47 protein-coding genes and 2 pseudogenes (1 of these 49 running past the window's edge) are annotated in these 57,671 nt (G+C 65.6%); 29 read left to right on the top strand and 20 right to left on the bottom strand.

The window, feature by feature from the left end; translation table 11 throughout:
• From N5D30_RS16660 to N5D30_RS16720, 13 genes and pseudogenes are all read left to right on the top strand, one after another.
• Positions 1–524, top strand: a pseudogene (locus N5D30_RS16660) (hypothetical protein); the annotation flags it as partial.
• A complete protein-coding gene (locus N5D30_RS16665; RefSeq protein ID WP_279909835.1) occupies positions 514–1,032 on the top strand; it encodes a DUF6484 domain-containing protein in 519 nt (172 codons plus the stop codon). The pseudogene N5D30_RS16660 and the gene N5D30_RS16665, both read left to right, overlap by 11 nt.
• 10 nt (positions 1,033–1,042) lie before the next feature.
• Positions 1,043–2,149 carry a DUF2169 domain-containing protein gene (locus N5D30_RS16670; RefSeq protein WP_279909836.1) on the top strand — a complete coding sequence of 369 codons (1,107 nt, stop codon included), beginning with the start codon at positions 1,043–1,045 and terminating at the stop codon, positions 2,147–2,149.
• Positions 2,146–3,177: a hypothetical protein gene (locus N5D30_RS16675; protein WP_279909837.1), complete on the top strand. Its 1,032-nt coding sequence runs from the start codon at positions 2,146–2,148 to the stop codon at positions 3,175–3,177. The genes N5D30_RS16670 and N5D30_RS16675 overlap by 4 nt, the downstream gene beginning before the upstream one ends.
• A 2-nt stretch (positions 3,178–3,179) precedes the next feature.
• Positions 3,180–3,569 carry a DUF4150 domain-containing protein gene (locus tag N5D30_RS16680; protein WP_279909838.1) on the top strand — a complete coding sequence of 130 codons (390 nt, stop codon included), beginning with the start codon at positions 3,180–3,182 and terminating at the stop codon, positions 3,567–3,569.
• A 3-nt stretch (positions 3,570–3,572) separates the two neighbouring features.
• Positions 3,573–4,877 carry an HNH/endonuclease VII fold toxin-2 domain-containing protein gene (locus N5D30_RS16685; protein WP_279909839.1) on the top strand — a complete coding sequence of 435 codons (1,305 nt, stop codon included), beginning with the start codon at positions 3,573–3,575 and terminating at the stop codon, positions 4,875–4,877.
• Positions 4,878–4,885: 8 nt separating this feature from the next.
• Positions 4,886–5,944, top strand: a complete 1,059-nt coding sequence (locus N5D30_RS16690; RefSeq protein WP_279909840.1) for a hypothetical protein — start codon at positions 4,886–4,888, stop codon at positions 5,942–5,944.
• Between the two features lie 16 nt (positions 5,945–5,960).
• A complete protein-coding gene (locus N5D30_RS16695; protein ID WP_279909841.1) occupies positions 5,961–6,980 on the top strand; it encodes a hypothetical protein in 1,020 nt (339 codons plus the stop codon).
• A gap of 201 nt (positions 6,981–7,181) precedes the next feature.
• Complete coding sequence (locus tag N5D30_RS16700) at positions 7,182–8,240, top strand: hypothetical protein (protein WP_279909842.1); 1,059 nt, start codon at positions 7,182–7,184, stop codon at positions 8,238–8,240.
• Positions 8,241–8,274: 34 nt separating this feature from the next.
• Positions 8,275–9,606: a hypothetical protein gene (locus N5D30_RS16705; RefSeq protein WP_279909843.1), complete on the top strand. Its 1,332-nt coding sequence runs from the start codon at positions 8,275–8,277 to the stop codon at positions 9,604–9,606.
• A complete protein-coding gene (locus N5D30_RS16710) occupies positions 9,599–10,000 on the top strand; it encodes a hypothetical protein (RefSeq protein WP_279909844.1) in 402 nt (133 codons plus the stop codon). Before N5D30_RS16705 ends, N5D30_RS16710 begins: the two co-directional genes overlap by 8 nt.
• 113 nt (positions 10,001–10,113) lie before the next feature.
• The gene (locus N5D30_RS16715) at positions 10,114–10,551 is read left to right on the top strand and encodes a hypothetical protein (protein ID WP_279909845.1); all 438 of its coding nucleotides are present in this window, start codon (positions 10,114–10,116) and stop codon (positions 10,549–10,551) included.
• Between the two features lie 198 nt (positions 10,552–10,749).
• The gene (locus tag N5D30_RS16720; RefSeq protein WP_279909847.1) at positions 10,750–11,136 is read left to right on the top strand and encodes a hypothetical protein; all 387 of its coding nucleotides are present in this window, start codon (positions 10,750–10,752) and stop codon (positions 11,134–11,136) included.
• A 299-nt stretch (positions 11,137–11,435) separates the two neighbouring features.
• Here the strand turns inward: N5D30_RS16720 and N5D30_RS16725 are convergent, their stop codons facing one another.
• The 8 genes from N5D30_RS16725 to N5D30_RS16760 form a co-directional block, all read right to left on the bottom strand.
• Complete coding sequence (locus N5D30_RS16725; protein WP_279909848.1) at positions 11,436–12,656, bottom strand: O-antigen ligase family protein; 1,221 nt, start codon at positions 12,654–12,656, stop codon at positions 11,436–11,438.
• 81 nt (positions 12,657–12,737) lie between these two features.
• Positions 12,738–13,526, bottom strand: a complete 789-nt coding sequence (locus tag N5D30_RS16730) for a WecB/TagA/CpsF family glycosyltransferase (protein WP_279909849.1) — start codon at positions 13,524–13,526, stop codon at positions 12,738–12,740.
• A complete protein-coding gene (locus N5D30_RS16735) occupies positions 13,523–14,800 on the bottom strand; it encodes a hypothetical protein (RefSeq protein WP_279909850.1) in 1,278 nt (425 codons plus the stop codon). Before N5D30_RS16735 ends, N5D30_RS16730 begins: the two co-directional genes overlap by 4 nt.
• Positions 14,797–15,795, bottom strand: coding sequence for a class I SAM-dependent methyltransferase (locus N5D30_RS16740; RefSeq protein WP_279909852.1), 999 nt, complete (start codon positions 15,793–15,795; stop codon positions 14,797–14,799). The genes N5D30_RS16735 and N5D30_RS16740 overlap by 4 nt, the downstream gene beginning before the upstream one ends.
• Positions 15,788–17,629 (bottom strand): asparagine synthase (glutamine-hydrolyzing), encoded by a 1,842-nt coding sequence (gene asnB / locus N5D30_RS16745; RefSeq protein WP_279909853.1) that lies wholly within the window; start codon positions 17,627–17,629, stop codon positions 15,788–15,790. The genes N5D30_RS16740 and asnB overlap by 8 nt, the downstream gene beginning before the upstream one ends.
• 19 nt (positions 17,630–17,648) lie before the next feature.
• Positions 17,649–19,031, bottom strand: a complete 1,383-nt coding sequence (locus N5D30_RS16750; RefSeq protein WP_279909854.1) for a hypothetical protein — start codon at positions 19,029–19,031, stop codon at positions 17,649–17,651.
• Positions 19,028–19,954, bottom strand: a complete 927-nt coding sequence (locus N5D30_RS16755) for an NAD(P)-dependent oxidoreductase (RefSeq protein WP_279909855.1) — start codon at positions 19,952–19,954, stop codon at positions 19,028–19,030. The genes N5D30_RS16750 and N5D30_RS16755 overlap by 4 nt, the downstream gene beginning before the upstream one ends.
• Positions 19,954–21,180, bottom strand: coding sequence for a hypothetical protein (locus tag N5D30_RS16760; protein ID WP_279909856.1), 1,227 nt, complete (start codon positions 21,178–21,180; stop codon positions 19,954–19,956). The genes N5D30_RS16755 and N5D30_RS16760 overlap by 1 nt, the downstream gene beginning before the upstream one ends.
• Before the next feature lie 258 nt (positions 21,181–21,438).
• Between N5D30_RS16760 and N5D30_RS16765 the strand changes: the two genes are divergently transcribed.
• Positions 21,439–22,404, top strand: coding sequence for a class I SAM-dependent methyltransferase (locus N5D30_RS16765; RefSeq protein WP_279909857.1), 966 nt, complete (start codon positions 21,439–21,441; stop codon positions 22,402–22,404).
• A 9-nt stretch (positions 22,405–22,413) separates the two neighbouring features.
• Here the strand turns inward: N5D30_RS16765 and N5D30_RS16770 are convergent, their stop codons facing one another.
• Positions 22,414–23,463 carry a nucleotidyltransferase family protein gene (locus N5D30_RS16770; protein ID WP_279909858.1) on the bottom strand — a complete coding sequence of 350 codons (1,050 nt, stop codon included), beginning with the start codon at positions 23,461–23,463 and terminating at the stop codon, positions 22,414–22,416.
• A gap of 179 nt (positions 23,464–23,642) precedes the next feature.
• Between N5D30_RS16770 and N5D30_RS16775 the strand changes: the two genes are divergently transcribed.
• The 3 genes from N5D30_RS16775 to wecB are packed head-to-tail and all read left to right on the top strand — an operon-like array spanning position 23,643 to position 27,822.
• The gene (locus tag N5D30_RS16775; protein ID WP_279909859.1) at positions 23,643–24,926 is read left to right on the top strand and encodes a hypothetical protein; all 1,284 of its coding nucleotides are present in this window, start codon (positions 23,643–23,645) and stop codon (positions 24,924–24,926) included.
• The gene (locus N5D30_RS16780) at positions 24,923–26,677 is read left to right on the top strand and encodes a glycosyltransferase (RefSeq protein ID WP_279909860.1); all 1,755 of its coding nucleotides are present in this window, start codon (positions 24,923–24,925) and stop codon (positions 26,675–26,677) included. Before N5D30_RS16775 ends, N5D30_RS16780 begins: the two co-directional genes overlap by 4 nt.
• 35 nt (positions 26,678–26,712) lie before the next feature.
• Positions 26,713–27,822 (top strand): UDP-N-acetylglucosamine 2-epimerase (non-hydrolyzing), encoded by a 1,110-nt coding sequence (gene wecB / locus N5D30_RS16785; RefSeq protein WP_279909861.1) that lies wholly within the window; start codon positions 26,713–26,715, stop codon positions 27,820–27,822.
• A 3-nt stretch (positions 27,823–27,825) separates the two neighbouring features.
• On the opposite strand, the gene N5D30_RS16790 is transcribed toward wecB, so the two are convergent.
• The 3 genes from N5D30_RS16790 to N5D30_RS16800 are packed head-to-tail and all read right to left on the bottom strand — an operon-like array spanning position 27,826 to position 30,373.
• Positions 27,826–29,574, bottom strand: a complete 1,749-nt coding sequence (locus N5D30_RS16790; protein WP_279909863.1) for an ABC transporter ATP-binding protein — start codon at positions 29,572–29,574, stop codon at positions 27,826–27,828.
• Complete coding sequence (locus N5D30_RS16795; protein ID WP_279909864.1) at positions 29,571–30,053, bottom strand: lasso peptide biosynthesis B2 protein; 483 nt, start codon at positions 30,051–30,053, stop codon at positions 29,571–29,573. Before N5D30_RS16795 ends, N5D30_RS16790 begins: the two co-directional genes overlap by 4 nt.
• Positions 30,054–30,091: 38 nt before the next feature.
• Entirely contained in the window at positions 30,092–30,373 is a 282-nt protein-coding gene (locus N5D30_RS16800) for a lasso peptide biosynthesis PqqD family chaperone (RefSeq protein ID WP_220815154.1), read from the bottom strand.
• A 224-nt stretch (positions 30,374–30,597) separates the two neighbouring features.
• Between N5D30_RS16800 and N5D30_RS16805 the strand changes: the two genes are divergently transcribed.
• Both N5D30_RS16805 and N5D30_RS16810 read left to right on the top strand, forming a co-directional pair.
• Complete coding sequence (locus N5D30_RS16805) at positions 30,598–30,771, top strand: hypothetical protein (RefSeq protein ID WP_279909865.1); 174 nt, start codon at positions 30,598–30,600, stop codon at positions 30,769–30,771.
• Between the two features lie 151 nt (positions 30,772–30,922).
• A complete protein-coding gene (locus N5D30_RS16810) occupies positions 30,923–31,096 on the top strand; it encodes a hypothetical protein (protein WP_279909866.1) in 174 nt (57 codons plus the stop codon).
• Between the two features lie 6 nt (positions 31,097–31,102).
• On the opposite strand, the gene N5D30_RS16815 is transcribed toward N5D30_RS16810, so the two are convergent.
• From N5D30_RS16815 to xthA, 8 genes are all read right to left on the bottom strand, one after another.
• Positions 31,103–33,043, bottom strand: coding sequence for an asparagine synthase-related protein (locus N5D30_RS16815; protein WP_279909867.1), 1,941 nt, complete (start codon positions 33,041–33,043; stop codon positions 31,103–31,105).
• Positions 33,040–34,641 (bottom strand): hypothetical protein, encoded by a 1,602-nt coding sequence (locus tag N5D30_RS16820; RefSeq protein WP_279909868.1) that lies wholly within the window; start codon positions 34,639–34,641, stop codon positions 33,040–33,042. The genes N5D30_RS16815 and N5D30_RS16820 overlap by 4 nt, the downstream gene beginning before the upstream one ends.
• The gene (locus N5D30_RS16825; RefSeq protein ID WP_279909869.1) at positions 34,622–35,590 is read right to left on the bottom strand and encodes an AAA family ATPase; all 969 of its coding nucleotides are present in this window, start codon (positions 35,588–35,590) and stop codon (positions 34,622–34,624) included. The genes N5D30_RS16820 and N5D30_RS16825 overlap by 20 nt, the downstream gene beginning before the upstream one ends.
• On the bottom strand, positions 35,583–36,467 hold the full coding sequence (locus N5D30_RS16830) for a sulfotransferase domain-containing protein (protein ID WP_279909870.1): 885 nt from the start codon (positions 36,465–36,467) through the stop codon (positions 35,583–35,585). The genes N5D30_RS16825 and N5D30_RS16830 overlap by 8 nt, the downstream gene beginning before the upstream one ends.
• Before the next feature lie 3 nt (positions 36,468–36,470).
• Positions 36,471–37,379: a hypothetical protein gene (locus N5D30_RS16835; RefSeq protein WP_279909871.1), complete on the bottom strand. Its 909-nt coding sequence runs from the start codon at positions 37,377–37,379 to the stop codon at positions 36,471–36,473.
• A 102-nt stretch (positions 37,380–37,481) separates the two neighbouring features.
• Positions 37,482–38,465, bottom strand: coding sequence for a TerC family protein (locus N5D30_RS16840; RefSeq protein WP_279909872.1), 984 nt, complete (start codon positions 38,463–38,465; stop codon positions 37,482–37,484).
• 157 nt (positions 38,466–38,622) lie between these two features.
• Positions 38,623–39,990: a phosphate ABC transporter substrate-binding/OmpA family protein gene (locus tag N5D30_RS16845; protein WP_279909874.1), complete on the bottom strand. Its 1,368-nt coding sequence runs from the start codon at positions 39,988–39,990 to the stop codon at positions 38,623–38,625.
• A gap of 98 nt (positions 39,991–40,088) precedes the next feature.
• On the bottom strand, positions 40,089–40,901 hold the full coding sequence (gene xthA, locus N5D30_RS16850) for an exodeoxyribonuclease III (protein ID WP_279909875.1): 813 nt from the start codon (positions 40,899–40,901) through the stop codon (positions 40,089–40,091).
• A 136-nt stretch (positions 40,902–41,037) separates the two neighbouring features.
• Here xthA and N5D30_RS16855 point away from each other — a divergent pair, with 136 nt between their 5' ends.
• The 10 genes and pseudogenes from N5D30_RS16855 to N5D30_RS16900 all read left to right on the top strand — a co-directional run.
• Positions 41,038–41,679 carry a GNAT family N-acetyltransferase gene (locus N5D30_RS16855; RefSeq protein ID WP_220815144.1) on the top strand — a complete coding sequence of 214 codons (642 nt, stop codon included), beginning with the start codon at positions 41,038–41,040 and terminating at the stop codon, positions 41,677–41,679.
• Positions 41,680–41,726: 47 nt separating this feature from the next.
• Positions 41,727–43,457 (top strand): autotransporter assembly complex family protein, encoded by a 1,731-nt coding sequence (locus N5D30_RS16860; protein WP_220815143.1) that lies wholly within the window; start codon positions 41,727–41,729, stop codon positions 43,455–43,457.
• Entirely contained in the window at positions 43,454–44,245 is a 792-nt protein-coding gene (locus N5D30_RS16865) for a hypothetical protein (RefSeq protein WP_279909877.1), read from the top strand. The genes N5D30_RS16860 and N5D30_RS16865 overlap by 4 nt, the downstream gene beginning before the upstream one ends.
• Positions 44,185–47,313, top strand: a pseudogene (locus N5D30_RS16870) (translocation/assembly module TamB domain-containing protein); the annotation flags it as partial. The gene N5D30_RS16865 and the pseudogene N5D30_RS16870, both read left to right, overlap by 61 nt.
• Before the next feature lie 201 nt (positions 47,314–47,514).
• On the top strand, positions 47,515–48,675 hold the full coding sequence (locus tag N5D30_RS16875) for a prolyl oligopeptidase family serine peptidase (RefSeq protein WP_279909878.1): 1,161 nt from the start codon (positions 47,515–47,517) through the stop codon (positions 48,673–48,675).
• 91 nt (positions 48,676–48,766) lie between these two features.
• Entirely contained in the window at positions 48,767–49,267 is a 501-nt protein-coding gene (tpx, locus tag N5D30_RS16880) for a thiol peroxidase (protein ID WP_279909879.1), read from the top strand.
• A gap of 164 nt (positions 49,268–49,431) precedes the next feature.
• Positions 49,432–50,637, top strand: a complete 1,206-nt coding sequence (locus tag N5D30_RS16885; RefSeq protein ID WP_279909880.1) for an MdtA/MuxA family multidrug efflux RND transporter periplasmic adaptor subunit — start codon at positions 49,432–49,434, stop codon at positions 50,635–50,637.
• Positions 50,634–53,726 (top strand): MdtB/MuxB family multidrug efflux RND transporter permease subunit, encoded by a 3,093-nt coding sequence (locus N5D30_RS16890; RefSeq protein ID WP_279909881.1) that lies wholly within the window; start codon positions 50,634–50,636, stop codon positions 53,724–53,726. Before N5D30_RS16885 ends, N5D30_RS16890 begins: the two co-directional genes overlap by 4 nt.
• A gap of 100 nt (positions 53,727–53,826) precedes the next feature.
• Positions 53,827–56,934, top strand: a complete 3,108-nt coding sequence (locus N5D30_RS16895) for an efflux RND transporter permease subunit (protein ID WP_279909882.1) — start codon at positions 53,827–53,829, stop codon at positions 56,932–56,934.
• 152 nt (positions 56,935–57,086) lie between these two features.
• A protein-coding gene (locus N5D30_RS16900) for an efflux transporter outer membrane subunit (protein WP_279909883.1) crosses the window boundary here: on the top strand, positions 57,087–57,671 show its 5' end (the start). 915 nt of this gene lie beyond the right edge of the window; the window shows 585 of its 1,500 coding nt (coding positions 1–585); the start codon lies at positions 57,087–57,089; the stop codon falls past the right edge of the window.

Here is a 57,671-nt window from a genome sequence, read left to right on the forward strand (position 1 = left end):
CAGTGGACCTGAACGAGAGCGATCGTATCGGCAAGAACTGGTCGACGAGAGTCGGCAAGAACAAGACCGAGACCATCGGCATGGCCTATCTGCAGAACGTCGGGCTGGGGCGCATGGAGAACGTCGGGCTGGGGTACAGCCTGAACGTCGGCATGACGATGAACACCCTGGTTGGTGTGAACCAGAGCAGCCAGATCGGCAGGGACAAGATCACCACGGTGGGTAGCCAGTACACCCTCAACGTTGGGGGCGGCGGTAGCGGGCCTGCTGCAGGCGCGGGCCAACCCATGCACATCGTCGCGCCCAGTGAAGGGCAGGGTGGGGGATCTTCCGGTGGTGGCTCCAGCATCACCATGGACAAGGACACGATCACCCTGAACGTGGGCCAATCGACTCTGGTGATGAAAAGCGACGGCACCATCACGGTCAATGGCCATGACCTGATGGTCAATATGACTGGCGAACAGACGCTCAAGGCCGACGGCAATATCACCCTGAAAGGAGCCAAGATCCTTGAAAACTGAGGTCCGGGGCCCGTCTGAAACCGGTGCTGACAGTACCACTCCGCTCAACGACCTGCTGCAGCGCCCTGCTCAGAATCGCGCCCAGATACCGGAGCGTGCAGAGGGTATCGTCATTGGTCGATTATCGGCGATCGATGCCGATGGCAGGGTCCACATTGCCATTCCACAGTTCGGCCTCGACGATTTGATCGCCCCCAGCCTGGTGGCGCTCGGGGCCGAGCACGTCGGCCACCCCCTGGCCCTGGGTTTCGAGTCGGCCAACCCTCACAGACCTATCATCCTAGGACTGATGCTGGCGACTCCTGCCCCTGCCGCACCCAACGAACTGGAAATCCGCCGTGACGCGGAACGCATCGTCATCGAGGCCGAGAGTGAACTGGAACTGCGCTGCGGCGAGGCGGTGATCCTGCTCACGGCCGATGGTCATATCCAGCTACGCGGTGGTTACATCACCAGCCATGCCAGCGCCTCCCAGCGCATCCGTGGCGGTTCCGTACAAATCAACTGATTCCGAAAACATGGAAGTCTTCGTAGGCAGCAAACACCTGAATGTCTCGGTGTCCACGGCCCATGACGTTACCGGGCGGGAGCACTTGGTCGTGGTTGCCAAGGCCACCTGGAGCATCCCTTCACCCGGTCAGCGGCCGCGCCCCTTGCCCGCGCAACCCCTGAGCCATACCGATCACTTCACCGGCGCCCCCGGTATGTCCGCCCTGCGCTATGGCTGCGACATCTACCGGTTCAAACCGCGCTGCGACCTGCTCTTCGACGCCTGCGCCCAAGCCCCGGAAGGCAAGCCCGTGCGGCATCTGGGGGTGGGTTTCAGGGTCGGCCCCCTGACCAAGGCCCTGAATGTCTGTGGGCGCCGTTACTGGCGCAAGACGCTGGGCGGCTTCGTGCTCAGCACGCCTGAACCGTTTACCCGCATGCCGCTGCATTACGACCTGGCTTTTGGCGGCAGCCATGCCTATCGGTTGCGCAACGGCGAGGAACTGCACGAGACCTTTCTCGAAAACCCGGTCGGCATCGGCTGGGCCGGGCGCCACAGCCTCGATCAGTTGGCCAACGCCCCCGCACCGAGCCTGGAGGCCCTGGACGACCCGATCCGACGGCCGGATGCCACGCACCGGCCCATGGCACTCGGTGCCCTGGGCCGTCAGTGGCCGATGAGGTTGCGCTATGCCGGCACCTGCGATGAACACTGGCAGCAGAACGTCTTTCCCTTCATGCCCGATGACTTCGACGAGCGTTTTCACCAGGTCGCCCCCGAAGACCAGCAGATGGATTTCCCCCAGGGCGGCGAGGACGTGGTCCTTCTGAACCTGGTGCCCGGGCGACCCGATGTGCGCTTTCATCTTCCTGCACTCAAACACATGCCCGTGCGCATCCTGCGCAAGGACTACAGCACCCATACCGCCAATGCGGTGGTCGACACCTTGTTCTTCGAAACCGAGCAGCAGCGCTTCTCGGCGGTGTGGCGCACCAGTACCCCGATCCTCCGGCGCATCCAGGAATTCGGCAGCATCGCCATAGGGCCGGTCGACCCTCAATGGTGGCGCGGCAAGACCCTGGGCATCGAAGGTTGCAGCACCTGCGGTCAGTCGGCCGGGAGCACTGGAGCATGAGCCATGCACCGCTGTACATCACCTCGGCCGGCGCCTGCAGCGCGGTCGGCATGAGTCTGGACGCCACCGAGTGCGCGTTGCGCGCCGGCCTGGATCACTTCCAGGAGAGCCACTTCTATTGCTCGACCGGCGAGCCCATCCGCGTCGCCTGCCTGCACGACGTCGACATCTGGGGCAACTCGCGCCTGGCTCGTTGGGCCGCGCTGGCTATTCAGGAGTGCCTGGCCGGCGCTCCGGGCACCGATCTTGCCAGCACGCCATTGCTGCTGCTGGCCGCCGAGCGCGAGCGACCGCACAGCGACGACCAGCGATACCGCGACATCTACGAGCGGCTGCAACAAGCCATGGGCTGTCGGTTCGACAACCGCTCGCGCATCGTCGCCAACGGTCGTGCCGGCCTTGGGCCGGCGTTGCAGCTGGCTGCGCAGTGGCTGGCTGCGGGCGAGGCCAGGCAGGTGTTGCTGGTCGGTGCCGACAGCTACCTCGACGCAGCGACCATCGGCCATTACCTATCGGCGCAGCGCCTGCTGGTGCCGGGCAACTCCGATGGCTTCCTTCCCGGAGAAGCCGCAGCGGCCGTGTTGCTCAGTGCTCAGCCTGTGGCGAGTTGCGTGGCGATTCAGGGCCTGGGTGTGGCCCGGGAAGAGGGCCGCCCCGATGGCAGCGTGCCCAATCGCGCCATGGGCCTGACCCAGGCCCTGCGGCAGGCCCTGGAAAACGCTCCCGTGGCGCCCGGGACCTGGCAGTTGCGCTTCTCCGACCAGAACGGCGAGGGCTATTTCGCCCGCGAAGCGAGCAACGCCTTCACCCGGCTCGGCCGCCAGGGCCTGCGCTCGCTCAAGACCCTGACCCTGGCCGATTGCGTAGGCGAGGTCGGCGCGGCCACCGGCCCACTGATGCTGGCCTGGGCCAGCCGCCTGCTGCTGCAGGCCGACGCCCCCGGGCAATTCGCCCTCGCACACCTGGCCAACGACGAGGGCACCCGTACCGCCCTGGCCTTGGCTCCCCACCCATTGCCCGGAAGCTGAACATGGAAACCCACGTCTACGCCAACGACAACGAGTTCTGCTCCAAGGCTGCGGATGGTGTCAGCGCGGCCGCCTGGCCCGACCCCTGCTGGAGCCCACCGGAACCCAGCGCGGGTCCTGTCCTCATCCCGTACAGCAACACCGCCTATGCCCGGAACCTGGAAAACGGCTCGACCAGCGTGTTCGTCTGCGGCACTCCGGTGGCCCTCAAGGACGTCTCCTACCTGGCCAACAGCACTGGCAACGAAGCCGCCACCAACCACCTGGGCATGGGTCTCAACAGCGCGGTGATCACCGGCAAGGCCTACTTCACCGACTGGTCGCCGGACGTGAAGATCGAGGGCCTGAACGTATGCCGGCATACCGATCCCATGACGCATAACCACGGGTGACTCATGGCCAGTCCAGTTCCTAAGACGGCGGCCAACACGCCCGGCACGTACTACATCGATACCCCCAATGCCAAGGTGCCATGCAAAACCGAGCGGAGTCTGATCGAGAAAAAGTGCAAGCCCGAGCCCGCACAAAGTGAGGAAGACAAAAAGAACAACAAACCGCGTGCGAAAAGAAAAGGTTTGGGCGGAGCGATTGCAAAAGCAACAGAGAAGTTCGATGAGGCAAGCAAGGGTAGTGCGGGTTACAACCGTGACAATAGCACCAGTGCTACATCGGGTAATGCCTGGATGGACGATCACTGTTCAGGATTGTGGATAACTCCTAACCGCTCTCTCAAGAACTCTCCCGAAATCGAAGGTATAAAGAAGAAACTGGAAGAAGTTGCCGATAAACTCGATGGCGGCATTATGGCCTGGCTCGGCATGCTCAAGGATGCGGTTGGGGAGCTGGCCGATGTGGCGAGAGAGATGGTATCCCCCAAGATAGTCGATGACATCATGGAGGAAATGGCCCTGAAAATGGCCGCCAAGGGCGTTATCGGTGCTGTAGGCGGAGAAACGATTATAGTGCCGATACTGATGGCACTCTGGACGGCGTATGACTTATACAGCACGGCCAAACTGCTTGCCGACCTAGCGGGTGATAAAGGCAAGGCCGCTCTGCAGGCTTTCGAGTCCATTTGGGATATAGACGACAAGGTTGAAGAGATCCTGGCGGATATTAAAGACAACCCCGTCAAGGCAATGACCAATCTGATGACCTTGCTGGCCCAGATGGACCCTTGCATCCGGGCCCGCAAATGCATGCTGGTGCCATATAAGAATACCGATGGTAAACCCACCAAAGCTGTTGCACAGGCTCGACATGGTCAAGGTTGCTGCCCGGGGCAGACTGGTCACCATATCTTGCCCGACTCCATGACGGCTGGTCGCTGCCCGGGTTATGACCATGGTGATGCACCAGTAATTTGTCTTGAGGGTACGAGTAATAGCGCTGGTTGGGGAAGCCATGGGGCTGCGCATCAGAATTTAAAAGAGAAAATTCGCGTTTACAGAGAAACAAGAGAAAAGAATAAAGCATCACCAAATACCATTAGTTATAAAGACGCCAGCAGCCTTGGGATTGAGGCTGTGCGCGAAGCCGGCGCTCGTCAGTGTGACGCAGCCTGCCTGCAGGCACAACTCGATGCTCATTACAAGCATTGCAAGAATGCAAGTGGTGTGTCGCAAGAACTCATTCCGGCTGATGGCACTGGCGAATTTAGAAATTGGCCTGAATCAGGATCTAATGATCAAGAGCGTTAAGGGGGCTTATGTTGATTACTTTGGATGAATATAAGAAATTCTTGAAGAGTACGTTTTTTCGGGATTGTTCAGTGCGGGATAAGAACATCTTTGTTTTTATCACCGAACCCGACCTTACCGATGAGCAGATTGAGGAGGAAGAAGCGAATGGTTACGATCCTTCTCTTAGGCTTAAGCAGGTAGCGACTTTCTTCAAGGATCAGGCCGTAGGAACACAATGGGGTTGGAGTCCGCTTGTCGGTTGGGAGTCTACAATCACTGGGGCAGCCCAAAAACCGCTCAATCAATCGATCAATGGAGAGCAGTTTGCGGTTTTTCCATCAATGGAAAGCCGAGTATTTGTTACGGGTAGTGGTCCAGCGTATCAGGATAAGTCGCTTACAGCCTCGAAGGGCGATTTCCTAAGGGGCGCATTGCTCCGCTTGAAAACGATCAATGGATGGCTTTATGCCTGTGGCGGCGGACGTTCATTCGCAAAACGCCTGGATAAAGGTACGTGGCAGTCTTTCAGCGAAGCGATTCCCACCCTTGAAAATGAAGGCGAAAACGGCATCTATAGCGGTTTTAGGGACTTTGATGGATTTAACGAACAGGATATCTACGCCGCGGGCGGCAACGGCGATGTCTGGCATTTCGACGGCAATCGCTGGACGCCCATCGCCTTTCCCACCAACGAGCCCCTGCAGTCGGTCTGTTGTGGTGGAGACGGCAATGTCTATATCTCCGGTTATGAGGGACTGACCTTCATGGGCCGCGGCGAGCGCTGGAAGCAGATCCACCGCGGTGGTATCTCCCTGGGTTTCCGCGACATGGTCTGGTACGAGGACCGGGTCTGGTGCACCAGCGACTATGGCGTCTGGACCATTCACAACGGCAGGGTCGAGCGGGCCAAGTTGCCGGACGATATTGGCTCATGTGCCGGGCATCTTTATACCGGTGATGGCGTGCTGTTGTTGGCGGGTTTGGGGGGCGCGGCGTTCAAGGAGAACGGCCAGTGGCATTCGATTGTTTCCTTCCCGGTGATGGAACGTCTTCTGGAGCTGGATCAGGCGAGTTCCGCTCCCTGAGCATCGAGTATTTAGAGTGCTTATAGATAAGAAAACTTACGCCAGAAATTGGTATGGCTACAGGGTGACGGACTGTGTCGTCAGAAATAAAGATATTTTCTATTTTATTGCGCGAAATGAAGAGCAGGGCAGCCGTGCAGGTCCCACCCAGCAAGAGACCGTCCTCAAAAGAGTTATTTCATTTATTCTCTCCGAGCCAGAAGAGGGCCGTTGGGGGCGAAAAACCTTAAAGAATTACTCGCGTATTCACGCCGGAGTGACCTTGCTTCCAATGGAGCAATTCATAGGCGTAGATGCCTCTGGCCATGTCTATGCCATAGGCGGTGGCGTCGCTGAAATGCAAGACGATATACCTAAAAGTAAGGAAGGGCCGCTACGCGGTAGCGTACATCGTGTGAGAACCATCCAGAAATACTTGTATGCGGTTGGTGGCTTTCACACGGTTTGTCGCCGTACGGATCGTAATCAGTGGGAATCTCTTGGTTTCAATCTGCCGATCCCTATCAATCCGACTGACGACGAATATACGGATGCAGTGATAGAAATGGGGCTCGACGACATCGACGGCTTTGCCCATGACGATCTCTACACAATAGGCTGGAAGGGGCGTGTCTGGCATTGCGATGGGAAACAATGGCGCCCGATTGCCTTCCCTTCCAATATGTACCTGAAGTCTATCTGCTGCGCGGGTGATGGTTTCGTCTATATCGGTGCTCAGTCCGGAACCGTGTTCAAAGGTCGCGGTGATCAGTGGACCATGCTGGAGCGCGGATATATGTCGCTGCCGTTCAATGACATGGTGTCGCATGCCGGCAAGGTTTGGTGCACCAGTGACTATGGCTTGTGGTGCATCGAAGATGGGAAAGTCGTCAGACCGGAACTCCCCTCGGGAATAGCGGTATGCGCCGGCCATCTTTCCGTGGGGGACGGTGTGATGCTGATGGCAGGTGTCAATGGCGCCGCCTACCATGACGGGCAGAATTGGACGCTTATCTTAAATACCTACGAGATGGATACCTTGGTAGAGGCGGGATAACTCTGGATATAAATGCGCCAGCAGTTGGAGTGCGCTCAAAGTAGCTACGACTAGCTTCCGCAGGCACAGTGCAATGATCACTACAAGAATGCAACCGGTGTACCACAAGAGCCTATTCCGACTGACGGCCCTGGCAAGTTTAGGCTGTGGCGCTGAGCAAGTACTGACGATAAGAAATCACCAACGCCTAGGGTTGGTTAAATGCTGATCACATTGGATGAATATGGAAAAATACTGAAAAGTAGCTTCTTTAGAGATTGTTCAATAAGAAGCAAGGGTGTATTTATCTTTATATTGGAGCCAGTGCTGACGGATGAGCAGGTTGAGGAGGAGGCCGCTGAAGGTTACGATCCTTCGCTTCGGCCCAAGGCTGTAATCACTTATATTCGTAGCGAGCCTGCCGGTAAGCAATGGTTTCATACTAGACTTTATGGCTGGGAAAGTATTATCACTGGGGGCGCCCAAAAACCGCTTAATCAATCGATTAATGCGGAGCGCACGGCCGTTTTCCCCTCCATGGAAGAGCGCGTATTTGTTACCGGAAGTGGTCCGGCCTATCAGGACGAATCGTTGGGAGGGCCTTCGACGGATTTTCTGAGAGGCGGGCTACGCCGCTTGAAAACGCTTGAGGGGTGGCTTTATGCCTGTGGTGGGCGTCGCTCCTTTGGCAAGCGATTGGATAAAGGTACTTGGCAATCTTTTAATGCTGGGCTTCCCACTCTTGAAAATGAAGGAGAGAACGGCATTTTCAGTGGTTTCGATGACTTCGACGGCTTTAACGAACAGGATATCTATGCTGCGGGTGGTAGTGGCGATGTCTGGCATTTCGATGGCAATCGCTGGACGCCCATCGCCTTTCCCACCAACGAGCCCCTGCAGTCGGTCTGTTGCGGTGGAGACGGCAATGTCTATATCTCCGGCTACGAGGGCCTGACCTTCATGGGCCGCGGCGAGCGCTGGAAACAGATTCACCGCGGTGGCATCTCCCTGGGTTTCCGCGACATGGTCTGGTACGAGGATCGGGTCTGGTGCACCAGCGACTATGGCGTCTGGACCATCCACAACGGCAAGGTCGAGCGCGCCCGGTTGCCGGACGATATTGGCTCATGTGCCGGGCATCTTTATACCGGTGACGGCGTGCTGTTGTTGGCGGGTTTGGGTGGTGCGGCGTTCAAGGAGAATGGCCAGTGGCACTCGATCGTTTCCTTTCCGGTGATGGAACGTCTTCTGGAACTGGATCAGGCGAATCCTGCCCCCTGAGTGCCATCGGAACTGACCGGATGACCTATTTCTCATGATTCATGAACCTCTTGTCGCCAGCGCCATTGTGCCGCTGGTCCAGCGCCATGTCGGCGATGCGGCTTTTTATTGGGCTCAGCGTGACGGCTCTATCGAGTCGCCCCATCTGGATCTGGCTCGGTTGCGACATGTCGATCGCCTGCTGCAAGCGCATCTGGACGGTGTGGTGGTGGCTGGGGAGGAGGGCTGGCAACAGGCGTTGCAGGCCCTCAAGCGCTGGCAGGGGCCTGGCGAGGCGTTCGTTTGCGCAGTGCTGGGGTTGACCCATGGCGATGGCGAACGATTGCAGGTGTTGTGGCCGTTGATAGCGAAGCAGCCCGAGCGCCTGGCGCGTGGCCTGGTGTCGGCCTTGGCCTGGATGACTACATCCCTCGGTCAGGCCTACACACCCTGGATCGAGCATTGGCTGGCCCATGCCGAATCCCCGCTGCTCAAGGCCATTGCCCTGCGTGCCGCCACCAGTGTAGGCATGTTGCAGACTGAGGTGGCCCTCGCGGCCTGCACGGCTGTGGAGCTGGAGATGCGCGTTGCCGGCTGCAAGGCACTAACCCTGGCGGTGCAATCCCAGGTTTCTCTGGCGCGGCAGACCCTGCTGGCTGCGCTGCACGACCCGGCGCTGCGCGTACGAGGGGCCGCGGCCAGCAGTCTGTTGCTGGCCGCGGGTGAGTCAGACACCGCCTTGGACAGCCTTCGGATAACGGTCATCGAGTGTGCTCAGGCCTTGCACGAGGCCCACGGCCGGGAAAAGAGTGCCGTGGATCGACGCCTGCGGAATTGGCTGCGTACCCTGGCTGTGCATTTGCCCTTGGGGCACGGTGCCATCCCCGACCTGCTGGATCGGCTATCCGACCGCCATGCTTTGGAGTTCATCGTCTGGCATGGCGACTTCAGTCACGCCCACCTGTTGCTGGAGATGGCCAGCCAGGCGGATCTGGCCCAGGGAGCGCTTTGGGCCCTGCATACCCTGACCGGTCAAGGCAAGCTCCTTGAGCAGTCTCATGCCCATGGCATGGACGAGGCTGCAGCGTCGGCAAAGCCTGGCCACTTCGCCGGCATGCCGTATCCAGACCTTGTTCTGTGGCGGCGCTGGTGGAGCGAACAAGGCCCGCAACTTCCCAGAGGCAAGCGCCTGCTATACGGAAAAGCCTTGGGAGACGATGCGGTACTCGATCATCAACACTGCCTGAATCTGCTGCTTGAGGGTGATCAACGCACCCGCCATCTGGCCGCGGTGCTGAGCGCTCGATATGGTCGAGCGCAGCCCATCAATATTCGTGAACGTGCCCATCGGCAGATCACCTGCCTCGGAGTCGCGCTGTATGACTGAGCCCTTGCTTGATCCCTGGAACGATGCAGCGAGGATCGCCGCCTATCTAGAAGACACCAGCACACGCCTGGTGATAGGCCTGGGTGCCGAGTGGTGCAGCCGCTGCGAGTCGGTTCAGCCCCAGTTTGCGACCTTGGCTCGCGCCCCGGCTCGCGCGGAGCACTGGTTGTGGCTGAATCTGGAGGAGCATGGAGAGCTGTTGGGCGACTTCATGCCGCAGACTCTGCCGTTGCTCTGGGTCTATGAGGGACCACAATTGATCCACTACGGTAGCCCCGAAGCACTGACAGGCAGCCTGGACAGTACCGCGTTCCTGAACGCCATGGCACCGTTGACCCCGACTCCTGAAGCGAACATCAGGGATTGTCTGGTCAAGCCTGTCTGGGCGATATGAAACAGCAGGGCGAGTGGCTGTAGATGTGCTTGTCGCAGTGGCATGTGCTACAGGCGCTGCCAGGGCCACCATTTGCGGCATCCCTATACCTCATCTGACAAAACGATAAAGACATGCCCAAACAAGCTGATACCCATTTGCGCAACCGGATCATGGGTCTTCTCGGTTTGGCAGGACACGAGATCAACGATGGGAATGACTCCGCCGCCGAGCAAGCATTGCTTCAAGCCTGGGGGGCACTGCCTGTGCCGCAGCACGAGAGGGATTTCGGGCAATTGGTTATTCAGCAGATCATCGGTTTCTATTTGAAGACTGAGAGACCGCATGATGCTCAGCCATGGCTGGAGCCTCTGGCACTTTCATTCGGCTCGGCAAACGATGGCACAGTTGCCATGATCGCAGGTGTAGTGCAATACGAGGCGGGAAATCTTGATGTGGCTTATGAGCGCTTTGGGTTTCTGTTTGAGAATTTTGGCAAGCGTCCATTTCAAGGCAGAGACAGGAAATACATGGATTTCTATCTGGCTGAAAGCAAGTCCCGATTGGCATGAAACACATAGCGGATCATGTAAGAAGGGTTTTTTCTATTTATTTTAATGGTGGAGTTGCAAGGGGCTGGGGAATGAAGCCTTTCTTGAGAGTCAAGATGAGCTGTTGCTGCTAGGGTACGATAGAGTTGGCTCCACAGGCGAGCACTCACTTCTTGAGAAATACCATCCTGTGAGTTTGGAAAGGGTGTTAATTTTAAGTTGTATTTCCATAAGGGTGATTTATGGAGCAGCGGTGTTGATTTTTTTGGATTTAGGCTGGGGCCTGTTCTGAAACTGGTTAAGGAGCATATTAATAAAGTAGACGTCTTTTTTGATGTCGACGATTTTGATAATGGTGCTCTTGTGGTGAATGATTTTTGTGTGTGTCGCTTTTCTTTTATGAATGAAAGATCTCCGAGAATTCTGACGCTTGAGACAGACATGGGTGTGTGCGCCAGCATGCAGGGCTCAAGAGTGGCAACTGATTTTGCTTGCAAGCAGTTTGCACATGTAAAAGATGTGCAAGTTTTTAAAAATAACAGAAATGTTAGAAGAATTTTTGAAATAGTGAGAAAGACTTGTCATAGACAGGTGCAAGGTTGTTAGCTTGGCGCAAGTCTCGAATGCCTCATTTGGAAAATGTCGAGGAAGAGTTCCTGCACTATCCTCTATAGTTCGCTGTGCGATATTTTGTTGTTCAAATCAAAAGGAATGGGAAAAACCACACAGGTGATGAAGCGCCTCTTTTTTTATGATTTATGCGATAGAAAACGTTGGCCGTGAGTATGTTGATAAGCTTGTGAGCAACTTCAAGGCCTTGGTTCATCCTTGACACAAGTGCTATGACCTCCCGAAGCCCAGGGCGGCTCTAGCCAGGCTGCCACGCAATATCTGCCCTCGGTTCCTCAGCCAGAGCGATTGCCAGTCTCACCCTCCGATCGCTTCAACCCCATGATCAAGCCGACCGGCAACCACAGGATGACCCAGTAGGGACTGGGGCGATGGAACACGGCGTAGACATCCGAGATCATGGCCACCATTGCGAAAGCCAGCAGGGATAGTGCAATTCTTGCACTCGCGTCCTGGCGCATTCGCCAGGCTTTCATCAGCAAGGTGGCGAGCAACAGCAGAAACAAGGCGATGCCAGCGATGCCGTATTCGTACCAGAGCTGGAGATAGAGGCTATGCGCGTGCAGCACCTTGTCTCCCCAGGGGTAGCGATAGACCAGGTCTTGCCCGGGGCCTTCGCCGAGCAGCCAGAACTCGGGTAGCCGCTCCAGCCAGTTGAGCCAGATCAGGTCGCGGCGGCTGGTGCCGATGCGCCATTCGTTCTGTATCTGCGGCCAGAAATAGATGGCCATGACCACCAGGGCAAGTGCGCCGATGAACAGCAACTGCCGGGCGCGAGCCTTTGGCGACAGCAGGAGCAGCGTCAGGCCACCTGCCGCGAGCGAGAACCAGGCGCCACGGGAGAAGGTCAGCAGCAGGTACATCAGCAGGCCGGCAAGGCCTGCCAGGGCGAGCGTCAGGGGGATCCCCCGAAGTTCTTTTTCCACCACCAGGTGCAGCAGGAAGAGCGAAAAGAAACCGTAGTAGAGGCCCGCGATGATCGGGTGGTCCAGGTCGGCGAGGCCATTCCAGCCCAGTTCGAACAGGCGCCCGCCGCTCCTGATGGCGTCATAGCTCAAGGGCTTGTCGAGGATGACGAACTGGTGGATGAGCGTAAGCCAGGCGAAGCCGGCGGCTACCGTCGCCGTGATCAGCAGTACCTTGTCGATTCGTTTGAGTTGGGTAAGGCGCGCTACGGCGAAGGTATAGAGCAGGAGGAACAGTGCGATCTTCAGCCAGTAGCCGGGCGAGTGTGCGGCATCCGTGCGCAGGACTCCGCTGACAGCTACGAAACCGAGCAGCGCCAGTAGCGCGAGCGAGCAAGGTTGACGCCACAAGGGCAGGGCCAACCGCTCGGCGAGCAGCACGAGCAGGGCTGGCGCGAAGAGCAGCCAATGCGTCTGCGTGGCATAGCGGCTGCCATCGTTGTTCAGGAGCAGGCCGCTGATCTGCGCGACCAGTCCCACCATGAGCAGCACGAAACCTGCCTGGGAGAGTCTTGGATGATCGAGTGTCATGGGCAGACCGTGGTCAGATTCGGATGACGAATGGGGATCGTCGCACCATGCGACTGGTGGGGCCGAGCCCCGCGCTGTTCGCTACGCACCGCCGCGTGATCCGGCCAAGCGGGTGAGGGAGAGCTTGAGCTTTTCGCGCACCAGCAGGAACAGATAGGTACCGTTGGTTCTCACGTAGCGCCACAGCAGGCGGCGCGGCTCAAGAAGCAGCCTGAACAGCCATTCCATCCCTATCACTTGAACCCACCGTGGTGCGCGCGGCAGCTTGCCGGAGAGCACATCGAAGGAGCCGCCGACGCCCATGCCGATCTTCACGCCTAGGGTCGGCCAGTGCTTCTGCAGCAGTACCTCCTTCTTGGGTGAGCTCATGCCGACGAACAGGATATCCGCGCTGCTGGCACGAATCGCTTCGGCCACGCCGGCCTCTTCCTCTGCCGTGAAATAGCCGTCGCGCGTGCCCACGATGCGCAGCGCCGGGTAGCTGTCGAGCAGGCGGCGTGCCGTCAGCTCCACCACGTCGTGGCGTGCACCGAGCAGGTAGACCGAGGCGCCTGTATCCGCCGCCAGGGCGCACAAGTCGCCCAGCAGGTCGATGCCCGCGCGGCGCGGCGGAGCTGGAATGTCCAGAAGCCGGAGCCCCAGCGAGATGCCGGCGCCATCGACATGGACCCGTTCCGCCTCTTCCAGCGCGGTCATCAGCAGGCTATCCCGGCGCGCATCGACCAGCTTGGCGACGTTCAGGCCTTCCAGTCGCAGCCGGTATTCGCCGGCCAGCGCGCGTTTCACGTCGTCGAGCAGGTCCTGCACGGGCATCAGGTCGAGGGGACATCCGAAAAAGGTGATACGGGTGTGGCCCGGCTCCGTATTCATAGTGGCTCCCTGGATGCTGGGTGAGGTGCTCTGGAAAGGCTGCGTAGCGCTCCGCCACATAGCAGCCAGAAGGCTCCGCTGCCGGAGACCGTCAATATGTGTTCGGAGCTGATGAAGGTAGTGGCCAGGCCGAACGAAAGCCAGAAAGCCGCCAGGGCGATGGGGTCGCCATGCATGCGGTAGCCGCGCCACAGCGCCAGGGCGAGGTTGGCGTAGAACCACAGGAACAGCAGGGCGGCCGGCAGGCCCAGCTGGAAGGTGATGCTGAAGATTGCCCCTTCGCCGCCGCCGATGGCGGGGCGGCTTTCCTGGGCGGCCACCGCGCCCTGTGCGCCCAGGCCGGCGCCTACGACCAGCACGTTCGATAGATCCGCAAGGTTTTTTTGCAGGGCTTCCCAGTGGCCGATCGTCGAACCATCGAGGAAGTTGACGCTGGTATGCACGATGCCGTACGACGCGACGCCTATCGCCACCAGGGCGGAGGCCGCCATGACCAGACGCGAGAGCCCGCTGCGGAACAGCGACGTGCCGGTGGCCAGGTAGCCGATCAGGGCCAGGCTCGCCGCCAGCATCGCGCCCCGGGTGCCCGACATCCAGATGCCCAGGAACATCAGCGCCGCCAGACCGAGACCAAGCCAGCGGGCGCGGCGATCCAGCCAGGCGAGGGTGGCAAGGGACGCCACGGCCAGGAACATGCCCTGTGCCAGCGGCGAGGCCAGAAGGCCCGCGGCGCGGCGCCCCAATTCCGTGCCGCCATAGAAGTTCCAGGGCAGTCCGTTCGCCGGATTGCCGCCCAGCAGCATGCCTTTGACGTTCAGCATGTAGCTCGGGTAGTCGATCGTCTCGATCCAGAAGGAGGTGTTTCTCTGCTCCCAGGCACCGAATGCGATGCTGGCGATGGCCAGGGTCGCCAGCAGCGCAGCGCATCCGCGTAGCTGGTCCGGTCGCCGGATGCAGTAGTAGCCCACCAGAAAGAGCAGCATCGGGATCAGCAACGTGCCAAGCGAGCCGATGCGAATGCCAAGAGAAGCGTCGCCGTGGCTGAACAGCAAGTAGAGCAGGGCGATGCCGCCATAGGCGACCATGGGCACGAGAAGCGTCTTCGGCAGGCGCACCGTGAGCAGGCAGAGCCCCGCGACAAGGATTACCAGCAGGTCGCGCACCGGGCGCAGCATGCCCGCCTCGGGCCAGTCGCCACCACCGTACAGCCAGGCGGCGACGAGATCGCCCAGGTGAATCCACAGCACGATGACCGCGAGCACCAGGAATCTCATCGAGACGATTCCCTGAGGCGGTCACGATGCTGTCGCCAGCGCTGCAGTTCGCCCACCAGGCCAGGGCCCAGCAACACAAGGGCCACGCGCTTGGCCTTGGTCTTGAGCCGGTCCTTCCAGCCCCATCCGACCCGTTCTATCCAGCGGTCGATGGCTCTCACGTCCTCGGTGGCGGCCGGCGCCACGGGTGAACGGGCCAGGTGCTCCGGGCGCCTCGCTTCGAGCCATAGCGTGCCCGCCAGGGAGGCCAGCGGATGCGAGCCGCAGTGGATCACCTCCAGGCCGGCCGCCTCGGCCAGGCGGCGCAGGTTGTCCGCCGAGAAGTAACTCAGGTGGGCCGGATGAACGAACAGGCGCGTCCGCCAGTCGTCCATGAGGTCAGGTACTTCGATCCACAGCTGGCCGCCCGCCCGCAAGGCGATGGCCGCCTGTTCCAGAAAGCCGAGTGGGTCTATCAGATGCTCCAGCACATGGAAGGCGACTATCGCGTCCTGGCTGCCGGGGGGCAGGTCCGGCAGGGCGTCGATGAAGGCCACGTCGGCCTGGTTCAGCAAGGCTTCCCGGTGGGACAGATCCGGCTCGCTAGCACTCAGGCGCAGGTCCTGGCGCAGCCTTGCGGCCTGGCCGAGAAACGCGCCGAAGCCCGACCCCATTTCGAACAGACGGCCGTCGCGGGGCAGCTTCGGTTCGATCAGGGACAGGCGCTGGCGTGCGACTTCGGCGTCGCCACGCCAGGCGAAGAAGCGGGGGACGCTGCGCCAGGGAACTTCGGCCGGGAACAGGCGACGATAGGGGCCGGCGTAGAACCTCGAAAGCCCGGCCTGGGTGAAACCGGGGGCCAGGTAGACCGCGGCGCAATATCCGCAGCGGCGCAGCTGCTGGCCCGACTCCGCGTAGACCTCCGGCCAGAAGTGTCGCTGTGCCTCGGTGGCGCCGCAGGGGCGGCACTGACCCAGATCGGGCGCCAGCCCCCAGTCGTCGATCCGCTCAGGCATAGATGCTCCGGTACCAGAGGGCCACCGACAACGCCAGCCACAGGGTGCTGTGCTGGTTGCCTGTTGCGAGGCCTGTCCGCAGCCCGTCCACGTCGATGTAGTCCGTCAGCCCGGACGGCAGATCGTCCAGGAGTTCGCGCCACGGCAAGCGCGCCACGAGGAACTGTTCCGCGTGGCCGAAGCCGGTGTTCTTGGGCGTCTCGATCAGGGATTGCGGCAATACGCCCGCGAACGCATCCCTGAGCAGCGCCTTGGAGCGTCCTTCTCCGACCCGCTTCAGGGCGGGCGTGGCGAAAGCACGTTCCACCAGCCGGTGGTCCATGAACGGGCTGCGCAGCTCGATGCCGGCGCTCATGCTGTTGCGGTCGGCCATGCGCAGGGCCATGGGCAGCAGGTTGTCCAGCTCATCCTGGCGCAACCGGTCTTCGAGGTTGCCCTGCATGCTGTCCTGCAGTGCTTCCAGCCGATGCCGTTGCGCCGCCCAGAGATCGTCGTTGATCAGTCCGACGCTGGGCCGGTGGCGCCGTAGCAAGGCCCCCACCAGTGGTAACGGCAGGTCCCAGACCAGGCGATTGAGCAGCAGGCCGGGCGAGAAGGTGCGGTATTTCAGCAAGCGCGCCACCTGCCGCCAGTCGCCGGCCATGAAGGCGTCCCGGGTGGCCAGGGTGTGATAGCGGGCGATGTATCCCCCGAAGAGCTCGTCCGCACCCTCGCCGGAAAGCACCACCTTGTAGCCCTGGCTGCTGATGGCGCGGTAGGTGCGGAAGCTGGCGAGCGCGGAGGGGGTGCTGAAGGGTTCGCCCTGGACGCTCACCAGGCTCATCAGCTCGTCGGCCGAAGGGATCGGGTGGAAGCGCAGGACGTGGTGCAGGTCGGCGTGACCGCCGCCGTGCATCAGCATGGTGGCGCGGGACGACTCGTCGAACTCGGCCTGTTCGCCGTCGCTGTAGCCATAGGTGAACGCCCCCGATAGCCGTTGCCGCGGGGCCTGCGAGGCATTCAGGGCGACGCGGGTGATGATGGAGCTGTCGAGGCCGCCCGAAAGCAGGCTGGCCACGGGCACATCCGCCTGCAGGCGCAGGCTCACGGCGCTCTCGACCAGGGCGCGGACCTCTTCCGGCGAGAGCGGCGGCGCACTGCCGGGTTCCGGCCAGTGATGGTAGGGCGCCGCGCTGAACCGTCCACTCCTGCTCATGCGGCAGACCTGGCCCGGGGGAACGGCCCGAACGCCTTCGAAGAAGGTGGCGGTGCCCTGTTCGGAGAAGCTGGTGATGAGGAAATCGAAGATCTTTTCCGCATTGGGCGCCGGATAGCCGCCGCGCATCAGGGCGATGGCGCCAATCTCGCTGGCCAGGGTGGCCTGCTTGCCGTCATGGTGCAGGTAGAGCGGCTTCACGCCGAGGCGGTCGCGGCAGTACACCAGGTCTCCGCTGGGGGCGTCCCACAGCACCACCGCCCACATGCCGTTGCAGCGCGAAAAGACGCCTTCACCCCAGATGCGCCAGCCCTGCAGCAGCACTTCCGTGTCGCCGTCGGTCACGAAGACGCAGCCGAGTGCGCGAAGCTCCTCGCGCAGCTCGACGAAGTTGTAGATCGCGCCGTTGAACACCAGGACGCTGCCGCTGACCGGGCAGCGCATCGGCTGTTCGGCCGCGCTGCTGGTGTCGAGAATGGCCAGCCGGCGATGGCCGAGCAGCGTCGCCGGCGCCTGGTCGACCATCAGCAGGCCTTCGGCGTCCGGACCGCGCCGGGCCAGGCTGGCCAGCGCCTGGCGGGTTCGTTGCTCGAGGCCGTCGCAGGCGCCGAGTGCGCGTACAGCGATCAGTCCGCACATGGCAGCAGCTCGAAGGTGTTCATCGAAGGGGGGCCTCAACATAACAGGAAGATCGCCGCCACAGGGCCGCGAGGGTCGGCAGCAACAGCACGAGCCCTATCACCATGCTCCAGTGCCATATGCCGAGGGCGCAGGCCAGCACGGACAGCGACAGTGCGGCCATGCCCCAGGGGCTCGGGCGCAGTTTCAGCAGCACGAGCAGGCCCGCCAGGACGGCCAGCAGGCCGAGCACACGGGCCCACAACAGGTAGTCCGCATCGCCGATCCAGGCCGCGCCTGCCTGCAGCAATGCACTGAGCGCCAACCCCACGCCCAGCAGCCTGGAGAGCGGCCGCTCCTGGCGGGCGCCGATGAGCAATATGCTGAGAAAACCGCTGGAGGCCGACACGCCCCAGGCAAGCAATACGATCGCGCTCAGCGCCAGCCACTGACGCTGATCGTTGGACAGCTCCAGACCGTGCAGCAGCAGGCCGCCCAGGATCACGGCGGTGCTGCCCCAGCACACCAGGGACGCGGCGGAGAGAATATGACGTCTGCCCTGACGTTCCTGCGCCTCGGGCAGCAGCAGCCGGGAAAATTGCGCGAGCACGCCGGAGAGACCGCTCAGCACATGGTTCAGGATCAGGAAGAAGGGCAGGAAGGTCGGTGCCAGCGGGGCGAGCAGAAAGGGTGTCAGCCGATCATGGAGCGTTCCCCATACGCTGAGCAGCGACAGGTGGAAGGCCGAGCCCAGTTGCCCCTTGCCGGCTAGCGGTAGCCAGAGCCGGAGCCGACGGCTGCAGATCACGCTTACCAGGGCCTGCACCAGATAGCCCAGGCTCACCGAGATGCCGGCCGCCGCCGAGGTGGACAAGGGCGGGGCGTATTGCAGCAGGCACCAGATGACGAGGGCGGAAGGCCACGCGATCTGCGCCACCAGCAATCCGCCCAGGCGTCTGCCTTCGACGATCATCGGCGAGGAGTAGTTGAACAGTGCGAACAGGCATGCCGCCGCGGCGCCTGCCAGGTATTGCCGGCTCGCCCCATCGTCGCTCCACTGCATCCAGCCGATCATCACCGCTGCCAGCAGGAGCAGGGTGGCGACCAGCCGGTGCCCGAGCGCGTATCGCCAGGTGCGCTCCCACTCCGAAGAGCCGCCGCGCTCGCGCAGGAACAGCGATGCATATCCCAGGTCCGCCAGGAAGATCGAGGTGATCAGCAGCAGATGGGCCAGGCCGACCGCTCCATAGGTCGACGGGCCCAACTGGTCTAGCAGCCGCAACTGGAAAAGGAAATTGGCGATCTGACCCAGGCCATAGGTCGAGGCGGCGAGCAGCAGTGAGTGCCTGATGGCGATTGGTCCGGAGCTCGGCTCCGGCTCGGGGCCGCGCTGGGGCGATGGTCCCGGTGGGCTCGGGTTCACTGGGTGCTGTCCGGGAACACCACCCGGCGCAGGGCCTCGTCGAATCGCAGCCGCGGCTGCCAGCCAAGCACTTCGAGGGTGCGTGCCGGATTGCCGAGCTGGCTGGGGCGATCGACCCGACGCTGGCGCGCCGGATCGACTTCCACTTCGACCCGCTGGCCGAGTATCCGGCCGAGCTGCAGGACCAGTTGCTCCACCGAATGCTCGACGCCGGAGCACAGGTTCAGCGTATCGAACGGTACGTCGTGCCTGGAGTCGTTGACCATGGCGATCAGGCCGCGGGCGATGTCGTCGGCGTGCAGGTAGTCGCGCCGTGGGGTCAGGTTGCCCAGCCGTACCCGGCCATCGGCCGAGCCGCGCAGCTGGGCCAGCACTTCCGGAATCAGGTGCCCGTTCGGATCGTCATGTCCGATGGCATTGAATATCCGCGCGACCCTGCCAATGCGTTCGCCACGGCCGCTCCAGAACTTCAGCTGTTGCTCGTTGCAGTACTTGGACAGCGCGTAGTTGTCGCAGGGCGCGACCGGGCTGTCGAGTTCCGAGAGTGGGCTGTCCTGCCAGGCGTAGACCGCGCCGCTGGAAGCGATCACCACGCGCCTTATGTCGGCCTGTTCCGCGGCCGCCAGCAGGCGTTCGGTGCCGACCACGTTCACGTCCAGGCAATCGGCGCGGCGGGTCTCGCAGGTGGGAATGTGGTGCACGGCGGCCAGGTGCAGGATCGCGGTCGGGCGGAAGTCGTTCAGCAGGGCGGCCAGGGTATCGTCGTCCCGCAGGTCACCACGCACCGCCAGCGTTGCTTCCTCGGGCATCGGCAGGCCGCTCGAGAGATCGTCGAGCACGGCGACTTCGCCTCCCGCGGCGCGCCATTGCCGGGTGGCTCTGCGCCCCAGCATCCCGGCGCCGCCGGTCACGAGAAGGCGCATCAGGTCGGCTCCTCCAGAATCAGCCGTCGACGCAACGGGGCCGGAAGCCAGCCCACGGGGCGGTATTCCGGCCGCAGGGCCAGGCGGGTGGCCAGGATCAGGGACAGGCCGGCGAAGGTCGCGCAGAACACGAACAGGCCGACCCAGAAGGGGCTGCGCACTTTTACCGGCGTGCTGGAAAGGGCCGAGCGGGTCTTGATGCCGATAGCCTGCTGCCGGGCTTCCGCCAGGGCCAGCTTGAGGTTCATGTCCTCGGTGGCTTCCTGCTCCATGGCGGAGGGTTGCGGGTGGGCTGCGAGGAGCTTGGCGCGGTTGTCCTGCAGCTTCCCGATGATGTCGTCGCCCGAGGCTGCGCCGCGGATCGTCTGGTCCAGGCCCGCCAGCAGCTGTGCCGTCCAGTTGAGTTTCTCCAACTCGCGCCGGGTCTTGCGCGACTTGGCCCGCAGCTCGGAGATGGTCGCTTCCAGGGCCACGATCTGGGGCAGCGGGGCGAGGTACTTGCCACCGCCGTCGCTGACCGAGACGACGGTGTTGTTCTCCATTCGGCGCAGCTCGGGATAGCGCTCCAGCAGGCGCTGCATGTCTTCTATGCGCTGCTGGGCCTGCTCTATCTCGAAGTCGGTCTGCAGCAGATCAAGACTGAGCTTGGGACGGTGGGCCAATGCCGCCTGACCATCGCGGACCAGGCTGATCAGGCTGTTGGCGAGCAGCGCTTCGCGGATGTGCTGGGCCAGCCTGTCGAGCGTCAGGTTCGACTGCTGCGCATCGCGTACTCTCAGGGTGAGTTCCAGGCCTATGCCGCGGGTGTTCTGGAATTCGGCGGGCGGTATCTCGCGAATGTCGTCCCGACTCAGGGCCGAGCGGTAGCGGACGGTACTGCTCCAGAAGGACGCGTTCAACGCGTTTTGCCGCAGGATTCTGGTATCGATGTCGACCGCATCGCCGCCATCCCCGAAGGATCGATCCACCCAGCGTTCGTCCCAGAGAAAGGACTGGGCCTGCCGCCACTCCTCGAGGGTGACTCCCGGTACTTCGACCAGGGCTGTGGCGGTATACAGGGGGCGTCCGGCGATCCAGACCGCGGCAGCCAGGGCGGCCAGCAGGGCTGGCAGGAGCAGCAGCCTGCCGAAGCGTCGATAGAAGCGCAGTACACGAAGGGCAAGCTCGCCCAGTGAGAGTTCGTCTTCCTGAGGTGCGTGGGGGGCTCGTACTGCCGTGGTGTGCATGGGGTCAACCTGAAGGAAGTGCTGAGGCCTCCTGCCGGCCGTCCGCGATCCGGTCGTACATTCATGCCCTGAGGTGCCGGGAATTTGCCATAGGCGCAAGGGCGTTGCAATTGGCCGACAGGCCGCTCCGGTGCGCCGGGGCCTGTTCTTTCCGTTGCCCGGGCCATCCTGCGGGCGCGGCGCTGGCCGCGAAGATAATGCTTGCGCGGGAGGTCGACGTACCGGCAGATTTCGATTCTTTACGCGCGAGCCATCGTGATGCCTGCGACCCTACCTTTTTCCCTGATCGCCGACTTGCAGACGCTCGACCGGCGCATGACGGAGCTTCCCTGCCCGGGCTGCGGCGGGCGGGAGCCTCATCTGATCTGGCGGCGCGATCGCTATTTCCTGGCGGTGGACCTGTCGGCGTGCCGGAAATGTGGTCTGGTCTACCTGGCCCGCGGTCTCAGCGGCGAAGCCCAGTCGGTGTTCTACGAGCGTGTCTATCCTCGCCTGATGGTCCAGCCACCCCCGCCCAGCGCGATATGGGACTACCGCCTGATGGCGGGGTATCGATACAGCGAGATTTCATCCGTCATCGGTGCGTTCGACGCCGTGCTGGATATCGGGGCTGGGCTGGGGTTCTTTCTCGACGCCTGCCGCGCCCATGGCTGCGAACGGTTGATGGGCCTGGAGCCCGGCCGGCCTCAGCGGGAGCATGCCGCCCATGTTCTCGGCTTCGGCGAGCAGGTCCGGGCGGAAGGGTTGAGCGACAGCACCGAACTGCCGTTCGCGCCGAAGCTGATCACCCTGTTCCATGTGCTGGAGCATCTGGAGGACCCCGGTCGGGCATTGCGCCGGCTCGCCGAGCTGATCGACCCGCAGGGCTGGCTGGTCATCGAGGTTCCGGATATCCAGGCCGATTGGCGCGGGCTGGGGCTGCAGCAGGTGCATGTCTCTCATCGCAGCTACTTCTGCGAGGAGACCCTGGATGCCCTGTTGCGGCGCAATGGCTTCAGCGTGCAGCGAAGCTGTCGGGAGCCATACGGCATCTACGAAGGCAATCTGCGGGTTTATGCTCGCCTGGAGGCGCAGCCGCCTGCAGAGCCTATGCAGGCGCCGACATCGCAGCAGCTGCACGAGCTGGCCCGGCACATCAAGGCGCAGATCCGGCCCTTCAGCCTGCGCAATGGCTATCCGCGTTCGGCGGCTCGTCTGGCCAGGCTGGCTCTGCGTAAATCCTGAGGGGAGCCGTTACCTGGCGGGGCGTATCAGGACCCTGACGAGGCGTATGAGGGGGTACAGAAAGGACAGGCTTCGAGGGAGGGTCACCCACTGGCTGTCCTTGCCGGTAGGGCTCAGCCAGCCGCCCAGTGCATGCAGGCGCGCGTGCCAGCTGTCTTGCAGGGCTATATCCATGGCCGCTCGCCTGAGCGGGCCGACTCGCTTGGCCACTTCATCATCGGAGAGCGAGCCCCGGATCGCTTCGAGCGCCAGCGACGCCATAGCCCGGCTGGCCCGACAGGGGCGGCGAACCCGTTGCAGCGGCTCCGCCGCGGTCGTGCCGAACAGCTCGTCGAGCAGGGTGAGGCAGACATCGAGCATTGCGCAGGTGCCGGTGCGCTGAAATTCCCGCGCGGTCCGCTCCGCATCCAGTTCGGGGTTTTGCAGCAGCGCGTGGATATCGATCAGCCAGATCAGCCGGCGAAAACAATGCTGGTTCGCATGGGCGACCAGGTAGGGCAGGGCCTGTATCGGCGCGAGGCTTGCGACAGAGGTACCCTGGATATCGACCGCCTGGCTCAGATCGGTAGCGTCGGGAAGCAGGTGCTGATGGCGCAACAAGCGCTGATGCAGTTCGACGCGAGGCTGATTCTGGCGCTGCAGCACCAGCTCATGGGTGCCCCTGGGAAGCGGCAGGTGCTGCCCCGGAGCGGGCAAGTAGCCCTGCTGTTCCAGCACGTCGAGCGCGATCGGCCAATGCTGCTCCGGGATCAATATGTCCACATCCACGCCCCCCCTCGCACTCAGCGAGCCGTGGGCCTGGATGGCCAGTGCGGGGCCTTTCAGCGCCACCGGCCGCAAGCCCCGGTCGGCGAGCGCCGTCACCACGAGCTTGAGCACCGCGCCCAGCTGCAAGGCCCGGAACGCGATGCGTCGCTTCTCCTGCATCAGCGAGGCCGTCCATGCCTCCCCGAGCGCTTCGACCCGGGCGCTATCGAGCAGGCCGGCGATGCCATGGTGTCTCACGAAGGACTGCAGCTCCGCCGCCGGAACCTGCTCGAAAGTGTGATCGAAACCCATGAGCCACAAGGTGCAGCGCAACGATGCATCGCATGCTCGGAGAGCGTCGTCTCGACGCGCGCTGCCGCTGGTGGGATGGGTTCGGAAAGAGGGCATGATCGGCAGGGGTCACCTGAGGCAGGTTGGCAATGCACTTCGGCGTCTGTAGCGTAATGCCACCGAGCCAAGGATGTTACCACTTGAAGCCGTCGCGATCGTTCGCCGAATACCTTGCGGAATTGCGCCTGCGTTATGGCGATGAAGCGGCTGACGTGCGCCATGAGCTTTTCTATCTGGCGGAAGGCAGGGCGCCCCTCGTGGCGGGCATGAGAGCCTTCGGTGCTCTGCTGAGAGACGCCTGGTTGCTGATGCGGCATTCCGGCCAGGAGCTGCGGCCTGGCGAAGCCCGCCAGGCCATCCTGGTGACGACCCTGCAGGGCGCGAGCGGATGGATCACGCAGGAGCACAGCCTGCCATCGCTCGCCGCCGCGGCGTATGAGCCCGTCATCCTTGCCCACCCGCGGCTACCCGCTGCGAGCTTTCCTGCCCATCTGCGGGTCGTCCGTCCCGCGCGTCCTGAGGGCGCGACTCTGCTGGCCGCCCTGCGTGTCTTCGGTGGAGCGCTGCTCAGGCGATGGCCCCTGCTGCTGGCCTGCTGTCTGGCGCGGCGGTACCTCTGGCGGGCCAGCCTGGGCCGAACCCTGGATGGCAGCGCGGGAGTTCTGCTGCTGCACAACGATTTCGACCTGATGAGCCGGGCCGCTCTTGGTCATGGTCTGCCCGCCATCTGCCTGCAGCACGGAGTGCCTACCGACGAGTTCTTTCCCGTCCGGGCCGACTGGTACCTGATATGGGGCGGCCGCAGCCGCGATGCCTTCCGCTCCATGGGGGCTGCGGCCGACAGGCTCGTCGAGGATGCGTTGGGGCGGTATACGGCCGCGAGCCCGGTGCTTGAGCCTCCCCATGGTTTGTCGCTGTTGTCGCAGACCCACGCCCAGATACTGGGGCGGCACATAGGCCCCGCCTTGCGGGATTTCGCCGATGCACTGGCAGGGTTGGATCCGCAGGCGCGGATTCTGCTGCATCCGCTGGAGCGCGAGCCGTATGTCGGCGACACCGCGCGTGCTATAAGACGCCCCCCTCATTCGGAATTGCGAGCCGGAGCATGCCCGCCGCGCGTGGTGATGGGATATTGCTCGACCGCCATGCTGGAGGCCGCCGCCGCGGGACACTGGGTGGTCGGCCTGATGCTGCCGCTCGAAGGCAACGAGGCCGCCCGTGCCATGCTGTCTCCGCCGCTGCGCGCCGAAACGGCGGAGCAGGCCGTTGCGCTCTATCACCGACTGCAACGCGATGCAGTCTTTCGCGAGGAGTCCGCGCAGGCCCAGGCTCGGTGGTTGCGCGCCAGCTTTTCCGCAGAAACGGGCGGACTCGTCCGACTGCTGCACAAGGTCGGACGGTCATCGCCGGAGTCTACGCAATGACGCTACGGGTACTTCATGTCAGCAAGGAGTTCGAGCCCCTTTCGAGTGGTGTGGCACGCCATATCCAGGGGCTGGCGAACGCCATGCGGGACGATCGGGACATCGAGCTGGCCCTGCTCGCCCCGAAGGTAGACGTGGCGGATGTTTCTTGCGACGTTCGGCAGGGTGGCTATGGCTGCCTGTGGAGCACCATCGGGGAGAGCGACGTGGTCCACGTGCATGGCGCGCGCACGCCTTTCTCCGCGGTAGCAGCCCTGCTGGCGTGGCTACGGGGTGTTCCGGTGGTCTACACGCCGCACTGCTATTACGACGCTGGTGGCCCCGTGCTGCGTGCACTCAAGAGGGGCTGGGACCTGACGGTCGAACGTTTCCTGGTGCGCCGTTCGGGCGTGGTGGTGCTGCTGCACGAGGGCTGGCTGGTCGATCTGGCCAGGCGTGGCCTCCGTCCGGCCAAGGTGCTGATCGTGCCCAACTGCATCGACGACCGACGTGGGGCAGGGCAGACGGCAGGCGAGCGCCTCGAGGGGAAACCGGCACTGCTGTCGATTGGTCGGCTCGATCCGGTCAAACGGCTCGATGACGTGATTGCCGCTCTGTCTGTTCCGTCTTTGCAGCACGCTGTGTTGCACGTCGTAGGGCGCGGTGAGGACCGTACCCGGCTGGAGGTCCTGGCCGAGCGATCCGCTGTCGCGGCACGCGTGCATTTTCATGGCTGGCAGGATGACGCCGCCTCGGCACGGATGATGGCGGGTTGCGATGCGATGGTGCTGGCCTCGGAGCGCGAAGGCATGCCGACGGTGGTATTGGAGGCACTGCTGGCGGGAGTGCCGATTGCCTGTTCGGATATCGAAGGCTGCCGCTCCATCACCGGCGCCGTGGGGTGGGATGCGGTATTCCCCATCGGCGATATTCCCGCACTGGGCGCCTGTCTGGACCGGGCCGCGCGCGGCAGCGTGCCGGGCCATGTCGTGGAAGCGGTCAGGGCCGGCTTCACCTGGCAGCGGAAAGCACCGGAGCTGGCCGCCGCGTATCTGAAGCTGGTCCGTAAGCGCCCCGCGCGAGGCTTCATGAAACGACTCGCCACCTATCTGAGCGACTACGACAATCCCCGCTCGTTCGGAGCGCGCATGCGCGCCCGGCGCATCGGGCCGCTCCTGGCGATGATCGACGAGGCCTATGCGCGTCATGGTTGCGTCAACCTGGTGGACGTGGGCGGGACGCAGCGCTACTGGAACATCGTCCCCCAGGACTATCTGGACTCGCGCCGTGTCTCGATCACTCTGATCAACATCAGCCAGGACAAGCAGGTCGCGATCCATCCTCGTTTCAGGCTCGTCGAAGGCGACGGCTGCGACCTGAGCGCCTTTCCCGACAAGGCCTTCCATGTGGCGCACTCCAATTCCGTCATAGAGCATGTCGGTGGGCCGGATCGAATAGCGAAGTTCGCCCGGGAACTGGAGCGTGTGGCCGATGACTACTTCCTGCAGACGCCGGATTTCTGGTGTCCCCTGGAGCCCCATTGCATGACACCCTTCTTTCACTGGCTGCCGCGCCGGGCCAGGGTCTGGCTGGTTCGCCGGATGGATCTCGGCCACTGGCAGCGGGCATCCAGCAGAGATGAAGCCGAAGCGCTGGTGGACAGTGCGAGACTTCTATCGCGGCGCGAGCTGCGGGCCTTGCTGCCGAAGGCCCGGATCGTCAGAGAGCGTGTTCTCGGGCTGCCCAAATCCTTGATCGCCGTGGGCTCATGAGCTTCGGCAGGCCTGTATCGTCTGGAAAAAAAGCTATGCATCTGGCGTTCGTCCTGGGTACCCGCCCTGAAATCATCAAGCTCTCTTCCCTGATATCGGCATGCGTCCGCGACGGTGTGCCATACACGCTGATCCATACCAATCAGCACTATGCCGCGGTCATGGATCGAATGTTCTTCGAAGAGTTCGGCCTCCCGCCCGCCCATGTCAACCTGGGTGTGGGCTCCGGCCCCGCGAGCGTACAACTCGGGCGCATGATGCAGGGCATCGATCCCGTACTGCAGGATCTGAAACCCGACTGCGTCATCGTGCAGGGGGATACCAACAGCGCCCTGGCAGGCGGACTGGCCGCCAGCAAAGCGGGCATTCCGGTTGGTCATGTAGAGGCCGGCCTGCGCAGCTTCGACAAGAGCATGCCCGAGGAAATCAATCGTATCCTGCTGGACCACTTGTCCAGCTTCTGGTTCTGTCCCTCGCCTCTCCAGGTGGAGCTGTTGGCCAGGGAGGGCATACAGGGGCCTCACGTGCATATCACCGGCAACACCGGAAACGACGCGACACTGCATTACGCCCGCCTGGCCAGGGAACGCTCGGGCATCCACGGCGTACTGGGTTTGCAGCCCGAGAATTATCTGCTGCTGACGTGTCATCGACCTTCCAACACGGATCACCCCGAGTTCTTCGCGCTGCTCATGCAGGCCGTACAGTGCCTGGCCGAAGAGCAGGATCTCCAGGTGGTGTTCCCTGTCCATCCCCGGCTTGGTCAGCAGAACCTGGGTGTGCTGAAGAGCAAGACGCGTATCAGAACCATCGACCCGGTGGGTTATCTGGACATGCTCGCCCTGCTGCAAGGCGCGGCCTTGGTGCTGACGGACAGCGGAGGCATGCAGGAGGAGGCCTGCGTTCTCCGTCGTCGTTGCCTGATCCTCAGGCCCAACACCGAGCGTCCGGAAAGCCTGGAAACCGGCGGGGCAAGGCTGGTTTCGTGCGTTGCCGAGAACAGCCTGATCGAAGCTGCCCAAGCGCTAGGTGATTCTCAGGTGGTCTGGAAGAATCCGTTCGGGGACGGCAGCGCCTATCGGCGAATTCTCGATGTGCTGCGGGAGCAGCTCGAGCCGTCGGGACACGTGCCATCGCGTTACTGACGCTCATGCTCCGGTTTTCAGCGTTGCCCTGATGCGAGGCCAGTCGCCCTCGGTCAGCAAGCGGCCCTGATCGAGCACGATAACGTGCTCGACATGTTCCAGTGCTGCCTGCCGATGGCCGATGATCACCAGGGTGATTTCGCCTTGCAGGTTGTCGATGGCGTCCTGTATCCGCCTCTCGTTGTCCGGGTCCAGCGCGCTGGTGGCCTCGTCCAGAATCAGCAGGGCGGGTTTCCTGAGCAAGGCCCGGGCGAGCGCCAGACGCTGGCGCTCGCCGCCGGAAAGCCTTGCCCCGGCGTCGCCTACCATCGTGTCCAGCCCCTGCGGCAGGCGGAAGACGAAGTCCGCCGCCGCCCTCTGCAGCACATGGCGCAGATCCGCTTCGGTGGCCTGCGGGTCGCCTCGCAGCAGATTGCCGCGAATGCTGTCGTGGAACAGGAACACCTCCTGCGGCACGTAGGCGACGGACCTGCGCCAGCGCATGCGCGCTTCCCCCAGCAGCGGGATGCCGTCGACTTCGATGCTTCCCTGGTCCGGGGTCAGCAGGCCCGCCAGCAGATCGGCAAGGCTGCTCTTGCCGGAGCCCGAGGCACCGATGATCGCGGTGCTGCCGAGGGCGGGAAAGCACAGTGAAAGCCCGTCCAGCGCCGACGCTGAGCGATCGCTGTAGTGCAGGGAAACACCGTGCAGGCGGATTTCCCGCTCGAGGGCCAAGGGCTCGATCGCCTCCAGGCCGTCGACGGGCTCCGCTGACGCCCGGCATTCGCCGAGCAGGCGATCGACCTCGAGGAGTGCCGGCATGCTGTGCAGCCAGTGGTGGAGCTGTTGCTGCGCGCCGACGAACATGGGAATCAGCCGCGCGAAGATCAGTACCAGCACCACCATCTCCGCCAGCGGGGTGCGCCAGAGACTCAGGCCGACGAACAGGTAGATCGCCAGCAACGCGGCGCCCAGGGTCTGGAAAAGTGCCTTGGATAAGCTGCTGTTGGCAGCGAAGCGAAGTTGCTGCGTGCGCAGGCGGTCGGTGGTTTGCCGCAGCTCATCGAAGTGCCGGGCCTCGCTGCCGAGAATCTTCGCCAGCTTGATCGTGGCCAGGCTGTCTTGCATGTTGCCTTGCAGGTCCCGGTTGGCGACCAGCAGGCCCTGGCCGAGCCCCAGGGCCCTGCGCCGATGCCCTCGGAGCAGCGCCCACACCAGCAGGCCGCTCGCCAGGGCCAGCCCGGCCATCTGCCAGGACAGGAGGAAGGCCGTCGCCAGGTAGACCAGCATGGTCGCCATGCTGGACAGCAGGCCGAGGCCGAACCCCAACCCCTGGCCGATGCGGTTGATGTCGTTGAGCAACAGACTGGTGTGATCGGATTGGCGGCGCTCGGCAAGCCAGCGCCATTCTGTGCCCAGCAGCGCTCGGAAGCATTCGAGGCGCAGATCGTCGACGACCCGGTGCTGCAGATGCAGGGCCAGTTGTTCGCGGCCGTACTGGATGGCGCAACGCAGCCCCACCAACAGGGTGAAGAGTGCCAGCAGGGCCGCAGCCGATGGCGTCACGCCGAGCACTCGAAACGCCTGCTCGACCGGCTTGAGCATCGTGGTGCCAGCGTCCTGCAGCATTTCCAGCAGGGGCACCAGGAGCAGGATGCCGATGCCTTCGGTCAGACCGCTGAGCGTCAGCAGCAGAACCAGGCCGAACACCCAGGCGCGTGGGGCCGCCTGCAGCAACTGGCGGAATGCCCGCAGGGAGTCGCTGGCCTTCATCGGCGATGCAGCCGTGGCGAGAGGAAACAGCCGACTACGGTGAAGTGCTCGAAGCCCGCTCCGCCGGTGACCTGTATCGGGCCGGCGGCAACCCAGGCGTGCGCCTGCAGGGCGGACGACCCAGCGTCGCGCGCCAGGCCGAAGTAGAGGGCATAAGGAACGCCGCACAGGCTCAGGAGCATCCTGGCGGTCACTGCCTGAGCGAAGCAGTTGGCATCCCAGGGCGTGTGGCCGGCCGCCCAGCGGATCGACCGGCCAATGGTCAGCGCCCGATGCCGCTGACGCTGGTTCAGCAGCGGCGACTGGCTGTGGGGGCCGGCGGCGATACCCAGCCAGGGGGCCAGGCGGCGAAATTCGAGGAGCAGGATCAGCATGCGGCTCAGCCCCAGCAGCAGCCAGCAGGGCAGGAACAGGAGACGTTCCAGTGCCGGGCGTCGGAGGAAGCGGCGGAGCCTGTGGATGAGGCCGGAAAGGATCATGGCGGAAGCGTGAGCCATCGTTGCGTGTAAACCGGCCTTCAGCTCGCCCGTACCACGCCGTGGTCGAGCAGATCCTGGGCGAAAGTCAGCAGGTCGGCCTGGCAGGTGACCTCGTCGACTTCATATTCCTGCAGGATGATCCGCGCCAGATCGGCGATGGACATCGGGGTTTCCAACAGCGTCCAGACGCGCGAGCCGATACCACCAATGCCGAAATACTGGCCTTTCTCGATGCTCATCATCACCAGGTCGCCGTCCATCTCGGTGGCGATCAGGTCGGGGACGCGGCTCAAGTGGGTGGAAAGGGTGATCTCTGACATGTCTGGCATCCCGGTATGGGGTTGATCGGCGCACAGGCTCGGGGAGCGTTCGAGGTTACCAGTTCGGGCCGCATGCCGCACAAGGCCGGGGCCGGGAGACGTCCGCCCTGGCCATCGACTCCGTTGCGTCCGCGGTCTTCGCCCTGCAAGGTTGGCATAACGATGCGACAGCCACTACCCTGGCACAGGATCGATCGCATCCCCCTGCGTGTATGGAGGTTCACTTGAGCGATAGTATTCTTGGCAACGAGGCCGGTGTCGGAGCCGAGCGTGGCGAACAGGCCGAGAGGCCGCTCAGACAGCCCTACGTCGCCCCGCGCATCGAGCGATTGGATGTGGAAGAGACCCGCTTTGGGATAGGCCCCGGGATCGACGGAACGACTCTGTTTGCCTCCTGAGCACGAGCAACGGTTGTCCCCTTCGACATGACGGATGCCGAGGCTGGAGACTTGTCGGCTACGCCGCTCGGTCTTCACGGTTGGCATAATGATGCGAAATTCACTACCTTGTTGCGGGATAGGCCGTATCCACTCATTGATGGAGGTTCACTTGAACGAGAATATTCCTGGCAACGAGGCCGGTGTCGGAGCCGAGCGCGGCGAACAGGCCGAGAGGCTGTCCAGGCAGCCCTACGTCGCCCCGCGCATCGAGCGGCTCGATGTGGAAGACACCCGCTTTTTCATAGGCCCCGGGTTCGACGGAACGACTACGTTTTCTTCCTGACCTCGCTCAGCGATTGTCCCCTTCGACATGGCGGATGAAATGGCCCGTGGCCAAGCCGCGCAGCAGTTTGAGGCGGTAGGCCTGGATGGTTCTCGCCGAGGTCCAGTCGCCGCTTTGTGGCCAATGCTCCAGCAGATGCTGTAGCGCCGCTACATCGAGCACTTCCCCCACTCGGCTGTTCGCGGCGAGGCGTTGCAGTTCCTCGCGCAGCCGCGGCAGATTTCGCTCCAGCCCTTCGTACCAGTCGGCCGCCTGGTAGCCCTTGCTGCGGCTGTCGAGAATCTCCGGCGGCAGCACGTCTGCCATCAGGCGCCGCAGCAGCCAGCGGTTCTGGCCGTCGCGCAGGTACTGATGATCCGGCACCGCCAGGCAGAACTCGACCAGGCGTAGGTCTGCGGTCGGATCACGGATCTCCAGGCCCTGGAGGTTGGTGGCGAGGGCGTATTCCGCGGCGTCCTGCCGTTCCAGGGCGGCGATGCGCATACGCCGGCCGTCGTGCCAGGGGCGGTAGCTCAGGTCCCAGCCGACGGTGCGGGCGCGTTCGGTCGGGTTCATGCGCTGCATCCATTCGGGGTGGATGGCGCTGTAGTCGGTCAGCGCCGAGCCCTGTTCCCTGCGCCGGGCGAGCATTGTCCACAGAGGCCCGGGCAGCGAAGGCGCCAGCGACCGGGCGAGCAGCCCGCGCCAGCCCGATTGCGGATGGCGGGCCCTGTAGGCGTGCAGTTCGCGCCACCAGCGCAGCCAGTGGCCGCTGCGCCAGAGGGCCGGCAGGTAGGTTTCGCCACTGTACGAAATGCTCATGTTGCCCTTCTGGCCGGTCAGCAGCACCCGACAGCCGCGCGCGGCGGCATCGGCCTTGATGGCCTGGGTCCAGACGCTGTTGCAGGGGTTCTGGGCCACGCGGTCCACGGCTTCGGTCAGGTACTGCAGGTGGTCCAGCGCGGAGGTGTCCCCAGGGCGGATCAACACATGGTCGATGTTGCCGAAGCGTGCCGCCAGGGCGCTCGCGGCCGGACCTTCGTCGCCGTGCCGGCCTTTCGGTAGCGGGCCGTCGAAGCCTTCGCGCGGCACGGCGGTGTAGGCGGTCAGCCGCTGCTCGCGGCGGGCCAGCTGGCGGGCCGCGAGGGCCGTGACCGTGGAGCTGTCGAAGCCGGAGCTCAGGTGCGAGGCGATCGGGCCGGCACTCCGCAGGCAACTGGCGATGGCCTGCTCCAGATGCTCGCGGAACGCCTCCAGATAATCATCGTCGCGGGCGAAGCGGATTTCCCGCTCGGGGTCGAAGCGGTGAAAACGCCGGGTATCGAGGCGCTCGCCATCGAGGATCAGCAACTGGCCCGGCTCCACCCGGTAGATGTCCTTGTAGAACGACTCGGGCCCTTTCATCGGCAGCAGGGCGAGCTGGTCGAGCAGCCTTTCCTCACACAGGCTGCGCGGCACGCCAGGGATGCAGAACAGCGCCTTGGGCAGGCTGGCGAAGGCGAAGAAGCCGGCCTGTCGGTGCCAGAACAGCGGGCGGCCGCCCATGGGATCGCGGGCCAGCCACAGACGTTGTCGCGCCGGCTGCCAGCAGGCCAGCGCATACGGGCCGCACAGCTGTTCCGGTGCCTGGGTGTCCCAGCGCAGGCAGGCGCGCAGCACCAGTTCGCTGTCGGCCAGCCGGGCGCTTTCGGCGGACGACAGCCCCAGTCGCCCGGCCAGTTCGGCGCGATTGTCGAGGCGTCCGTCGAACAACAGCACGCAGTCTCCGCCAGGGGCCGCCAGCGGCTGTTGATCGAAACTGTCCTCCGGTGTGCTGCGCAGCAGCGTGTGCAGCAGCCCGGTGGCATCCCGTCGCCATTGTCTCTGGGCGTCGCGGCCGTAGGGGGCGAGCAGCGCCTGCATGCGTTCCAGTGTGGCCCGGTCGGCAGCCTGCCGATCCAGGCGGATAAGGCCGGCTATCGCACTCATGCTTTTCTCTTCGATTCCTGCGGGCGGGTCAGCAGATCCGCAAGGTGGGCGAACAATGCCTGGCCGACTTCGTCGGGCTGGCGCAGGGTCAGCGCGTGACGGTAGAAGCGGCCGACATCCTGGCCGCCACCGATGGCGGCCAGGTGGATCGGGCTCGCCTCGATGGCGGCGATCACCGTGCGCAGGTGCGTTTCGAGATACTGCCGGCCATGCTGATCGACAGTCGCCTCGTCGAACGGACAGCCATCGGAGAGCACCACCAGCACCTTGCGTGGCTCATGCCGCCCGGCCAGGCGTGTCGCGGCCCAGTGCAGCGACTCGCCGTCGATGTTCTCGCCGCCTTCGAGCGCCGCCATCACCCGGTGGAAGTCGTCGCGACAGCGGCGCCAGGGCTGGCTGGCGCTCTTGTGGACGATATGCCGCAAGGCATTGAGCCGGCCGGGGAGGGCGGGGCGACCGGCGGCGATCCAGGCATCCAGCACGGGGTTATCGCCGCCGGGGCGCGTGGTGTAGCCCAGCACCTCGCAACGCACGCCGCATACCTCGAGGGCATGCACGGCCAGGTCGACTGCCTGCGCCACCAGGCGCCGGGGCAGGCCGCGCATCGACCCGGACTGATCGAGAAGCAGGCAGACGCAGGCTTCCGGTGTCGGCGCCGGGTCTTCCCGGCGGAACACCCGGCGCTCGTCGCTGGTGCAGAGTGCGGCCAGGCGGCGGCGGTCGAGTTGTCCTTCTTCCTGGTCGAAACGCCATCTGCGCAGGCGGGCGACGCTCAATTGACGTTGCAGACGATGCGCCAGGCGTACCGCCTGCAAGCGGGCGACCTCGGGAGCTTCCCCACCCGCAGGCGGAGGCAGCCGCATGGCCAGCTGATGAGCGGAAAGCAGTTCGTCCCACTGCCTGGAAAACACGGCATATTCGTCGCTGCTCTCCTCGGGCTGCGTCGTCGAGGTGCCGGGTCGTGGTTGCGGCATGCCGTCCCGGGCCTCCCGTGGCTGCGCCATCCTCGCGTGCCGATCATGGCCGCTTGGGACTTCTGAAGGCTCATCGGCGAAGGCGTGTGCGTAGGCGCGTATCAGAGGCATCAGGGTTTCCGCGAAGCGCTGGCAGTCGTTCAGGTGCTCGCGTGCCGCGCTCAGGCATGGAGACAACAGGGCGGCAGCGCTCTCCCGTTCCTGCTTGCGCCGCCGGAGGGAGAGGCGCCGCCACCAGCGACTTGCGTGCTCGGGGCGTTCCTGCGGGATAGCGAGGCCGGCGAGCAGCCGGCGTGCCTGTCGGTACAGCGCTTCGTGCGGGCTTCCGGGTGGGGCGATGCTCCGCGTATCGGCGAGGTTCAGGCCCATGCCGGGCAGGTGGTCGCCGGCCAGCAGCTCGACCCGGGCTCGCTCCAGTACGCAGTACCAGGGCCAGTGTCGTTCATCGAACAGGGCACCGACCTCCGGAACGTGCCAGCGGCTCCAGGCGGCCCGGGCATCGGCGGCCGCGCGCGAGTCCCCGGAAACGCCGAGGCTGGCGGCCGGCAGTGCATGGTTCGCAGCGTAGGGGGCATAGCTGCGCCGCCAGGCGGCCATCAGGGCCTTAGCGGAGGCGTGCGGCATCATCCCCATCCGTCAGTTCGCGGGCGAAGCAGCGTTGGAACAATTCGTTGACCAGAGGGCGCTCGGCCACGTCGCATCGGTTGAGGAAGGTCAGGCGGAAGGCTTCGCCCAGATCGCCCAGCAGACCGTGGTTCTCGCCCCAGGTCAGCAGCGTGCGCAGCGACATCAGGGTCGCCAGGTCGCCCTGGCGATGGGCGTTGCGGCACAGCTCGGCCATGGCCAGCATGCCGTCCAGATGTTCTTCCGGCAGATGCGGTGCGCGGGTCTCGAGGATCGCCCGCTCCTGAGGTGCGGGCAGGTAGTCCATCTCGGCGATCAGGTTCCAGCGGTCCAATTGGGCCTGGTTGAGCACCTGGGTGCCTGCGTACAGCCCCGAGGTATCGCCGATGCCGGCGGTATTGGCGGTGGCGAACAGACGGAAGGCCGGGTGTGGGGTGATGACGCGGTTCTGGTCCAGCAGGGTCAAGCGTCCGTCGGCTTCCAGCAGGCGCTGGATGACGAACATGACGTCGGGCCGGCCGGCATCGTATTCGTCGAAGACCAGGGCGATCGGCCGCTCCAGCGCCCAGACCAGGAGCCCCGGGACGAACTCGGTGACCTGGTGGCCGTCGCGCAGCACCACCATGTCGCGCCCGATCAGGTCGGCTCGCGACAGGTGCCCGTCCAGGTTGAGGCGCAGGCAGGGCCAGTTGAGCCGCGCCGCCACCTGCTCGATGTGCGAGGACTTGCCGCTGCCGTGGGGGCCGTGCAGATAGACCCGGCGATTGTGGGCGAAGCCGAGGAGAATGGCCCGGGTGGCGGCCTGATCGAAGCGGAAACCGGCATCCACGAGAGGAACGTGCTCGTTCGCCCCGGCAAACGCCGGCACCGGGCAGGGCATGTCGAATCCGAAGGCCGCGCGACAGTCGCACAGGCCTTGCGGGAGGCTGTCGATAACGGGGTCACTCACAGGCAATGTCCATCGTCATGTCTCGATAGTCTGCGGGCAGCTCGTCCAGATAGCCGAAACGGCGCATCACCTCGGCGTGCCGGGTGACGATCCGCCGGATCTGCCCTGGGGTCAGCCGTTCGCGCCAGTCGCCGATACGACCCTGGCGGAAGAAGCGCGCGGCACGCGGTGAGCGCTCCCTGAAGCCTCGTTCGTGCTCCTGGCGCTGCAGTTCGGCGAAGTCGCTGAAGCGGATGGCCTTTCCCACGCGTTGCGGATCGTCCGGCAGGTGCAGGAAGCGGGCGGCTGCGGTGAAGGTGGCCAGGGCGTCGCGCTGCATATCCTCGTAGCGCATCGCATGGCAGCGCAGCCCCGCTGCGTCGACCCAGCTCAGCACGTGCTCCGACCAGGACAGCAGGCGCTGTTGCACCTGTTGCTTGAGCCTGTGCTCGGAGCGACCTAGAACCCATTGCGAGTCGGCCATGCGATCGATCGCCTCATCAAGGCCGATGCCGAAGTGGTCGGCAACGGAGGGCGCCACATCCAGGGGGTTGCGAACGATGTACAGCGCTCCCAGGGTGCCTTCGTGGCTCACCAGGGGCTCGCCATGCCCGTCGAGGTGGTAGGCGTCGTGAATCTTGAGGTAGGCGACCTTGCCCAGGTGGCGCTGCCAGCGGTATGCCGCCGGGCGCAGGGCTTCGATTTCTTCGGCAGTGAGGTCGGCGCTATCGATGCCGAGTGCCTCATCCAGCCAGGCGCGGCTGCTGGCGATGCCGCCGGTGTGCAGGGCGTTGATGTCGGCCGGCTCGTCACCATCCGCCAGCAGGTTGCAGAGAAAGGCGCGCAGCCAGGTGTTGCCCGACTTCGGATACGACGCCAGCCAGTAGATGCCGGCCATGGCTCAGGGGTGCTCGGCCATGTCGGCCAGCAGGTGGTCGATCAACTGCCCGAGTTCGAACCCTTGCGACGGCCGCGTCACCTGCGCCAGGTGCACTCGGCATGCGAGCTGGCCGCACAGTTGCAGATGCCTGGGCTTCATTTGCAGGCCTTCGATCATGGGCGGGCGATAGCTGTTAGCGAGCAGAGGGGCGAGACGCCGCATACCGGGCACCGGCTCCACCCGCACCTGCTGGGTGTGATCGCTGCCCAGCACATAGATCCAGCGGACCGGCAGGGGGGCCTGGGCGAACTGCCGATCGACCGGGTAGCTGTATTTTTCCAGAGCGGGACGAATGCGTGGCAGAGGCCTGATATCGATATCCAGGTGCTCGGCCGTATCTCGCCACAGCTTGATGCGGGGGATACCGGGAGAGACGCGGCCATCCGCATCCACCGACACCACATCGTCGGCCAAGAGCGCATGCCCGCGCTGGAAGAAGCCAGCGGCCAGGCTGGACTTGCCCACCCCCGATCTTCCCAGGCAGACCATGCAGTGATCTCCGACGCGCACGGCATTGCCGTGCAGGACCAGCTGGCCACGTTGCAGCAGCAGCGCGCCCAGTGCCGAACCGAGCAGGAACACGCGGATGCTGTCCGCATCGCTGCCAGGCTCCGGCTCGATGATCAGCTCGCGCCCTTCTCGTACCAGGAAACGCCCGACCCGGGGGACATGCAGCCATAACCAGCCCGGCCCAGCCCAGAGGAAGGGGCCGACCTGCCTGTACCCCGACTGCTCGGGGTTGCCTGCCTGGCCGAAGCGGATCAGCAGGTCTGCTTCATCGTCGAGTGTGCCGAGGGGAGAGAGTTCGGGGAGTTCGAGTTCACTGCGGATGGTAAACTGGTAACTGCGGTAGAGAAATGGAATCGTCATATACCATCCGGCACGGGGAAGCATCGTGGTTGGCGCAGCCTAGCAGAATCGCGGAACGCAACCTATGCCGGGCGCTTGCCAGGGATTCCATGAGGCGCATGGTCAGTCACTTGCCTGCCTGCGGGTCTTCAGCAGCGACAACAAGACGCCACCCGCCAGCAACCCGAAGGTCACCACAAGAGAGAGCAGGGCGGGGATCTTGCCGATGAAGCCGTGCAGGAAGATCTTGCCGCCGATGAAGATCAGCACCAGGGCCAGGGCGTACTTGAGGTAGACGAAGCGGTGCATCAGCGCGGCCAGGGCGAAGTACAGCGAGCGCAGGCCGAGGATGGCGAAGATGTTCGAGGTGTAGACGATGAACGGGTCCTGGGTGATGGAGAACACCGCCGGCACGCTGTCCACGGCGAACACCAGGTCCGCCAGCTCGATCAGCACCAGGGCGAGGAACAGAGGCGTGGCGTAGAGCAGGGGGTGGCTCGCACCTGCCGGGCGCTTGCGGACGAAGAAGTGGCCGCCGTGGAGTTCGTCGGTCACCCGCAGGTGGCGGCGCAGGAAGCGCAGCAAGGGGTTGTTCGATAGGTCGGGGTGCTGTTCCTCGCGGCTGAACATCATCTTCACCCCGGTGAACAGGAGGAAGGCGCCGAACAGGTAGAGAATCCACTCGAACTGCTGCACCAGCGCCGTGCCCAGGCCGATCATGATCGCCCGCAGCACGATCACGCCGAGGATGCCCCAGAACAGCACGCGGTGCTGGTAGCGCCGGGGAATGCCGAAGAAGCCGAAGATCATCGCCATGACGAACACGTTGTCCATCGACAACGACTGCTCGACCAGGAAGCCGGTGTAGAACTCCAGCGCGTGCTGGGCGCCCAGCTCGAACCAGACCCACAGGCCGAACAGCACGCCGACGCTGAAGTAGCCGCTGTACAGCAGCAGGCTTTCGCGCATCTCGATCTCGTGCTGGTCGCGGTGCAGGACGCCGAGGTCGAACACCAGCAGGGCGAGGACGATGGCGAGAAAACTCAGCCACAGCCAGGTGGCTGTGCCGAGCAAAGGATTGGTAAGAAAAACCAGAAGCTGATCCATGGCCCCTCCATCGCTGCCTGTCAGACAGTGACTCCGACATCGCGGCGATGGGGTCGCCGCCAGAGGGGCCCGGCGTCACTGGCGGCGACCGTTCGGTAGCCGCCCGTGTATTAGGCTAGAGCGCTCGCCTGGCTTCGGCAAGGGAGGCGGCGCACGCTCAGTAGACCCAGACCTCGACCCGGCGATTCTTCAGACGGCCTTCGTCGCCGTTGTTCGCCGCCACCGGCATCTGCTCGCCCAGGCCGGTGATCTCGCGGAACAGCACACCGCCCTTGGACAGTTCGCGGCGCACGGCCATGGCGCGCAGTTTGGACAGCAGCGCGGCGCGCGCGGGGTCGTTCTTGGCATCGCCGAAGCCGACCAGCACCACCTTCTGCCGCAGTTTGTCGTTGGCCTGCAGGTAGTCCAGCACCCGGGCTAGGTCGCGCTGGGCCTTGTTGTCCAGCTCGGCACTGCCTTCCTGGAAGCGGAAGTTGACGGACAGACGCTGCGCCTCGCCGGCCAGCTTGCGATAGTCGTCGGGCATGCCCGGGGACGGCTCCACCTTGACCGCCTGCACGGTCTGCGGGATGAAACCGTTCTGCTCGACGATGGCCTGGCCGGCCGGGCTGTGGGCGAACTGCACCAGCGACTTCACCCACTGGTTGGTGGTGCTGGGCGGGTTGTAGAGGAAGAGCCGGCGGGACAGCGGGTAGTCCTCGGTGGCGATCAGCGTGGCGCTGGGCAGCATCGGCCGCGACTGGCCGTCGGCGATCGCCAGCGCCTTGCTCTGGCGCACGTAGGGCAGGCCGATGAAGCCGATGCCGCCGGGGTCCTGGCTGACGCCGTCGGACAGCTGGTTGCTCGACTCGAAGCGCTTGGCGCCGCTGGCCAGGCTCCGGCCGTTGGCCGCCAGCACCAGCTCCTTGAAGGTGTCGAAGGTGCCGGACTTGTCGTCGCGGGCGTACAGATGGATCTCGCCCGCCTGGCCGCCAAGCGCGGACCAGTCGGTGATCTCGCCGGCGAACACGGCGGCCAGCTGCTCGGTGGTCAGCGCGTTCACCGGGTTACCCGGGTGGACGATGATCGCCAGGCCGTCGATGGCGATGACCTGTTCCGCCTCGACGCCCTGCATGTCGCCCAAGGCCTGCAGGCTGGCGGCTTCGGCGCTCTTGATCGGGCGGGAGGAGGCGGCGAGGTCGGCGCTGCCGTCCTGCAGGCCGACGAAGCCGGTGCCAGAGCCGTGGGCCGCCACGTCCGTCGCCAGGGTGCGCCCGAGCTTGTCCTCGGCCAGCACCCGCTGCTCGTTCTCCGCCGCGCCGGCGATGGTGCGCACGTTGCCGAAGCCCTGGCTCTGGTACAGGCCCTCGATCAGCGCCGGGGCGAGCTTGGCGCCGATGGTGTTGGAGCCCTGGATGCGCATCAGCGTGACGCCATCCGCGGCGAATACGGACCAGGGCAGCGCATAGCAGATGAAGCCGAGGAGCAGCCATGTGCAGGCATGGCTCCAGATTTGCCGATTGCAGACTGGCAGGGCGCGCGACATGTAGCAGACACCTTGTTCTAGAGGGCTGGAAAGGTGCCGCGCAGATTAAGTCGGGAAGGTTGCGGGGATGTGACAAGGGGCGCGAGCGCGCCCTCGGATCAGCTCAGTTCCAGCCAGATCGGCGCGTGGTCGGAGGGTTTTTCCATGGCGCGCAGTTCGTAGTCCACGCCGCCGTCCTTGAAGCGCGGCTGCAGGGCGGCGGTGGCCAGGATGACGTCGATGCGCAGGCCCCGCTTGGGTTCGTCCTCGAAGCCGCGGCTGCGGTAGTCGAACCAGCTGAAGCGGTCGTTCACCTCGGGGTTCAGGTGGCGGAAGCTGTCTACCAGTCCCCAGTTCTTGAGAGTGGCCAGCCACTCGCGCTCCTCCGGCAGGAAGCTGCACTTGCCGGTCTTCAGCCAGCGCAGGCGGTTGGTCTCGCCGATGCCGATGTCGATGTCTTCCGGGGAGATATTGATGTCGCCCATCACCACCAGCGCCTGGCTCGGGTCGAAGCGCTCCTGCAGCAGTTGCTGCAGGTCGGCGTAGAAGCGCTGCTTGGCCGGGAACTTGACCGGATGGTCGCGGCTTTCGCCCTGGGGGAAGTAGCCGTTCATCACGGTCACCGGGTTGCCCTGGGCGTCGGCGAAGGTGCCGTAGATGAAGCGCCGCTGGGACTCCTCGCCGTCGTTGGGGAAGCCCTTGTGCAGCGCCAGCGGTGCCTGGCGCGAGAGCAGGGCGACGCCGTAGTGGCCCTTCTGCCCGTGGTAGTGCACGTGGTAGCCGAGTTCGCGGATTTCCGCCTCCGGGAACTGGTCGTCGGACACCTTGGTTTCCTGCAGACCGATCACGTCCGGCTGGTGCTTCTCGATCAGGGCCTGCAACTGATGGGGACGGGCGCGCAGGCCGTTGATATTGAAGGAAACGATCTTCATGGAGGGTTACCGGCGGGAAAAACAGCGATGCTAGCCCAGCTTCCGGCGCCTGGCGAGGGCAGGGCGGCGGTGCTACCTTGGCTGGCGACCCGCCCGAACCATAACAACAAGAAGTTCACTACAAGAGGTCAGCCTGATGCCCCATCGCACCGCCGAAGTCCGCCTGCTCGACCATGGCTACAGTCGCGAGGCCCGCTCCCTGCTGTACCACGCCTATCGCCACGATCCCACCTTCGCCTACCTGTTCGAGAGCGAGCGGCCGGGCTTCGACCAGCGGGTGCGCGCCACGGTGCGCGAGCTGGTGCATCAGCATTTCGCCGAGGACCTGCCGGCGATAGGCCTGCTGATCGACGAGCGCCTGGTGGGCATCGCGCTGATCGCGCCGCCGATCCGCCGGCTGGGCATCACCGAGAGCTGGGGCTGGCGCCTGCGCATGCTGATGACCACCGGCTTCCGTTGCACCCGGCGCTACTTGGAGTACCACGACGCGGTGCTTGCCTGCCTGCCACCGGGGCCCTACCACGTGCTGCCGCTGCTCGGGGTGCATCCCCAGTTCCAGGGGCAGCGCCTGGGCGAGCAGCTGCTCTCCGCGCTGCACGACTGGTGCGCGGCGGACGCCGGCTCCCAGGGTGTGGTGCTGGATACCGGCAACCCGCATTACCTGGAGTTCTACAAGCGCCAGGGCTACGAGGAGATCGGCGAGGTGGCGCTGGGGCCGATCCGCGAGCACGTCTTCTTCCATCCCAACCCGCAGGCGGCGAAGCAGGCGAGCGCTTAGCCGGACGGCGCGAAAACGGGCGGGGGCCTGTGCTAGCATCCTCCGCCATGAGTTATCCAGGAAGGCTGCTCGTCGTTTTCGTTTCGTTCGTCCTCGCCTCCGGCGCCCTGGCGCAGGCGCGGCTCGACCTGCGCATCGAACCGCCCAACGCCGAGTTGAAGCGCAATATCGAGGGCCACGTCGGCAGCCTAGACGCTGATGACGAAGAACAACTGCAGCGCCTCAGCCGCGTGGTGGAGGCCCAGGCCCGCCGCGCCGGCGAGGCGCTGGGCTACTACCAGGCCCGCATCACCAGCGAGGTGCGCTCTGGCCGCGATGGCCCGCGCCTGGTATTGCGCATCGTGCCGGGCGAGCCGGTGCGGCTGCGCAACGTCGACATCCGCATGGTCGGTGAGGCGCTCGCACTCAAGGACTTCCGCCTGCCGGCCAGTCGCGAACTGCGCCCCGGCGCCCGACTCGACCACGGCCACTACGAAGACGCCAAGCGGCTGATCCAGAACCAGGCCTCGCGCTACGGCTTCTTCCGTGGCCGCTTCACCCGGCACCGCCTGGACATCGACCCGCTGGCCGGCGTCGCCGATATCGAGCTGGTCTACGACAGCGGCCCGCGCTACCGGCTCGGCGAGGTGAGCTTCAGCGGCGACGCGCCGTTCGACGACGAGCTGCTGCAGCGCATGGTGCCGTTCCCGAAGGATGTGCCCTACGACTCCGAGCTGATCGCCGACCTCTACGAGTCGCTGCAGGGCAGCGGCTATTTCGACGGCGTGCGGGTCGACGCCGTGCCGGCCCAGGCCAGCGGCGAGAGTATTCCCGTCAACGTCCAGCTCACCACCCGCAAGCCGCGCACCTTCGGCATCGGCGGCGGCTTCTCCACCGACGTCGGCCCGCGCGGGCGCTTCAACTGGACGCGCCACTGGGCCAATCGCCAGGGCCACAGCTACGGCTTCGAGAGCGAGCTGTCGGCACCCCGGCAGAACGTCGGCCTGTGGTATGACGTGCCGCTCGACCCGCCGCTGACCGACAAGCTGCGCTTCGCCGGCGGCTACCAGTACGAGGAAATCGCCGACACCGACAGCCTCAGCAAGCTGCTGAAGATCGGCCCGGAGTGGCACCACCGGCTGGACAGCGGCTGGCAGCAGGTGCTCTCGCTCAAGTGGCAGCGGGAGGAGTACGAGCTGGGCGACGACTCCGGCCTGAGCAACCTGGTGATGCCCGGCGCCAGCTATTCCTACCTGCAGAGCGACGACCGCCTGGACCCGAGCAACGGCTACCGCATCCAGGCCGACGTGGCGGTGGCCAAGAAGGGCCTGCTGTCAGACGCGGACGTGGTGCACGGCAACCTGATGCTCAAGGGCCTGACCACCCTGTGGACGCGCCACCGATTCCTCGGCCGCCTGCAGGTGGGCGGCACCGAGACCACCGACTACGACTCGATCCCGCCGTCGCTGCGCTACTTCGCCGGCGGCGACCAGAGCGTGCGCGGCTACGACTACCAGTCGCTATCGCCCGAGGACCGCGAGGGGCGCAAGGTCGGCGGTCGCTACCTGATCGCCGGCAGCCTCGAATACCAGTACGCCTTCGCCGACAAATGGCGCGCCGCCGCCTTCGTCGACCAGGGCAACGCCTTCGAGTCGCTGGAAATCCCGACGCTCAAGACCGGGGTGGGCTTCGGCATCCGCTGGGTGTCGCCGGTCGGGCCGCTGCGCCTGGACCTCGCCCGCGCGCTGGATGACGACGGCGGCTTCCGCCTGCACTTCTCCATGGGGCCCGAGCTGTGACCGGCCGGCGCATCGGGCTCGGCCTGCTGGTTCTGCTGCTCGGGCTGCTGCTCGCCGTCGCCCTGGTGCTGGGCACCACCGGCGGCAGCCGCTGGCTGCTGGCGCGCCTGCCCGGGGTGACGGTCGAGTCCTTCGAGGGCCGTCTGGCTGGCGAATGGCAGGCCGAGCGCCTGGTCTGGACCGACGGCGCCCAGCGGGTGGAACTGGCCCAGCCGCGCTTCGCCTGGTCACCCGCGTGCCTGCTGCGCCTGACCCTCTGCCTGCGCCGAGTCGAGGTCGAGCGGGTGGGCCTGGTGCTACCGCCGGCCACCGAGGCCGACGACACGCCGTTCGACCTGCCGGCGCTGCGCCTGCCGCTGTCCATCGAGCTGGAAGAGGCGCGGGTCGGACAACTGATGATCGACGATGCCGACCCGCTCAGCGACCTGCAGCTGAGCGCGCGCTGGGTCGGCGACGGGCTGCGCATCGAGCGCGCCAGCGTGCGCCAGGGCGCGCTGACCCTGGAACTGACCGGCCACCTGCTGCCGGAGGGCGACTGGCCGCTGCGGGCCGATTCTGTTGAAAAACTCGATGTGCGACAGAGCTGCTTGCTCGTAGCCGGAAAAATGTACAAATCGAGCGCTTCTACGCGAAATCCAGAGCAACTCGACCAGCGCAACGATTCAGATTTCAGCCTCAGCCGTGCACTTTCGGCGAAGAAAATCGCCGAGGGAGTTTTTCAACAGAATCGGCCGAAGGCAGCCTCGACCTGCCGGCGCCGGACGACCAGCCGTGGCGGCTGGCGCTGAAGGTGGACGGTGAGCTGCGCCAGCGCCTGCGCCTTGCGGTGGACAGCAGTGGCTACCTGGCCGGACGCCTGACCGGCGAGGTCGAGCCCCTGGCCGAGCACCTGCCGGCCAGTGCACACGTGGAGGTGGACGGCTTCAAGGCCAGCGCTGAGCTGCCGGACACCCTGCGCCTGGACCACGTCATGCTCAATGCCACCGGCAATCTCGCCGACGGCTACCGGGTGGAGGGCGGCGCCAGCCTGCCGGGCGAGGGCGGTGCGGTGGGCGTCACCCTCAAGGGCCGGGTCGATGCCGCCGGCGCTGAGATCGCGGCCCTGCGCCTGGAAGCCGGCGAAGGCCGCAACGCGGTGCTGGCCGGCACGCTCGACTGGCGCGAAACCTTCGCGGCGGACGCCCGACTGGACTGGCACGACTTTCCCTGGCCCCGCCTGTATCCCCTCGACGAGCCGCCGGCGGTCAGCGCGCAGCGTCTGCAGGCGCAGCTGCGCTATCGCGACGGTGCCTACCAGGGCCAGGTGGACGCCGACCTGCTCGGCCCGGCCGGAGAATTCAGCCTCGCCACCCCGGTCGATGGCGACCTGACCCAGGTGCGCCTGCCGGCGCTGCAATTGAGGGCAGGGCAGGGCGAGATAAAGGGCGACCTGGGCCTGCGCTTCGCCGAGGGTATCGCCTGGAACGCCGATCTCGATGTCGACCGGCTCGACCCCGCCTACTGGCTGGCCGAGCTGCCCGGCACCCTGGCCGGTCGTCTGCGCAGCCAGGGCGAATGGCGCGACGGCAAGCTGGCCGCCAGCGCCGATCTCGACTTGAAGGGCCGCCTGCGCGGCCAGCCGGCGGCGCTCAGCCTCCAGGGCGACGGCGCCGCCGAGCGCTGGCGGCTCGCGGCCCTGGAGCTGCGCCTGGGCGACAACCGGGTGCAGGGCAGTGGCACCCTGGACCAGCGGCTGGCCGCGCGCCTGCAACTGGCCGCGCCGAGGCTCGGCCAGCTCTGGCCGGGCTTGCGTGGCGCGCTCGACGGCACCCTCGACCTCGGCGGCAGCCTGGAGGCCCCGCAGGGGCGGCTGGCCCTCGACGGCCGCGCACTCGGGCTGGAAGACCACGAGCTGGGCCGGCTGGCCCTCGCGGCACGGCTGGACGACGCCCAGCGCGGCACCCTGCAGCTGACGGCCTCCGGCATCCGCCTGGGCGACACCGACCTCGGCACCCTGACCGCCAGCGGTGGTGGCGACCGGCGCCAGCAACGCCTGAGTCTGGACCTGCGCGGCGAGAAGCTGCAGGCCGCGCTCGGCCTGGATGGCCGGCTCAGCGAGGAGAAGACCGGCTGGCGCTGGAACGGCCGCCTGGCGAGTGGCGAACTGCACAGCGGCGGTCAGGACTGGCGCTTGCAGCAGCCGGCGAGCGTGGAACGCCTGGCCGACGGACGCCTGACCCTGGGCGCCCACTGCTGGGTTTCCGGCGACGCCAGCTTCTGCGGCGAGACCAACCGGCTGCTGCCCGAGCCGCGCCTGCGCTACCGCCTGCAGGCCTTCCCGCTGGCCAGCCTGGCGCCCTGGCTGCCCGACGATTTCGCCTGGCAGGGCCAGCTGTCCGCCGACGTGGCACTGGACCTGCCGACGGCCGGCCCCCGCGGCGACCTGCGGGTGAGCGCCGATGGCGGCACCTTCCGCGTGCGCGAGGGCGACCGCTGGCTGGACTTCCCCTACCAGCAACTGAACCTGGTCACCCAGCTCAAGCCACAGAGCATCGACAGCCGCCTGGCCTTCTCCGGAGGGCCGCTCGGTACGCTCGACGTGCAGGTGCGGCTGGACCCGCGCCCCGCGGACCGCCCGCTGAGCGGCGACTTCCGCCTGGCCGGGCTCGACCTGGCCGTGGCCCGCCCGTTCCTGCCCGGGGTCGAGCACCTGGCCGGCCAGTTGAACGGCGCCGGTCGTTTCAGCGGCGGACTGCTGGCGCCGCGCATCGACGGCGACCTGACGCTGTCCGGCGGCGAGCTGTCCGGCGGGCAACTGCCGATGGACATCGCCCAACTGACCCTGCGCGCGCTGATCGCCGGCGAACAGTTGCAGGTGCGCGGCGACTGGCGTAGCGGCGAGCAGGGCCGCGGCAGTGTCACCGGCCAGGCGAGCTGGACCGCCGGTGAGCTGAACGGCGACCTGCAGCTGCGCGGCGAGCGCCTGCCGGTGCGGGTGGAGCCCTATGCCGAACTGGAGGTGGCGCCCAACCTGGTGGCGCGCCTGGCCGACGGCCAGCTGGCCATCGCCGGCGAGGTGGACGTGCCGCGCGGCGCCATCCGCATCCGCCAGTTGCCACCGTCGACCGTGACCGTCTCGGAGGACGCCGAGGTGGCCGGGCGCCAGGCGCCCCAGCGCCAGGGCCTGCAGATGGCCATGGACATCGAAGTCAGCGTCGGCCGCGACAAGCTCACCTTCGAGGGCTTCGGTCTCGGCGCCGAACTGGCCGGCCGCCTGCGCATCAGCGACAACCTGGATACCCGCGGCGAACTCAACCTGAACAAGGGCCGCTACCGGGCCTACGGCCAGCGTCTCGACGTGCGCCGCGCGCGGCTGCTGTTCACCGGGCCCATCGACCAGCCGTTCCTCGACGTGGAGGCGGTGCGCCGGGTCGACGAGGTCACCGCCGGCCTGCGCATCAGCGGCAACGCCGCCCAGCCGCGCACCCAGGTGTTTTCCGAGCCGGCGATGAGCGAGGAACAGGCACTGTCCTACCTGGTGCTCGGTCGCCCGCTGGGCGGCACCGGCGAAGACAGCAACCTGCTCGCCGAGGCCGCGCTCGGCCTCGGCCTGGCCGGCAGCGCCTCGGTGACCGGCGACATCGCCAGCCGCCTGGGCATCAGCGACTTCCAGCTGGACACCGCAGGCTCCGGGCAGAAGGCCAGCGTGGTCGCCAGCGGCCGGCTGTCCGAGCGGCTCAGCCTGCGCTACGGCGTCGGCGTGTTCGAGCCGGCCAACACCATCGCGCTGCGCTACGACCTGACCCGCCGTCTCTATCTGGAGGCCGCCAGCGGCCTGGCCAGCTCGCTCGATCTGTTCTATAAGCGCGACTTCTAAGAACCTGTTCACGATCTTCCGTGTGCCGGAAAACCATACTGTAGGAGCGGCTTCAGCCGCGAACCGAGATGGCACAGCAAAGGCTTCGCGGCTGAAGCCGCTCCTACAACTGTGCCTGTCTGCTGCTCTAGCAAGGGCAGGCAGTAATTAGGCTACGCATTTTCCGCCGTCCAGTGCCGGGCCGGTCGCACAGAGGGAAGCATGTACAAATACGGAGCCTTCTTCGCGGCCTTGCTGCTGGCGCTGATCCTGCTGCCGTTCGGACCGCGCCAGCAGAGCCTGTCGCCGGCCGAGCAGGCCGAGCGCGACGCCCGTTGCCACAGCGGCCGGCTGGACAACGCCGGGGTCAACCATGCCATGGAAGACGGCCACGCCATCGACCCGCAGTATCGCTGCATCACCCGCGAATCCGTCGCCGCCCAGCAGAGGGCTGCCGTGGAGCGTGAGGCCTACCAGCGCGCCCGCGCCGAGGAGCTGCGGGTGCGCGAGCAGGAGCGCCTCGAAGAGGAGCGGCGCCTGGCGGCGCGCACCCTGCCGGTGGCCCGGGCGCAATGGCGGACCCGTGTGCACGAGGCGATGAACGCACAGCCGTCCACGCCGATGCCGCAGCCGCCCGCCACCTTGTTCGTGCCGCTGCAGTACCGCAGCCAGGGGCTGGAACTGACCGCCTTCGTTTCCCCCGACCCCGGCCGAGGCGAGCGGCTGCCGCTGATGATCTGGCTCACCGGCGGCGATACCAACAGCCTGGGCGAGTTCTGGGTGCCGGGTCCGCCGAGCGACGACCAGTCGGCCAGCGCCTACCGCGAGGCGGGAATGCTGATGATGTTCCCGACCCTGCGCGGCGGCAACGACAACCCTGGCCGCCGGGAAGCCTTCTGGGGCGAGGTGGACGACGTGCTCGCCGCGCTGGAAGCCGCGCGCCGGCTGCCTTATGTCGACCCGCAGCGAATCTATCTGGGCGGGCACAGCACCGGCGCGACCCTGGCCCTGCTGGTCGCCGCCAGCGGCGCCTCGGTCAACGCGGTGGTGGCGCTGGGGCCGGTGGCGGACATCTCCGGCTATGGCGACCTGTTCGGCGTGTCCTGGCGGCGCCTGCCACGCGAGGAGATCGACCTGCGCTCGCCAGCCGGCTGGATCAGGCATGTCGCCAGCCCGACCTGGATCGTCGAGGGCGCGCGCAGCCCGTCCAACGTCGGCGAGCTGGACCGGCTCTGCGGCGCCGGCATGGACAACCCGCTGGTGCACTGCCTGCGGGTGCCGGGCGAGGACCATTTCTCCCTGCTGGCACCGCTCAACCAGCGGCTGGCCGCGCAGATCGTGGTCAGCGGCCGGGTCGAGCTGAGCGAGGAAGACTTTAAATAGGCAGTGCGATCCCGCGGGTGCCGTTCCGCTTCTCAGCGGCTATCCTGCGGGTTCACCGTATTCCATCACCCCATCCTCAAAGGAAACGTTCATGGCTCAAGTCACCCTCAAGGGCAATCCGATCCAGGTCGAAGGCCAGCTGCCCCAGGCCGGCCAGCAGGCCCCGGCGTTCAGCCTGGTCGCCAAGGACCTGTCCGACGTCACCCTCGCCAGCCTGGCCGGCAAGCGCAAGGTGCTGAACATCTTCCCGAGCGTGGACACGCCGACCTGCGCCACCTCCGTGCGTAAGTTCAACGCCGAGGCCAGCAAGCTGGCCAACACCGTGGTGCTGTGCATCTCCGCCGACCTGCCGTTCGCCCAGGCACGCTTCTGCGGCGCCGAAGGCCTGGACAACGTGATCAACCTGTCCACCATGCGCGGCGCCGGCTTCCTCGCCGACTACGGCGTGGCCATCGCCAACGGCCCGCTGGCCGGCGTTGCCGCCCGCGCGGTGGTGGTGCTGGATGAGCAGGACAAGGTGCTGCACAGCGAACTGGTCGGCGAGATCGCCGACGAGCCGAACTACGCCGCGGCTCTCGACGCGCTCAAGTAAGTCCCGCAACAACTGGAAAAGGCCTGCTATCAGCAGGCCTTTTTTCTTTTGTACTCAGCCACTTGGTGCCGCCGGGGAAGGGTAAATGGGTGGTAAAGACCCTATGCACCACAGCTAAGAGTCCTTATCGTTCACCCTCCCAGGAAAAGTGACCTCCCACCCCCATGTCCGATACTCGCTCCGCCTCGCGTTCCTCCCGTAGATGGCTGTTGGTCGTGCTGCTGATCGCCGCCGCTGTTCTGGCCTGGTGGCTGTGGCCCGGCAAGGCCGAGGAGGGGCCGGCGAAGGCCCGCGCGCCGGGCCCCTGGAGCGGTCCGGTGCCGGTGCGCGTGACCAGCGCCACCCGCGGCGATTTCGAGGTCGAGCTGAAGGCGCTGGGCACGGTGACCGCGCTCAACACGGTGAACGTGCGCAGCCGGGTGGACGGCGAGCTGGTCAAGCTGATGTTCGAGGAAGGGCAACTGGTCAAGGCCGGCGACCTGCTGGCGCAGATCGACCCGCGTCCCTACCAGGTGGCGCTGCAGCAGGCCGAGGGCGCCCTGGCGCAGAACCAGGCGCAGCTGAAGAACGCGGAGATCGACCTGGCGCGCTACAAGGGGCTGTTCGCCGAGGACTCCATCGCCAGACAGACCCTGGACACCCAGGAAGCGCTGGTCGGCCAGTACCGGGGCACGGTCAAGAGCAACCAGGCGGCCGTCGCCGAGGCGCGCCTGAACCTGGAATTCACCCGCATCCGCGCGCCCATCGCCGGCCGCCTCGGCCTGCGCCAGGTGGACGTCGGCAACCTGATCACCGCCGGCGACACCACGCCGCTGGTGGTGATCACCCAGGTGCAGCCGATCTCGGTCAACTTCACCCTGGCCGAGAACGAGCTGGCGCCGGTGTTGGCCAAGGTGCGCGACAACCAGAAGCTGAAGGTGGAGGCGCGCGACCGCAGCGAGCAGAACGTGCTGGCCGAGGGCGTGCTGCACAGCCTAGACAACCAGATCGACGTCGCCACCGGCACGGTCAAGCTCAAGGCGCGCTTCGATAACGCCGACGAGAGCCTGTTCCCCAACCAGTTCGTCAACGTGCGCCTGCGCGTGGAGACCCGCCACGACGCGCTGCTGATTCCCTCCGCCGCGCTGCAGTTCGGCTCGCGCGGGACCTTCGTCTATGTGCTCGACCAGAACGACAAGGTCGTGGTGCGCTCGGTCAAGGTGGGCGCCAGCGATGGCGCCACCACCCTGATCAGCGACGGCCTGGAGGAGGGCGAGCGCCTGGTGCTCGAAGGCACCGACCGGCTCAAGGACGGCAGCGAGGTGCAGATCATCGGCGACACCGACGCCACCCAGACCACCCCGCAGGCCCCGGCGAAGACCGGCGCATGAACGCCTCCCGCCTGTTCATCCTGCGGCCGGTCGCCACCACGCTGATCATGGTGGCGATCTTCCTCAGCGGCCTGATCGCCTACCGGTTGCTGCCGGTCTCGGCCCTGCCGGAGGTGGACTACCCGACCATCCGCGTGCTGACCCTGTACCCGGGCGCCAGTCCGGAAGTGATGACCAGCGCGGTGACCGCACCGCTGGAGCGCCAGTTCGGCAAGATGCCGGGCCTGCAGCAGATGTCCTCGACCAGCTCCGGCGGCGCCTCGGTGATCACCCTGCGCTTTACCCTGGAGGTGAACCTCGACGTCGCCGAGCAGGAAGTGCAGGCGGCGATCAACGCGGCGACCAACCTGCTGCCCAACGACCTGCCGGCGCCGCCGGTGTACAACAAGGTCAACCCGGCCGACACGCCGGTGCTGACCCTGGCGATCAGCTCCGAGACCATGCCGCTGACCGAGGTGCACGATCTGGTCGACACGCGCATGGCGCAGAAGATCGCGCAGATCACGGGCGTCGGCCTGGTCAGCCTGGCCGGCGGCCAGCGCAAGGCGGTACGCATCCGCGTCAACCCGCAGGCGCTGGCCAGCCACGGCCTCAACCTGGCCGACGTGCGCGCGCTGATCACCGCATCCAACGTCAACCAGCCCAAGGGCAACTTCGACGGCCCGACCCGGGTCTCGCAGCTGGACGCCAACGACCAGCTGCAGTCGGCCGAGGCCTACCTGGATCTGATCCTCAAGTACGAGAACGGCGCGCCGCTGCGTCTGCGCGACGTCTCGACGATCATCGACGGCGCCGAGAACGAACGCCTGGCGGCCTGGGCCGACCGCACCCAGACGGTGCTGCTGAGCATCCAGCGCCAGCCCGGCGCCAACGTCATCGACGTGGTCGAGCGCATCCAGTCGCTGCTGCCGCAGATCACCGCGTCGATGCCGGCGAACATCGAGGTCAAGCTGCTCACCGACCGCACCCAGACCATCCGCGCCGCGGTGCGCGACGTGCAGTTCGAGCTGGTGCTGGCCATCGGCCTGGTGGTGCTGGTGACCTTCCTGTTCCTGCGCAAGGTGTCGGCCACGATCATTCCGTCCATCGCCGTGCCGCTGTCGCTGATCGGCACCTTCGGCGTGATGTACCTGGCCGGTTTCTCGGTCAACAACCTGACGCTGATGGCGCTGACCATCGCCACCGGCTTCGTGGTCGACGACGCCATCGTCATGCTGGAGAACATCGCCCGCCACCTGGAGGAGGGCGAGACGCCGCTCAACGCCGCGCTCAAGGGCGCGAAGCAGATCGGCTTCACCCTGATCTCGCTGACCTTCTCGCTGATCGCGGTGCTGATCCCGCTGCTGTTCATGGCCGACGTGGTCGGCCGCCTGTTCCGCGAGTTCGCCATCACCCTGGCGGTGGCCATCCTGATTTCCCTGGTGGTGTCGCTGACCCTCACGCCGATGATGTGCGCGCGCCTGCTCAAGCAGGAGAAGGACGAGGACCAGAGCCGCTTCTACCGCGCCAGCGGCGCCTTCATCGACGGCCTGATCGAGCGCTACGCGGTGGGCCTGCGCTGGGTGCTGCGCCACCAGCCGCTGACCCTGCTGGTCGCCCTCGGCACCCTGGCGCTGACCGTGGTGCTGTACCTGGCCGTGCCCAAGGGCTTCTTCCCGGTGCAGGACACCGGCGTGATCCAAGGCATCTCCGAGGCGCCGCAGAGCATTTCCTTCCGCGCCATGAGCGAGCGCCAGCAGCGCCTGAGCGAAGTCATCCTGCGCGATCCGGCGGTGGCCAGCCTGTCGTCCTACATCGGCGTCGACGGCGACAACGCCACCCTCAACAGCGGCCGCCTGCTGATCAACCTCAAGCCCCACGCAGAGCGCGACGTCACCGCCAGCGCGGTGATCGAGCGCCTGCGGCCGGAGCTGGCCAAGGTCGCCGGCATCCAGCTGTTCCTCCAGCCGGTGCAGGACCTGACCATCGAGGACCGGGTCAGCCGCACCCAGTTCCAGTTCAGCCTGGAGTCGCCGGACGCCGCCCTGCTGGAGGAGTGGACGCCCAGGCTGACCGAGGCGCTGAGCGACCAGCCGGAGCTGATCGACGTGGCCAACGACCTGCAGAACCGCGGCCTGCAGGTGTACCTGAGCATCGACCGCGACACCGCCTCGCGCCTGGGGGTGAGCGTCAGCGCCATCGACGACGCGCTGTACGACGCCTTCGGCCAGCGCCAGATTTCCACCATCTATACCCAGGCCAGCCAGTACCGTGTGGTGCTGGAGAGCCAGGACGGCGGCCGCATCGGCCCGCAGGCGCTGCAGCAGATCCACGTCGCCACCGCCGACGGCCAGCAGGTGCCGCTGGCGTCGCTGGCGCGCGTCGACGAGCGCGCTGCGGCGCTGGTGGTCAACCACATCGGCCAGTTCCCGGCGGTGACCATGTCGTTCAACCTGGCCAGCGGCGTGTCGCTGGGCGAGGCCGTAGAGGTCATCGAACAGGTGCAGCGCGACATCGGCATGCCGGCCGGCATCCAGAGCCAGTTCCAGGGCGCCGCCGAGGCGTTCCGCGCATCGCTGTCGAGCACGCTGCTGCTGATCCTGGCGGCCATCGTCACCATGTACATCGTGCTCGGCGTGCTCTACGAGAGCTACATCCACCCGATCACCATCCTCTCGACGCTGCCCTCGGCGGGCGTCGGCGCGCTGCTGGCGCTGCTGCTGACCGGCAACGACCTGGGCCTGATCGCCATCATCGGCATCATCCTGCTGATCGGCATCGTCAAGAAGAACGCGATCATGATGATCGACTTCGCCCTGGAGGCCGAGCGGCACCAGGGCATGACCCCGCAGGAGGCGATCTACCAGGCCGCGCTGCTGCGCTTCCGGCCGATCCTGATGACCACCCTGGCCGCGCTGTTCGGCGCCGTGCCGCTGATGCTGGCCACCGGCTCCGGCGCCGAGCTGCGCCAGCCGCTGGGCCTGGTGATGGTCGGCGGCCTGCTGCTGAGCCAGGTGCTGACGCTGTTCACCACGCCGGTGATCTACCTGTGGTTCGACCGCCTGGCCCGGCGCTTCTCGGGCCGTAGTGCGGCGGGAGTAGCAATATGAGCTTCAAGCTTCAAGCTTCAAGCCACAAGTTAAAGGCAGCCCGCTGCCAGGCTTTTGCTTCTCCCTTGCAGCTTGAAGCTTGTGGCTTGCGGCTGCTCCTATGAACCTCTCCGCGCCCTTCATCGCGCGCCCGGTGGCGACGCTGCTGCTGAGCCTGGCGATCATCCTGCTCGGCGCCGTGAGCTTCGGCCTGCTCTCGGTGGCGCCACTGCCGAAGATGGACTTCCCGGCCATCGTGGTCGACGCCAACCTGCCCGGCGCCAGCCCGCAGATCATGGCGTCGAGCGTGGCCACGCCGCTGGAGCGCTCGCTCGGCAGCATCGCCGGGATCAGCGAGATGACCAGCCGCAGCAGCCAGGGCAATACGCGGATCATCATCCTGTTCGACATCGGCCGCGACGTGGACGCCGCCGCACGCGAGGTGCAGGCGGCCATCAACGCCTCGCGCAACCTGCTGCCCAGCGGCATGCGCAGCATGCCGACCTACCGCAAGTTCAACCCGTCCCAGGCGCCGATCATGGTGCTGTCGCTGACCTCCGACGTGCTCGGCAAGAGCCAGCTGTACGACGTGGCCGCCACCGTGCTGGCGCAGAAGCTGTCGCAGGTCTCGGGCGTCGGCGAGGTGCAGATCGGCGGCAGCTCCCTGCCGGCGGTGCGGGTGGCGCTGGAGCCGCGCCTGCTCGACCAGTACGGCATCGCCCTGGACGAGGTGCGCAACGCCATCGTCCAGGCCAGCGTCGACCGGCCCAAGGGCGCCCTGGAGGACGACCAGCGCCACTGGCAGATCCAGGCCAACGACCAGCTCGACAAGGCCGCCGACTACCGCCCGCTGGTGATCCGCTACCAGAACAACGCGCCGGTGCGCCTGGGCGACGTCGCCCAGGTCGTCGACGGCGTCGAGGACCGCTACAACAGCGGCTTCTACAACGACAACGACTCCGTGCTGATGGTGATCAACCGCCAGCCCGGCGCCAACATCATCGAGACCATCGAGGACATCCGCGCCGAGCTGCCCGGCCTGCAGGCGGTGATCCCGCCCAGCGTGCACCTGGAAGTGGCGATGGACCGCTCGCCGGTGATCCGCGCCACCCTGCACGAGGCCGAGCGCACCCTGCTGATCGCCGTGGGCCTGGTGATCCTGGTGGTGTTCGCCTTCCTCGGCCGCTGGCGCGCCGCGTTGATCCCGGCGCTGGCGGTGCCGGTGTCGCTGGTCGGCACCTTCGCGGTGATGTACCTGCTGGACTTCTCCCTCAACAACCTGTCGCTGATGGCGCTGATCATCGCCACCGGCCTGGTGGTGGACGACGCCATCGTCGTGCTGGAGAACATCTCGCGCCACATCGAGGCCGGCGAGAAGCCGCTGGCGGCGGCCTACAAGGGCTCGAAGGAGGTCGGCTTCACCCTGCTGTCGATGAACCTGTCGCTGGTGGCGGTGTTCCTCTCCATCCTGTTCATGGGCGGCATCGTCGGCAACCTGTTCCGCGAGTTCTCCATCACCCTCACGGCGGCCATCGTCGTCTCGCTGCTGGTGTCGCTGACCCTCACCCCCATGCTCTGCGCGCGCTGGCTGCGCGCGGAGGGCGGCGAGCGCACCCCTGGGCGCGTGCAGCGTGTCGGCGCGCGGGTGCAGGAGCGGGTGGTGGCGGCCTATTCGCGCAGCCTGGACTGGGCGCTGCGTCATTCCCGGCTGACCCTGTTCAGCCTGCTGCTGACCATCGGCTTCAACGTCTACCTGTTCGTCGAAGTGCCCAAGACCTTCATGCCGCAGCAGGACACCGGCCAACTGCTCGGCTTCATCCGCGGCGACGACGGCCTGTCGTTCCAGGTCATGCAGCCGAAGATGGAGATATACCGCCGCGCGCTGCTCAAGGACCCGGCGATCCACAGCGTGGCCGGCTTCATCGGTGGCTCCGGCGGAATCAACAACGCCACCCTGGTGATCCGCCTGAAGCCCATCGACGAGCGCCGGGCGTCCTCCCAGGAGGTCATCGACCGGCTGCGCGAGACCATGCCCAAGGTGCCCGGCGGGCGCCTGATGCTGATGTCCGACCAGGACCTGCAGTTCGGCGGCCGCCAGGGCCGCAGCACCGAGAACGAGTTCGTGCTGCTGGCCAGCGAGCTGAGCGACCTGCGCACCTGGCTGCCCAAGGTGCGCGACGCCCTCGCGGCGCTGCCGGAGCTGACCGACATCGACGCCAACGAAGGCGAGGGCGCCCAGCAGATCAGCCTGGAAATCGACCGCGTCACCGCGCAGCGCCTGGGCGTGGACATGGCCATGGTCACCTCGGTGCTGAACAACGCCTTCAGCCAGCGGCAGATCTCCACCATCTACGACACCCTCAACCAGTACAGCGTGGTGATGGAGATCAACCCGAAGTACGCCCAGTACCCCGAGGCGCTGGACCAGATCCAGCTGATCACCGAGAGCGGCGGGCGCGTGCCGCTGTCCGCCTTCGCCCGCTGGACCCGCAGCCTGGAAGAGGACAGGGTCAACCACCAGGGCCAGTTCGCCGCCGAGAGCATCGGCTACGCCCTGGCCAAGGACGTGACCCAGGAACAGGCCAACCGCGCCATCGCCCGCGCGGTGGCCGAGGTCAACCTGCCCACCGAGGTGCAGGGCGTGCTCGGTGGCACCGGCGGCCAGTTCGAGAAGGAGGCCCAGGGCCAGCCGCTGATGATCCTCACCGCGCTGCTGGTGGTGTACATCGTGCTCGGCATCCTCTACGAGAGCTACATCCACCCGCTGACCATCCTCTCCACCCTGCCGTCGGCCGGCGTCGGCGCGCTGCTGGCGATCCTGATCACCGGCGGCGAGTTCAGCCTGGTCTCGCTGCTCGGCCTGTTCCTGCTGATCGGCGTGGTGAAGAAGAACGCGATCCTGATGATCGACCTGGCCCTGGAGCTGGAACGGGACCTGCGGCTGACGCCCCAGGAGTCGATCCGCCGCGCCTGCCTGCTGCGCTTCCGGCCGATCATGATGACCACCCTGGCCGCGATGCTCGGCGCGCTGCCGCTGCTGCTGGGCCAGGCCGAAGGCGCCGAGATGCGCCAGCCGCTTGGCCTGGCCATCGTCGGCGGCCTGGTGCTCAGCCAGTTGCTCACCCTCTACACCACACCGGTGGTCTACCTGTACCTCGACCGCCTGCGCCACCGGATCAACCGCTGGCGCGGCGTGCGCAGCGACGCCGCCCTGGAAACCCCGCTATGAATCCAATGCCGTTCACTTGTGGCTGCCTCCGTGGGAGCGGCCTTGGCCGCGAAGCTTTGCTGTCCGCCCCGTTCGCGGACAAGTCCGCTCCCACAGGGTTGGCCCAACCACTGGTCGCGTCCGACCATTCCTCATGTGAGCAGCATTACGCGATGAACCCTCTCCACGTAGGGCGGGTGCAACCCGCGCGCTCCTCTCCGTTTCGCCTCGCGGGTTTCACCCGCCCAGCGGCGATCGCCCTGGCGCTGTTGGTCGCCGGCTGCGCCGTCGGCCCGGACTACGGGCGCCCGGACAGCGCGCCATCCCCGGCCTTCAAGCAGGCCGCCGGCTGGAAATCCGCCGCGCCGGCCGACACCGAGCTGCGCGGCGACTGGTGGACGCTCTACGGCGACGCCGAGCTGGACGCGCTGGTGGCGCGCCTCAACGCCAACAACCAGAGCCTGGCCAGCGCCGAGGCCAGCTACCGCCAGGCCCGGGCCCTGGTGCGTGGCGCGCGGGCCGGCTTCTTCCCGACCCTGGGCCTGAACACCGGCGTGACCCGCGCGGGGCAGGGCGGTGGCGACAACACCATCAGCACCTCCGACGGCGTGAGCGTCAGCGGCGCCAATGCCTCGACCGTCTCCAAGAGCTACGAGGCCAGCCTGGGCGTGAGCTGGGAGCTGGACCTGTGGGGCAAGCTGCGCCGCCAGCTGGAGTCGGACCGCGCCGGCCTGGAGGCCAGCGTCGGCGACCTGGCC

Source organism: Pseudomonas sp. GD03875 (assembly GCF_029840585.1).
Lineage (GTDB): Bacteria > Pseudomonadota > Gammaproteobacteria > Pseudomonadales > Pseudomonadaceae > Aquipseudomonas > Aquipseudomonas paralcaligenes.

Bases quoted from the DNA above. Each gene is read 5' to 3' on its own strand.
- N5D30_RS16760 (WP_279909856.1), bottom strand. From the start codon at position 21,180: ATGCACACCACGGCAGTACGAGCCCCCCACGCACCTCAGGAAGACGAA.
- N5D30_RS16710 (WP_279909844.1), top strand. From the start codon at position 9,599: ATGACTGAGCCCTTGCTTGATCCCTGGAACGATGCAGCGAGGATCGCC.
- N5D30_RS16845 (WP_279909874.1), bottom strand. From the start codon at position 39,990: ATGTCGCGCGCCCTGCCAGTCTGCAATCGGCAAATCTGGAGCCATGCC.
- N5D30_RS16670 (WP_279909836.1), top strand. From the start codon at position 1,043: ATGGAAGTCTTCGTAGGCAGCAAACACCTGAATGTCTCGGTGTCCACG.
- N5D30_RS16765 (WP_279909857.1), top strand. From the start codon at position 21,439: ATGCCTGCGACCCTACCTTTTTCCCTGATCGCCGACTTGCAGACGCTC.
- N5D30_RS16830 (WP_279909870.1), bottom strand. From the start codon at position 36,467: ATGGCCGGCATCTACTGGCTGGCGTCGTATCCGAAGTCGGGCAACACC.
- N5D30_RS16800 (WP_220815154.1), bottom strand. From the start codon at position 30,373: ATGTCAGAGATCACCCTTTCCACCCACTTGAGCCGCGTCCCCGACCTG.
- xthA (WP_279909875.1), bottom strand. From the start codon at position 40,901: ATGAAGATCGTTTCCTTCAATATCAACGGCCTGCGCGCCCGTCCCCAT.
- N5D30_RS16755 (WP_279909855.1), bottom strand. From the start codon at position 19,954: ATGCGCCTTCTCGTGACCGGCGGCGCCGGGATGCTGGGGCGCAGAGCC.
- N5D30_RS16700 (WP_279909842.1), top strand. From the start codon at position 7,182: ATGCTGATCACATTGGATGAATATGGAAAAATACTGAAAAGTAGCTTC.
- N5D30_RS16675 (WP_279909837.1), top strand. From the start codon at position 2,146: ATGAGCCATGCACCGCTGTACATCACCTCGGCCGGCGCCTGCAGCGCG.
- tpx (WP_279909879.1), top strand. From the start codon at position 48,767: ATGGCTCAAGTCACCCTCAAGGGCAATCCGATCCAGGTCGAAGGCCAG.
- N5D30_RS16835 (WP_279909871.1), bottom strand. From the start codon at position 37,379: ATGACGATTCCATTTCTCTACCGCAGTTACCAGTTTACCATCCGCAGT.
- N5D30_RS16685 (WP_279909839.1), top strand. From the start codon at position 3,573: ATGGCCAGTCCAGTTCCTAAGACGGCGGCCAACACGCCCGGCACGTAC.
- N5D30_RS16740 (WP_279909852.1), bottom strand. From the start codon at position 15,795: ATGCCTGAGCGGATCGACGACTGGGGGCTGGCGCCCGATCTGGGTCAG.
- N5D30_RS16820 (WP_279909868.1), bottom strand. From the start codon at position 34,641: ATGCCGCACGCCTCCGCTAAGGCCCTGATGGCCGCCTGGCGGCGCAGC.
- N5D30_RS16840 (WP_279909872.1), bottom strand. From the start codon at position 38,465: ATGGATCAGCTTCTGGTTTTTCTTACCAATCCTTTGCTCGGCACAGCC.
- N5D30_RS16790 (WP_279909863.1), bottom strand. From the start codon at position 29,574: ATGAAGGCCAGCGACTCCCTGCGGGCATTCCGCCAGTTGCTGCAGGCG.
- N5D30_RS16680 (WP_279909838.1), top strand. From the start codon at position 3,180: ATGGAAACCCACGTCTACGCCAACGACAACGAGTTCTGCTCCAAGGCT.
- N5D30_RS16730 (WP_279909849.1), bottom strand. From the start codon at position 13,526: ATGAATACGGAGCCGGGCCACACCCGTATCACCTTTTTCGGATGTCCC.
- N5D30_RS16725 (WP_279909848.1), bottom strand. From the start codon at position 12,656: ATGACACTCGATCATCCAAGACTCTCCCAGGCAGGTTTCGTGCTGCTC.
- N5D30_RS16860 (WP_220815143.1), top strand. From the start codon at position 41,727: ATGAGTTATCCAGGAAGGCTGCTCGTCGTTTTCGTTTCGTTCGTCCTC.
- N5D30_RS16855 (WP_220815144.1), top strand. From the start codon at position 41,038: ATGCCCCATCGCACCGCCGAAGTCCGCCTGCTCGACCATGGCTACAGT.
- N5D30_RS16705 (WP_279909843.1), top strand. From the start codon at position 8,275: ATGATTCATGAACCTCTTGTCGCCAGCGCCATTGTGCCGCTGGTCCAG.
- N5D30_RS16875 (WP_279909878.1), top strand. From the start codon at position 47,515: ATGTACAAATACGGAGCCTTCTTCGCGGCCTTGCTGCTGGCGCTGATC.
- N5D30_RS16780 (WP_279909860.1), top strand. From the start codon at position 24,923: ATGACGCTACGGGTACTTCATGTCAGCAAGGAGTTCGAGCCCCTTTCG.
- N5D30_RS16735 (WP_279909850.1), bottom strand. From the start codon at position 14,800: ATGAGATTCCTGGTGCTCGCGGTCATCGTGCTGTGGATTCACCTGGGC.
- N5D30_RS16770 (WP_279909858.1), bottom strand. From the start codon at position 23,463: ATGGGTTTCGATCACACTTTCGAGCAGGTTCCGGCGGCGGAGCTGCAG.
- N5D30_RS16895 (WP_279909882.1), top strand. From the start codon at position 53,827: ATGAACCTCTCCGCGCCCTTCATCGCGCGCCCGGTGGCGACGCTGCTG.
- N5D30_RS16690 (WP_279909840.1), top strand. From the start codon at position 4,886: ATGTTGATTACTTTGGATGAATATAAGAAATTCTTGAAGAGTACGTTT.
- N5D30_RS16815 (WP_279909867.1), bottom strand. From the start codon at position 33,043: ATGAGTGCGATAGCCGGCCTTATCCGCCTGGATCGGCAGGCTGCCGAC.
- N5D30_RS16890 (WP_279909881.1), top strand. From the start codon at position 50,634: ATGAACGCCTCCCGCCTGTTCATCCTGCGGCCGGTCGCCACCACGCTG.
- N5D30_RS16715 (WP_279909845.1), top strand. From the start codon at position 10,114: ATGCCCAAACAAGCTGATACCCATTTGCGCAACCGGATCATGGGTCTT.
- N5D30_RS16885 (WP_279909880.1), top strand. From the start codon at position 49,432: ATGTCCGATACTCGCTCCGCCTCGCGTTCCTCCCGTAGATGGCTGTTG.
- N5D30_RS16795 (WP_279909864.1), bottom strand. From the start codon at position 30,053: ATGATCCTTTCCGGCCTCATCCACAGGCTCCGCCGCTTCCTCCGACGC.
- wecB (WP_279909861.1), top strand. From the start codon at position 26,713: ATGCATCTGGCGTTCGTCCTGGGTACCCGCCCTGAAATCATCAAGCTC.
- asnB (WP_279909853.1), bottom strand. From the start codon at position 17,629: ATGTGCGGACTGATCGCTGTACGCGCACTCGGCGCCTGCGACGGCCTC.